Genomic DNA, 57,671 nt, shown 5'->3' with positions numbered 1-57,671 from the left:
CACGTATGGCCGCGCCGCCGCGACGGGCGTGACGCCTTCCACGAAGCGCGGGCCGTCCGCCGTCTCCACCGTCAGCACACCATCGGCAAGGCCCGGCGACGTCGCGCGGATCCGCGTTGTGCCGCGCTGCCAGCTGCGCATCGCGATCGCGGCCTGGCCGTCGCGGATGGGGATGCCGCCGTTCGGCGTGAAGTCGATGCTGCGCCCCGTCGGCAGTTCGCCCGGCCCCGCTTCCAGCGCCAGGTGCACGGGCGGGCTGTTGGACAATGCATTCCCCTCCCAGTCGACGACGGTGACGATCAGTTGCACGTCGTCGGTGCCGTCCGCGTGGCGGATGACGGGGCTGCTGGACGTCACGCGCAGCGCGGCCGCCTTGCCCGGCTGGGGCCACGCGGGCGGCGCGATGCCGCGGTAGGCGTTGCGATACCAGTACCAGCCGCGCTTGGGCAGCCGTGCATAATCGACGAGGCCCATGGAGCCGAACTTGCCCGCGATCGAACCGTGGTCGAAACCGGCCCAGATGACTTCCCCGGACCGCCACGGGAAGCGCCACGTCGCCGGCTCGCCCGCTGTCGCGCCTGGCGTGTGTTCGATGTCGCCCCAGCTCGGGCCGTACTCGCCCGGCCGGTCGGAGATGGTCGAGCTGTACTCCGCGACGAAGTTCGCGATGCCGGGATTCGGGAACAGCACGGCGCCGTCGCCGTTATAGCCCGCGATGTCGCCGATGTGGTCGATCTCGCCGCGCTGCGCGCCGTCGACGGCCGCGGGCCGCGTCGGATCGAGCCTGTGCGACAGCGCGACTTCGGCGGCCAGCAGCTTGCGCACCTCGGGCATCGTCTCCTGCGCGGTGAAGAACACCTCGTTGTCCATGCCCCATGCGACGATCGACGGGTGGTTGCGGTTGATGCGAATGAGTTCCGCGAGCTGCTGCTTCACGCTGTCCTCGAACGCCGCGCGATGCTCGACTTCCGGCGGATACGCGGACCGGCTCCACGGGCTCTTCATGCCGGCCGTGCCCCAGAACGGCGCCTCGGGCACGAACATCATGCCGGTGCGGTCGGTCGCCTCGGCGAAATGCGGGTCGTGCGGATAGTGCGAGCCGCGGATGAAGTCGAAGCCGGCATCCTTCATCAGCTGCACATCGCGGTCGATGGCGGCGTTCGTCACCGCGTCGCCCCACCCGGCCTGGTCCTGGTGGACGTTCGCACCCCGGAAATAGCGGTGCTCGCCGTTGAGGAAGAAGCCCCGGTCCGCCGTCCATTCGATGGTGCGGAAGCCGAACGCCGTCTCGAAGCGGTCGCGCCGGCGGCCCGCCACGTCCAGCGTCGTGACGGCGCGGTACAACGTGGGCGTCTCCGGACTCCACAGGTGCAGCCCGTCCAGCCGTTTCGATTGCTGCGCGACGTCGAGCGTGCGGCCGGCCGGCACCTTGACGGAGGCGTCGGGCAGCACGGCGACGGTGGCGCCGCGGTCGTCCGCGATGCGCGTGCTGACCTTCACCTTCACGGCCTTGCTGCCGTCGTTGCGCACCTCGGTGGCGACGCGCACGGCACCGGAACGGCCGGCCAGGCCCGGCGTCGTGACGGCCGTGCCGGTCCACGGCACGTGCACGTCGTCCGTCGTCACGAGCCAGACGTCGCGGTAGATGCCGCCGCTGAAGATGTGTTCACCGGCGCGCGGCGCCAAGGTCGGGTCCCAGATGTTGTCGACACGGACGGCGATGACGTTGCGGCCTGGGCGCAGCGCGGGCGTGATGTCGACGGGGAAGCCGGTGTAGCCGCCGCGATGGCGTCCGACCTTGCGGCCATTGACGTACACGTCGGCGGTCTGGAACGCGGCCTCGAATTCGAGCGTCCAGCGGCGCGACATCGGCACGGCCGGCAGGTCGAGGTCCTTGCGGTACCAGCCGTAGCCGACGTACACCTCGGGCGCCTGGAAATACGGGGTGCTGAAGCTGTGCGGCAGGCCGATGGCCTGCCAGTCGCGGTCGTCGAAATCCGGTTTTTCGGCACCGGCGATGTCGCCCAGGTGGAAGCGCCAGGCCGCGTTGAAGTTCTGGCGCTGCCGTGCGGCGGGCGGTTCCGTGCGCGCGTCGGCCGGCGCCACGCCGGCGAGCAGGGACAATGCGAGGGCGGCACGGGCCGCGATGAGTGTCAGGGGCGCCGTGTACCAACGCATGTGTGCTCCAGTGAGGTCGTCTTCGTGCGGGAGCGTCATTGTCACGCGGCGTGCACCCGGGGCGCAATGATGAAATCCTCCGGGCCGGCGAATGATTTCCACCGGCCCGGCGCGCGGTCGTCAGCGCACGGTCTTCAAGGCGGCGGCGGGCGAGTCGAGCTGCAGCGCGACGACCGTGTCCATGCCGTCGCGCGCGGCGGCCGGCACCGACACCTCGATCCCGTGCGCGGACTGCACGACGTGCGCCGTCCCGCCGCCCAGCACGGATGCCTTCACGACGCGGGCGGGAATCGCGGGCAGCGCCAGCTTGTCGCCGCTCCAGTTCAGCACGTGCAGGTAGATCGTGTTGCCGCGCCGCGTGGACGTGCCCCAGCTGGCCGGCAGGAACGGGCCGCCGCGGGTGCCGTAGATGCTCTCGCCATGCTTGCCGAGCCACGCGCCGATCTCGCGCAGGCGCGCGGCCTGCGCGGGGTCGATGCGGCCGTCCGGGTCCGGCCCGACGTTCAGCAGCAGGTTGCCGTCGCGGCCCGCGACGTTCGCCAGCAGCTGGATGTAGTGCTTCAGCGGCTTCGGTGCCATGTTCGGCTGGTAGCCCCAGGCGCCGGCGATCGTCGTGCACAGCTCCCACGGATGCGTGTCGTCGTAGTCGCCCAGCGCCGCGTCGCCTTCGCGCGCGTGGAAGTCTTCCTTCATGTCGGCGCGGCCGTTGACGACGATGTCCGGCTGCAGGCGCCGCATCGTCGCCTCGACCTGCGCGTGCTGCCAGTCGAAGCCGCCCGCGTAGTGCTTGCCGGCCGGGCGCTTCTGCCACTGCGCGGCCGACCAGTCGCCGCCGAAACTCAGCCAGTCGGTCTCGCCGCCGTCGAACCACAGCACGTCGATCTTGCCGTAGTTGGACAGGAGCTCCTCGACCTGGCGGTGATACTGCGCGCGCATCGCTTCCGCGTTGTCGCGATAGAGGTCGGGGAAGAAGTAGCCGGGGAAGCGCCAGTCCAGCGGCGAGTAATACAGCCCGACGCCCATGCCGGCCTTGCGCGCGGCCTTCACGTAATCGGCGACGAAGTCGCGGTGCGCGGCCGTCTTCGTGCTCGAGAACGGATTGTCGCCGTCGTCGAACATCGCGAAGCCGTCGTGGTGACGCGACGTGAACACCATGTATTTCATGCCGGCGGACTTCGCCAATTGCGCCCATGCGTCCGGATCGAACGCGGTCGGATTGAACTTGTCGGCCAGTTTCGCGTATTCACGGACGGGAATCTGTTCGCTGAACTGCGCCCATTCGCCGCGGCCGGGAATGGCGTACAGGCCCCAGTGGATGAACATGCCGAAGCGCGCGTCGCGCCACCAGCCGATGCGCGCGGCGGCGCTGGCCTCCGCGGACGGGCCTGGCGCGGGCGCGTCCGGCGCGGCGGCGGCAGCGCCGCACAGGGTGGCTGCCAGCAGCGCGCCGGCGCATGTGCGCCGGAAGAAATAGGTCGTCAAGTCTTGTCTCCTGATGGGTTCTATTGAAGCATTGTCCAAATTGCATCCACCCGCTTCAATTATGAAATTCAACATTCCGGGCAACGAAATGTTTCGCACGGTATCTTCGCACCGTTCAGAATGTGTTAAATATCAATGTTTTGAGTTCTGCCATACCATTTTCCGATTCCGCCGATGTGCCTCGCCCTCATGCCCGGTTCCATCATCTTCCGCTCCCCGCTGCGCGCTGCGCTGGCCGCCTGCGCCGCCGTGCTGCTGGCCGTGCCCGGCGCGATGGCCGCGGTCCCCGTCCAGTCGGATGACATCGCGGAATTGAGCCTGGAAGAACTGGCGAACATCAAGGTGACGTCCGTGTCGCGGCGGGAGGAATCGCCGGCCGACGCGGCCACCTCGATCTTCGTCACCACGGGCAGCGACGTCCGGCGGCCAGGGGCGCAATCCCGCCACGCGCACCGAGGTCGAACGCGCCGTCGCCGTGCGCATCGTCCGGGCGCGCCGACCCGGCCGGCGCGCCCGCGCCAAGCAAACAATCGCCAGGGATGCGATCATAGCGGCTTCCGCACGCAGCGGACCCGATAACACCCATGAATACAGGACGCTCCATGACGACTTCCAGCTATCCCGATACCCGCCTCCTCATCGCCAACGAATGGGTCGAGGCCACCGGCGGCAAGACGATCCCGGTCGTGAACCCGGCCACCGGCCAGGCCATCGGCACCGTGGCCCACGCGGCCATCGCCGACCTCGATCGCGCCCTCGCCGCCGCCCAGAAAGGCTTCGAGGCCTGGCGCTTCGTGCCCGCCGCCGAACGCGCCGCCACGATGCGCCGCGCCGCGAACCTGCTGCGCGAACGCGCGGGCGACATCGCCCGCCTCCTCACGCAGGAACAAGGCAAGCCGCTGGCGGAGGCGAAGATGGAAGCCATGGCCGGCGCCGAGATCATCGACTGGTTCGCGGCGGAGGGCATGCGCGTGTACGGCCGCATCGTCCCGGCCCGTAACCCGAACGCGCAGCAGCTCGTGCTGAAGGAACCCGTCGGCCCCGTCGCCGCATTCACGCCGTGGAACTTCCCGATCAACCAGGTCGTGCGCAAGCTCGCCGCGGCGCTCGCGACGGGCTGCTCGTTCCTGTGCAAGGCGCCGGAAGAGACGCCCGCATCGCCCGCCGCGCTGTTCCAGTGCTTCGTCGACGCGGGCGTGCCGGCCGGCGTCGTGGGCCTCGTGTTCGGCGATCCGGCCGAGATCTCGGGCTACCTGATCCCCCACCCCGTCATCCGCAAGGTCACGTTCACGGGTTCGACGCCCGTCGGCAAGCAGCTCGCCGCGCTCGCGGGCGCGCACATGAAGCGCGTGACGATGGAGCTGGGCGGCCACGCCCCGGTGATCGTCGCCGAGGATGCCGACGTCGCGCTGGCCGTGCGCGCCGCCGGCGCCGCCAAGTTCCGCAACGCGGGCCAGGTGTGCATCTCGCCGACCCGCTTCCTCGTCCACAACGTCATCAAGGACGAGTTTACGCGCGCCTTCGTGGCGCATGCCGAAGGATTGAAAATCGGCGACGGCCTGGCCGAAGGCACCACGCTGGGACCCCTCGCCAACGCGCGCCGCGTGACGGCGATGACGAAGGTCGTCGAGGATGCGCAGGCGCGCGGCGCCATCGTCGCGACGGGCGGCACGCGCGTGGGCGACGCCGGCAACTTCTTCGCGCCGACGATCCTCGCCGACGTGCCGCTGGAAGCGTCGATCTTCAACGACGAGCCGTTCGGCCCCGTCGCCGGCATCCGCGGCTTCGACAGCCTCGAGGACGCCATCGCGGAAGCGAACCGCCTGCCGTACGGCCTCGCGGGCTATGCGTTCACGCGCTCGATCAAGAACGCGCACCTGCTGATGAACCGTGTGGAGGTCGGCATGTTGTGGATTAACCAGCCGGCCACGCCGAGCGCCGAGCTGCCGTTCGGCGGCATCAAGGATTCGGGCTACGGTTCCGAAGGCGGCCCGGAAGCACTGGAGTCCTACCTGAACACGAAGGCCGTGTCGATGGTCGGTATCTAAGCTAAGCGAGGACGACCCGGTTGCGGCCGGCGTCCTTGGCGTCGTAGAGCGCCCCGTCGGCCATCGACAGCATCGTGCCGACGGGCGTGCCGGGCGCACTCCAGAAACCGAGGCCGATGCTGACGGTGGCGTGCAATCGCGTGCCGCCGGCCAGTGGAATCGGCTGGGCGGCGAATGCATCGCAGATGCGCCGGGCGATGGCGTGCGCGTCGTCCACGCCGCAGCCGGGCAGCAGCACGGCGAACTCTTCTCCACCCAGGCGCCCCAGCACGTCGCCGCCGCGCAGGCAGCTCGATGCCAGCCGCGCAAACCCCGTCAACACCTCGTCGCCGGCCGCGTGGCCGTGGGTGTCGTTGACCTTCTTGAAGAAGTCGATGTCCATCATCAGCACCGCGGCGGGCCACGCGGCGGGCGCCGCCAGCACGGTGTCCGCGCGGGCCAGGAAGCCGCCGCGGTTCAGCACCTGCGTCAACGGGTCGTGCGACGCGGCATGCCGCAGGCGCGCGAGCAATTCGTTACGCGCGAGCATCACGCTGGCGACCGCGAGCGGGGCCAGCGCCGTCAACGTCACGCCCACGCGCAACGACATGACGGCCTGCGGCGTGTCGACGGGCGCGCCGATCACGAGCGCGCCGCTGGCGATGGCGAGCAAGGTCCACATCGAGAACAGCAACGTGATGCCGGCCGTCGCGAACAGGCTGTACGTGAGCGCGCACCACAGCATCGCGGGAATCGGGTAAGCGATTACGCCCGGGCCGCCCAGCTGCGTGCCGAGCCACAGGCTGCCGCCGAACGCGGCCAGCGGCGCCACGTATTCCGCGCGACCGCCGCGCCACGGCTGCCAGTCGCCGCGGCGCCGGGGCCCCGTCAGGCGGCGCACGAGGTCCGGCATCGTCAGCAGCACGGGCAGGATCGCGATGTAGTTCACGAGCTCCGTCGCAAACCAGAACAGGAAGCCGTACGCGGGTGTGCCGCCGTACAGCGCGGGATGGATGACGGTGCCCCCGACGCCGGCAGCCGCGGCACCGCTCGTCGCGACCAGCACGAAGCGCGGCATCGAGCGCGGATGGCGCAGGCCGCGGTACTCGTCGGGCAGGCGCGCGAGCAGCCGCCAGCAGACGGTCACGCCCATCAGGTTGGTCGACGTGAGCATCAGGGTCTTGGGCCAGCCGTGCCCCATCGCGAGGTCGGCCACGACGTAGCCGGCGACGGCCGCGAGCCAGTGCGCGGCGCGCGGCGGATGGCCTCGGCGCAGCAGCAGCCCCACGAGGACGGCATTCGTCGGCCAGAACGCGGCCAGCACGCCCGGCGGCGCCGTGTAGATGCCGAAGATCGAGCACACGAAGACGACGGCGCCGACGAGCAGCGCGTCCCTCAGGTCGAGCCCGAGGTTGAAAGAGAGGGAAGACGACATGGACCGGCCGGTGGGATGGTGGACGAACAAGTTCCAGCCAGCGTAACATAGTTCTACGCAGTAATTATTATTTCCTTTTTGAAACGTATTGCCCACGCAACGGGGCGCGCGCCTGGCCGACGCCGCCCCGCCTCGCTTACTGCCCGGCGACCCGCTTGCCGTTGACGTCGTACACGGCCGCGTCCAGGTGCACGACGGTGCTCGTCGCTTTCGGATCCGCCGCGCTGGCGGCCAGGGTGATGCGGTAGTCGCCCTTCTCCACTCTCCACGTGCGCGACGCGCTGTCGTACATCGCGAGCAGGCGCGGGTCGACGGTGACGCTGGCCTTGACGGCGGCGCCCGGCTTCACGTCGACCTTCTGGAACCCGGCCAGGCGCTTCGGCGCTTCCCAATGCGCGTTCAACGGCGACACGTACACCTGGGCCACTTCCTTGCCGCTCACCCGGCCCGTGTTGCGGACGGTGAACGAGGCGCGCACGATGCCGTCCTTGGCGTCGGCCGCCAGGTCGCCCAACGCGAACTCCGTGTACGACAAGCCGTGGCCGAAGGGGAATAGCGGGGTCAGGCCCTTCAGGTCGAACCACTTGTAGCCGACGGCCGCGCCCTCGTGGTAGTCGACGTCGAAGCGGCGGTCCGGCACCCACGGCAGGCCGTCCAGCGCGGCGCGCGGCAGTTGCGCGTCCGCCGCGGGGAACGTGGCGGGCAAGTGGCCGGACGGGTTCACTTCGCCGAACAGCACGGCCGCGATGGCCTCGCCGCCGGCCGAGCCCGGATACCACGCTTCGAGGACGGCGGGCACCTGGTCCAGCCACGGCATCGTGACGGGACCGCCCGTTTCCAGCACGACGACCGTGTTCGGATTCGCTGTCGCGACGGCCGCGACGAGGGCGTCCTGCTTGTCCGGCAGCGCCAGCGTCTCCATGTCGACGCCCTCGCCCGTCCACTGCGTGGCGAACACGATCACCACGTCGCTGTCGCGCGCGAGGTTCGCGGCCGCGGCGGGGTCCAGGCCGTCGTTATAGGCAATGGCCGCGCGCGGCAGCCGCTTCTGGATCGCCTTCAGCGGCGACGACGGGTAGTACATCACGGGGCCGGGCCAGGTCGTGGGCGCGATGCCCGGCACGGCGTTGCCGCCCGCCGGATAGACGAGCGACGAGCCGCCGCCGGCCAGCACGCCCCGGTCCGCGTGGCCGCCGATGACGGCGACGCGTTTCAGGCCCGTGCCCAGCGGCAGCGTACGGCGTGCGTTCTTCAGCAGCACCATGCCCTCCTGCGCATCCTGCTGCGACACGGCCGCATGCGCCTTGGCATCGATCGTCTGCGGCGCCGGCGCCACCGGGTGGTCGACGACGCCGTGCTCGAACAGGCCGTAGAGGATGCGGCCCACCATGTCGTCCAGGCGCGACTCGGCCACCCAGCCGTTCTGCACGGCTTCCTTCAGCGGCGGGCCGAAATAATCGGACAGGTCGAACGGCATGCCGGATTGCTGGTCCAGGCCGGCGTTCGCCGCCTGCACGGTGCTGTGCACGGCGCCCCAGTCCGACATGACCCAGCCCTTGAAGCCCCAGTCCTTCTTCAGCACGCCGTTCAGCAGGTAGTCGTTCTCGCACGAATACACGCCGTTGATGCGGTTGTACGCGCACATGACGGCGCCCGGGTTGCCTTCTTCGTTCGCGATCTGCAGCGCCAGCAGGTCCGACATGCGGGCCGCCGCGTCGTCGATCTTCACGTTCAGCGTGGTGCGGCTCGACTCCTGGTCGTTCAGCGCGAAATGCTTGAGCGTGGAGACGATGTGGTTCGACTGGATGCCCTTGATCTGGGCGCCGACGATGCGGCCGGCCAGCAGCGGGTCCTCGCCGCCGTATTCGAAGTTGCGGCCATTGCGCGGGTCGCGCATGAGGTTGACGCCGCCCGCGAGCATCACGTTGAAGCCGTAGGCACGGGCTTCCGCGCCGATCATCGCGCCGCCCGCCTGCGCCGTGCGCAGGTCCCACGTGGCGGCGGTGTTCAGGCCGGACGGCAGCGCCGTCGCGGGGCGCGCGTCGGGTCCACCCTGGCTCGCGACGCCGACGCCCGCATCCGTTTCCCAGATGTTCGGAATGCCCAGGCGCGGCACGCCGTACACGAAGCCGGCCGACTGCTTGTGCGATTCGGCCGGACGCGTCGAGTTCTTTTCCTTGAAGTCGGCGCCCAGGTAGCCGTACACGAGCTTCAGTTTCTCGTCCAGGGTCATGGCCTGCACGGCCAGCCTGGCCCGTTCAGCGGCGGGGCGGTGCGTGTCCATCCACGGCTTGTCCTGTTCGGCGGACACGGCGCCGGTGCACCACATGGCCAGCGCGAGGGATACGAGGGTCAGGTTCTGTTTCAGTTTCATGGTTCGCTTCGGGAGTAAAGCCGCGGCCCGGCGCGGGCCGGCGGCGGAAACCATGAAACATAGCCGATGCAATGGGTCGTGGGCGACGTTGCCGGCATGCCTGGGATAAATTATTCAGGCGTCTGACGGATTTCGTAATGCGACCGTGGCGTCATCGCCGCGCCCCGTCAATACACGGTCGATCAGGCCGTACTCCGCCCCTTCGTGCGCCGACATATAGCGGTCGCGGTCCGTATCCTTCTCGATCCGCGCCAGCGTCTGTCCCGTGCGCTCGGCCAGGATCGTGTTCAGCCGGTGCCGCTGGTACAACATCTCGCGGGCCTGGATGTCGATGTCGGCCGCCACGCCCTGCGACCCGCCGTGCGGCTGGTGGATCATGATGCGCGCGTTCGGCAGCGCGTACCGTTTGCCGGGCGCGCCGGCCGCCAGCAGGAACGAGCCCATGCTCGCGGCGAAGCCCGTGCACAAGGTGGACACGTCCGGCTTCACGAACTGCATCGTGTCGTACACGGCCATGCCCGCGTAGACGGACCCGCCCGGCGAACTGATGTACAGTGCGATGTCCTTGTCGGGATTGTCCGATTCGAGGAACAGCAGCTGCGCGACGATCAGGTTCGCCGACTGTTCCGTCACCTCGCCGACGAGGAAGATCACGCGTTCCTTCAGCAGGCAGGAATAGATGTCGAAGGCGCGCTCGCCGCGGCCCGTTTGTTCGATGACGGTGGGCACGAGGCCCAGTCCGCGGGGGAAAGTCGAAGTCATGGTGCTCCTTTCGGTCGGTCGAATCGCGGATTCGATTCGCTGCCCCCATGACGCCGGCCGCGGCCGCCGTGTGACGCCGAAAAAAAATATCTCCGGCGTGTCACATCCGGGCGACGCCAGGCGACAAGTGGCACCACCACCGCATGAGGAGAGCCGCGATGTCTTGCACCGATGCAAACGAAAGCCTGTTTGAACACCTGCGCCCGCGCCTCGAGGCGCTCAGCCTGCGCATCGTCGGCAGCGCGGCGGACGCCGAGGACGTCGTGCAGGATTGTTTTCTCGCCTGGCATGCGGCCGACCGCGCCGCGCTGGCGACGCCGGCCGCGTGGCTGACGACCGTCGTGCGGCGCCGCTCGATCGACCGCCTGCGCCGGCGCGTGCGCGACGCACTGGCCGCGCACGCCGCGCAGGACCTGGCGCCGGCCGCCCCGCCGGCCGAACCGGACGACAACCTCCTGCGCCAGGCCGCGCTGGGCGACGCGCTCGCGCGGCTGCTCGGCTGCCTGTCGCCGGCCGAGCGGCTGGCCCTCGTGCTGCACGACGTGTTCGAATGCGATCATGCCGACGTCGCCGCCGCGCTCGGCACGAAGCCGGCGACCGCGCGCCAGCACGTGTCGCGCGCGCGGCGCCGGTTGCGCGCGCACGCGCACGAGGCCCCGCCGGACGACAAGCTGTGCCGCGAACGCATCCGCCGCTTCCAGGCCGCGCTGGACGGCCTCGACGTGCCCGCCATGATGGCTTTACTCACCGATGCGCAGCCGATGGCCGTGCGCGCGAGCCCACCGCCGCGCAACCGCGCGTGCGCCAACGATGCGTCGTACGATTTTCGGATGGCAGCCTGAACCACGGACAAGGAACTAATGGCGCGCGCAGGGGCTCTGTGGAAGATGATCCCGGAACCGGAGTGACCATGAGCACACCCAAGCTACTCGCCGGCAAGCGCATCGCGGTGCTGGCCGCCGACGGGTTCGAACAGGCGCAGATCGACGTCCCGCTCGCTGCCCTCGCGGAAGGCGGTGCCGCCGTGACGCTCGTGTCGTTGCGGCGCGGGCGCATCCGCGGCATGCACCTGCACCAGCCAGGCGAACTCGTGCGCGTCGGCGCAGTCATCGACACCGCGCAGGCGGCCGACCATGACGGCCTCTTCATCCCCGGCGGCTACGTCAGCCCGGACGCGCTGCGCCAATCGGCCCCGGCGCGTGCGTTCGTCCGGGAATTCGACATGGCCGCCAAGCCGATCGCGGTGCTGGCGCAGGCGCCGCTCGTGCTCGTGTCGGCGGGCCGCGCGGCGGGACGCACGGTCGCGGCCTGGCCCGGCATTCGCGACGACCTCGTGAACGCGGGCGCCACGTGGCGCAACGACGACGTCGTACGCGACGCCCACCTGCTGTCGGGCCGGGGCGCGCACGACCTGGCACCGTTCGTGCAGGCGATGACGGCATTGTTCGCGGGGGAGCCGGCCACGGCGGCGGCGGCCGCGCAGTCGGACCCGCCGCAGGACAGCCCGCTGGAACAGCCGAACCAGTCGCTGCGCTGGCTCGCGGCGCCGTCGTTCGGCACGATGTTGAGTCTCGCGTTGCTGGGGGTCGGTGTCGTGGCGGCGCAACGCGTGCGGCACCGGCAGGCGGCGGACGACCCGCCCGCGCCGGCGGCGCCGGACGCTAGTGCTCGCGCACGAGATTGAACTGGCGCGCCTGGCGCTTGTAGTCGGCGACGGCCTGGCGGATGTAGCGGCTCAGCGCGTCGCCCGTCAGCGCGAGCGGATACAGGCCGCTGCGCGCGCGCATCTGTGCGAACGCGGGCGACGATTCGACGCTGTCGAACGCTTGCACCCAGCGCCGGTAGTCGGCCTCGGGCACGTCGGGCCCCATCCAGATGCCGCGGATCAGCGGCCACACGAGATCGAAACCCTGCTCGCGCGCCGTGGGCACCGTCGCGAACTGGCCCGGCAGGCGCTTCTCGGACAGCACGGCGAGCACGCGCGCCTTGCCGGCCCCGGTGTACAGCGACGTCTCGGACGCGTCGCTCGACACCACCTGCACATAGCCCGCCTGCATCGCGACGAATTCCTCGCCGCCGCCTTCCAGCGCGACGAAGCGGAGCTGGCGCGGGTCGAGGCCGGCCTGGCGTGCCAGCAGCGCCATCTTCATCCAGTCCTGGCTGCCGATCGTGCCGGACATGCCGATGAGGATCTTTTCCGGATCGCGGCGCAGCGCCGCCATCAGGTCGCGCAGGCTGTGCCATGGCGAGTCGGCCGGGACGGCGATCACGCCGTAGTCGATGCCGAGGGCGGCGATCCAGCGCACGTCGTCGGGGTTGGCCTTGCCGAACTTGCCTTGCGCAAGATTCAGCAGCGAGCCGCCGGAAAACGCGACGATCGTGTCGGGCTCGCCGCGCCGCTGCGAGACGATCGTGTGCCAGGCGACGGCGCCGATCCCGCCCGGCAGGTAGCTGAGCTTCAGCCGGGGCGCGTCCGGCTTGGCCTGCAACGCTTGCTGCGCGAGCTTGCAGGTCAGGTCCATCGCCCCGCCCGGCTTGGACGGGACGAGGCATTCGGCTTGCCGGGTTGCCGCAGCGACCGGCACCGTCAACAACGCCGCGAGCAGCGGAAGAATGCGCAACACGTTCATGGCCTCATCATACTCGCGGACAGCGTTACCGGCCGGACGGCTCAGTGCAGTTGCGACATCAGCAACAGGGTCAAGGTGACGGTGATGGCGCCGCCGATGCGGGTGGCGATCTGGGCGAACGGCATCAGCTGCATGCGCTCGGCCGCCGTGAGGATCGCCACGTCGCCCGTGCCGCCCTGGCCGCTGTGGCAGGCGTTGATGATCGCCGTCTCGATCGGGTACATGTTCATGCGGCGGCCGACGAAGAAGCCGGTGGCGATGAGGCTGGCGACGGTCGAGACGATGACGGTCAGGTTGACGACGTTGAATGCCGACACGAGCTTGTCCCACGGCGTCATCGACGCGCCGATGGCGAACAGCAGCGGGTACGTGACGGCCGTCGAAAAGAATTTGTAGACGATGTACGAGCTTTGCTGCAGTTGCGGCGACACGAGGCGCGACAGCTTGAACATCACGGCGACGAACAGCATGGCGACGGGCGCCGGGAAATCGAACAGGCGGAAGCACATCATGCCGACCATGTACAGCGAGATCGACGTGATGCCGGCCGCCGCGACGTTCGCGACGTCGAACTGGCCCGGCACGGTCTCGGCCTGCGGCGCGAGGTCGTCCGTTTCGCCCGGCTGCAGGCGGCCCTGGCCCGACAGGTGCGGACGCTTCTTGCCGAGCGAATTCAGCATGCCGGACAGCAGGATCGCCGTCAGGCTGCCCAGCATCACGGGCGGCAGGACTTCGGCAAACAGGTGGCCCTGTTCCTGGCCCAGGATGCCCGCGTAGCCGATCGACAGCGGGATCGCGCCTTCGCCCACGCCGCCGGCCATGATCGGCGCGACGAGGTAGAAGAACGTGTGGTACGGGCCGAGGCCCAGCAGGGTGCCCACGGCGGTGCCGACGGCGGCCGCGACGACGGAGCCGATCGCGAGCGGCACGAAGATCTTCACGAAGCCCTTGATCAGGACGTTGCGGTCCATGCTGAGGATGCTGCCGACGATGATCGACGAGATGAACAGGTACAGGAAGTTCGTGGACTTCGTGAAGTCGACGACGTTCTTCAGCACGGGCGCCGGCAGGACCTTGCTGAACGCGAGGTACGACGGGATGAACGTGGCGAAGATCGCGGCCGCGCCGATGGTGCGGAAGAACGGCAGGCGCTTGCCCAGTTCCGCGCAGGAAAAGCCGCCGACCGTGAGGATCGCGATCGACACGCAGATGTCGTTCGGTACCTTGCCCGTCGTGACGAAGCCCGCGATCAGCGCCAGCAACAGCAGGTAGACGGGCAGCGGCACGATGCCGATGCGGGTGCGCGCGACGCGGCGGCAGATGGCCGCGAGCGAAATGCCGGAACGCGCGTCGGCGCTTGCCGGAGTGTAGGTCGTAGTCGTCGTATTCATGTGTGCTCCTCGTTTATGCTTGGGCCGGCGTCCGCGTCGCACAGATATCGTGTGCGGTAATACGGACGATCAGCCTGGTGAATGGAGCCCACTATATCGACGCAACCCTTCAATTACCTTTCAGTGCCGCCACGCGGCATAATGACGGACTGTCAACCATCATCGGCAAAACCGTGTTCCCTCCCGTTTCCCTCGACGTCAGCGCCGCCATCAAGACCCTCGTGCTGACGCTCGACCTGCTGGGCACCTTCGTGTTCGCGCTCAGCGGCGCCGTCGCCGGCGTGCGCCGCCGGCTCGACCTGTTCGGCGTGCTCGTGCTGTCGTTCGTCGCCGCCAACTCGGGCGGCATCGTGCGCGACGTCTTGATCGGCGCCACGCCGCCGGCGGCGATCCGCGACTGGCGCTACCTGGCCGCGTCGCTGCTGGCCGGCGCCATGATCTTTTTCTGGTACCCGAACATCCGCCGGCTGCGCAGCCCCGTGCTCGTGTTCGACGCGGCGGGCCTCGCGCTGTTCTGCGTGGCCGGCGCGCAGAAAGCCCTCGTGTTCGGACTGTCGCCCGTGATGGCCGCGCTGCTCGGCATGCTGACGGGCGTCGGCGGCGGCGTCGCGCGCGACGTGCTGCTGTCCGAGATTCCCGCCGTGCTGCGCTCGGACATCTACGCCGTCGCCGCGCTGGCCGGCGCCGCCGTGCTCGTGTCGGGCGACGCGCTGGGCCTGCCCGGCACCGTCAGCGCCTGCGCGGGCGCCGCGCTGTGCTTCGGCCTGCGCCTCGCCGCCATCAAGCTCGATTGGCACCTGCCCGTCGCGCGCGCGGCGCGCCAGACGCCGGACGATGCGGCCGCCGCCGTGCGGCGCGACGGCCGCTAGCCTTTGGGACCGTCGCAGGGCAGCTTGTCGAGGTCGTTCAAGGTCCAGCTGTCGCGCCAGCGCACGACGGGCCTGTCGCCCTCCCATTCGACGGGCAGCCACACGTAGCGGCCGTCGATGGCGTCCTTCGGGCGCCACACGTCGAACATCAGGATGTGGCGCGTACAGCCGTGGCGCTGCAAGGTCAGCGCATACGTCGACTGGCCCCCGAACGTGAACTTCTGCTGGTCCGGCGTGCCGCGCACCGGGTTGCCGAGCGCCTTCCACGGCCCGAGGATGCGGTCTGCCACGTACGACTTCGCCGCATTCGGCTTCCAGCCCGTCAGGCCCGACGTCACGAGATAGTATTTGCCGCCGTGCTTGAACATGGCCGGCGCTTCGTCGTCGCCGTTCGGCATCATGCGCGCGTACTGGCCGGCCGAACGCAGGTAGTCGGCGGAGAGGCGCGACACGTGCATCGTATGGTTTTCCTCGGAGGCGTAGATGTCGTAGGCGGTGCCGTCGTCGTCCACGAACAAGGTCATGTCGCGCGCCATCTGGCCGTCCGCGTGGTCGCGCGCGAGGGTCGAGGTCGCCGGGTCCTTGTCGGCCGGCGTCACGTCGACGGGCCATGCGCCCGCGTCGGGCCGGAACGAGCCCTGGTACACGTACGGGCCCGTCACCCTGTCCGCGACGGCCACGCCGGCACGCGCCGCGTCGTAGCGGTGGCCCTTCAGCTCCAGGTGGAACCACATCACGAACTTGCCCGTGCGCGGATTGCGGACGACCTTCGGCCGTTCGATGATCGCGCCGCGCACGATGTCGCTGGCCGGGTCGTCGGTGACGGCCAGCGCGATGCCGTCGTCGTGCCAGTCCGTCAGGTTGCGCGAGCTGTACACGTGCACACCGACCTGGGCGACGTTGCCGGCCTCGCCCGCCACCTTGTGCTCGCCGAACCAGTAATACACCCCGTCGTGTTCGAGCAGGCCGCCGCCGTGCGCGTTGACGTGCACGGCCTTGTCGTCGGGCCACAGGGCGCCCGGACGGAACGTGTCGTCGGCCTGCGCGCACGTTGCCGCGGCCAGCAGCGCGGCCGCCAAAAATCTCCTCGTCGTGTTCTTCATGTCCTCTTCCATTGTCAAGTGCCGGACCTCGGCCGGCCGCTCGCCATGTTATCGATATCCGAGCCGTTTGTCGCGGATTTTCTCGATTGCGTTTCATGGCAGAGGTCTGCTACGATGTGATCGATAACAACATGAGGAGACGCCATGCGCCCGTTTTCGCGCACCTTCATTGCCATCGCCAGCCTGTGCATCGCCGCCCACGCGCTCGCCGGGCCGGACACGGTCGAACGCGTCGCGTCGCCGGACGGCCACATCGTGCTCGAACTCGCGCACAAGCTGGACGCGGGAGGCAGGCGCAACCTGTCGTACAACGTGCGCTACGACGGCGACGTCGTCATCCGCGACTCGCGCCTCGCGCTGCGACTCGACAACCACCTGAACGAAAACGCGATGGCCCTGCCCGTCGATCGCCACGCCGACTGGTTCGAGAACCTGCGCGTGACGGGCGTGCACCGCGCGAGCCACGACAGCACGTGGACACCCGTCACGGGCGAGCGCGCGCGCATCCGCGACCACTACGAAGCGCTGACCGTCGACCTGGTCAAGGACGACAACCCGTTGTACAAGCTGTCCGTCGAAGTGCGCGCCTACGACGAGGGCGTGGCGCTGCGCTTCGCCTTCCCCGAGAACGAGAAAGGCGCGTATTACCGCATCCTCGGCGAGGACACGGAATTCGCCCTGCCCGCCGGCACGCGCGCGTGGTTCCACGGCTGGGCGCAAGGGCCATATCAACTGATGCCGCTCGCGCACTGGCCGGACGAGGCGGAACGTCCGCTCACCTTGGCGCTGCCGAACGGCCTGTCCGTCGCGCTGCTCGAAGGCCGCATGGTCGACTACGCGCGCACCAAGTTCAAGCTCAGCCCCGACAAGCCGGACACCCTGGTGACATCGATGCACGACCCGGCCGACCTGATCTCGCCGTTCGCCACGCCCTGGCGCGGCATCATGATCGCGCGCCGCCCGGGCCAGCTGATCGAGCACGATGACTTCATCCTGAACCTGAACGATGCGTCGAGGATCGCGGACACGTCGTGGATCAAGCCCGGCAAGATCATGCGCGTGATGTCGCTGACGACGACGGACGCGAAGGCCAACATCGACTTCGCCGCGCGCCACCACCTGCAATACGTGCTGTTCGACTTCAAGTGGTACGGCAACGCGTTCTCGTTCGACGCCGATGCGACGAAGGTCGCGATCCCCGACTTCGACCTGCCCGGCATCATCGCGTACGCGAAGAGCAAGGGCATCGGCGTGTGGCTGTACGTGAACCAGCAAGGCCTGCTGGCGCAGTCGGACACGCTGTTCCAGACCTACCGCGACTGGGGCGTCGCGGGCGTCAAGTTCGGCTACGTGCAGGTGGGCTCGCACCGCTGGACGACGTGGCTCGAGAAGACCCTGCAGCAGGCGGCCGCCGCCCACATCATGGTCAACGTCCACGACGACTGGCGCCCGACGGGCGAGCAGCGCACGTGGCCCAACCTCATGACGGCGGAAGGCATCCGCGGCAACGAGGAAATGCCGGACGCCACGCACGACACCGTGTTGCCGTTCGTGCGCTTCCTCGCCGGCCCGGCCGACTACACGATCTGCTACTACGACCCGCGCATCAGGACGACGCACGCGCACCAGCTGGCGCTGGCCGTCGTCTACTACAGCCCCCTGCAGACCTTGTACTGGTACGACCGGCCCGAACGCTCGCACGACGAGCCGGAGCTGGCGTTCTGGGACCGCATCCCGACGACGTGGGACGAGACGCGCGTGCCGGAAGGCGAGCCGGGACGGGGCGTGACGATCGCGCGGCGCAAGGGCGACGAGTGGTTCGTGGGCAGCATCACCGGCAACGACGCCCGCCGCGTCGACCTGAAGCTGGACTTCCTGCCGAAAGGCCGGCGCTACGAGGCGACGATCTACGCGGACGCCCCGGCCGCGCCGACGGCGACGCACGTGGGCATCCGCACGCGCACGGTGGACGCGGGCACGGTGCTGCAGCTCGACCTGCCCGCCTCGGGCGGCCAGGCGATCTGGCTGCGACCGCGCTGACCTGACGGCCCGCGCCCGGCGCCAGATACCGTCAGGGCGCGGTGGCGCCGGCGGCCTACGATGGATCGGTCTGCGATCGATGCGAGGCCGATATGAACAACCCACCCCATCCCCCTTCACCCGCCCTGCAACTGACGGGATCGACGACGCTGCTGCCCCGCATGCAGCGCATCGCCGAAGCGTATATGGAGACGCACGCCGTGCGCGTCGTGGTCAACGGCGGTTGCGGCACGGCGCGCGGCTACAAGGCGCTGCTCGACGGCACCACCGACATCGCCATGGCCAGCGGCACGGCGCCCGACGATCTCGCCGCGGCCGCCGGCGCGCGCGGTCTGCCGTTCCGCGCCACGGTCGTCCGGCGCGATGCCATCGTCCCGCTCGTGCATGCGTCGAACCCCGTCGATGCCCTCACCCTGCTGCAGCTGCGCAACGTGTTCACGGGCCGGATCGCGGACTGGGCCAGGCTCGGCGGGCCGCGCGCGCCCATCGAGGTGCTGGTGGGACCGCCCACGGGCGGCGTGTCGACCAGCTGGCGCCAGCGCCTGCTGGGCGTCGCCGATACCTATACGCCACTGGCGCGCGTGCTCGGCACGGATGACCGGCTGGCGCGCCTGGCCGCGCGTCCGTTCGCCATCACGTACGCGCCGCACATGGCCTTCCCGCGCCACCTGAAGGTGCTGCGCATTGCGGACACGGCGCCGGTCGACCCCGTGTACGCGCCCCTGATGCTCGTCACACTGGGTCCCTGGACGCTGCCGGCGGCGCGGTTCATTGCCTATGCGGCGGCCGCGGGGCAAGCAGGGGCGGCGGAGGCTGATCGTGCGTAGGCGCGATGCGTGCATCGTGCTGGCGGGCGCGGGCGTGCTGGCCACCGTCGCTTGCACGCCCGGCCATGGCGACGTACGGGCGGCGCAGGAATCGCTGCTGGTGGGCGGCGCGGCCGCGATGGTCCCGCTGGCGCGCGCGCTGGCGCAGGCGTTCGTGCAGGGCCGCGCCGACGTGGCCATCGTCGTCGAACGGGGCGGCTCGCTGCCGGCCTATATCGCGGCCAGCCGTGGCGCGATCGACGTGGCGGCCATGACGCGCGCTTTGTCCGACACGGAGGACGACGCCGGGGCACGCCAGTACCTCATCGCCCGCGACGACATCGGCATCGTCGTCAACCGGAACCAGGCGCTGCGCAGCCTCACGCGCGCGCAGGTGCGCGCCGCGTTCGCGGGCGAGATCGCGAACTGGCGCGCGCTCGGCGGCCCCGACGCGCCGCTCAGTGTGTATGCGCATGCACGCGACGCCACGGCGCGGCGCTCGGCGGAGCTCCTGCTGCTGGGTGGCGGCGCGCTCGCGCTGGATGCCCGCGAATGCGCTGACGACACGGCGCTTGCCGCCGCCGTCGCCGCCGACCCGACGGCGATCGGCTACCTCCCCGGCCATGCGCGCGCGGGCGCAGGCGCGGACGGTCTCGCCCTGCTGGCCGTGGACGGCGTCGAGGCGACGTGCGCCGCCGTGCTGTCGGGCCGCTATCCGTTCACGCACGGCTTCCACCTGCTGCTGCACGGCGCCCCCGGCGGCACCCGCGCAGAATTCGTGCGTTTCGCGCGCAGCCCCGCCGGCCAGGCGATCGTCGAGCGCCTCGGCCTCGTCGCCGTCTGCTGACCCTTCCGACCAGGACCACGGCATGCCCTATCGTTCTCCCTTCCAGCTCGTATCGCGCCGCTGGCGGCGGCACAGCCCCGCCGCACGCGGCCTCGCCGCGCTCGCGCTGCTCGTACTGACGGGCGTCGCGACCTGGTCGCTGGCGCAGCTCGTCCCGCACCGCTACACGCTGACGATGTCCGGCACCGACATCACGAGCAACCGCCACTTCTTCGCGAAGGCCCTGCAGGACGCGGCTGCCGGCAACGGCGTCGCGCTGGCCGTGCACCCCACCGATGGCTCGCAGGAAGCGCTGGCGCTCGTCGCGGCGGGAAAGCTGGACCTTGCATTCGTCCAGGGCGGCCTCGACCTGCCGAGCCCCGACGTGGTGCAGGTGGCGACCGTGACGTCGGAACAGCTGCACTTCCTCGCCCGTCCCGGCATCGCCGACATCGCGGGCCTGCGCGGGCACCGGGTCAATCTCAACAGCCGCCAGGGCGGCACGCGCATCGTCGCGCGCCAGATCCTCGCGTTCGCCGGGCTGCGCGAGGACGTCGACTACGTGGAATCGAACGTCTCGACGGAAGACCTGCTCACGCAGCGTGGCGATCGGCTGCCGGACGCCATCGTGCTCACGTCGCTCGCGCCGTCCGACGTCGTCGACTGCCTCGTGCGGCGCCAGGGCTATCACCTGCTCGACGTGCCGTTTGCCGCGTCGTTCGCGCTGCGGCACGACTGGGCCGCCGAAACGGAGATCGGCGCCATGATGTACGGCGCCGCGCCGCCCGTCCCGCCGCACGCCGTGAAGACCGTGGGCGTCAAGCTGAGCCTCGTCGCGAACCGCCGCGTCGACGCCGCGGCCATCGTCAAGGTGCTCGAGACGTTGTACGGCCCCGCACTGGAGGCGCGCCTCAGGATGCACCTGGACGAGGCGATGATCCTGTCGGCGAGCGCCTATCCGCCCTCGGTCGGCACGCAGCGGTTCATCGACCGCAACAAGCCCCTCTTCTCGCGCGAGCTGTTCGACAAGCTGAAAGCGGCGACGGGCCTCGTCGTTTCCGTGTATTCGGGGCTGCTCGTGCTGTTCAAGTGGTTCAAGCAGGTGCCGGTCGTGCTGGCGGCGCCCGATCCCGAACCGGAGGCGGACGACACGCCGGCCGCCTCGGACCGGGGTGCGTCGTGATCGACGACGACGCCGCCACCGACGCCGGCCGCCTGCAGGCCGACCCCGTGATCGGCCGGCTGGGCAGCGCCGGCCTGGCGCGCCTCGTCGCGCAGGCGAGCCGCCGCCGGGTCGCCGCGGGCACCGCGGTCTACGCCGCAGGCAGCCCGGCCGACTGCCTGTACCTGCTCGTGGACGGCGCCGTCGCCCTCGTGTCGCCGCAGGGCCGGCACCGCGCCGTGATCGCCGGGCGCTTCGGCGAAGAAGCGGCGTCCGACACACACGCCTACCTGGCGGGCGCCGTCGCCGTCGAGGACACGACCGTGCTGTGCCTGCCGCGCGCCGCGCTGTGCGCGCTGCTCGCCCCGCATCCCGCGCTGAAGACGGACCTGCTGTTGTCGCTGGCGAGCAACCTGGCCGGCGAGACCTTGACCCGCACGCCGCCGCCCGCCAAACCCGCGCAGGGCGGCTACCGGCGCCACGCGGCGACCGGATGGCTGTTCGTGATCGGGGCCGCGCTGGTCACGCTCGCGTGCGCGGCGGGCCGCGGCCTCGACGAGGGCGGCGTGATCTTCCTCGCCATCTTCGCGGCGACGATCGCCATGTGGATCTGCAACCTCGTCGACGACTACATCCCCGCCCTGTTCGCGCTGCTGGCCACCTTGCTGACGGGCCTCGTACCGGTGCCCGTGATCCTGTCGGGCTTCGCGTCGGACGGCTTCATGATGGCCCTCAGCACGCTGGCGCTTGGCACCGTCGTCGTCAGCTCCGGCCTGGGCTACCGCGTCATGCTGCTGCTGTTGCGGCGCCTGCCGAACCGCCAGCGCTGGCACAACGTGGGGTTGTTCGCGACCGGCGTCCTGCTTACGCCCATCATCCCCACCGCCAACGGCCGCATCGCCCTGCTGGCGCCCTTTTACACCGACATGGCCGACAACCTGCGGCTGGCCGCGGGCGAACACGCGGCCACGCGGCTGGCGCTGAGCTGCTTCAGCGGCGGCACGCTGTTCTCCGCCATCTTCATCACGAGCAAATCCGTCAACTTCGCCGTGTTCGGTCTCCTGTCGCCGCAGGGCCAGGACCATTTCCAGGGCGCCGCGTGGCTGCAGGCGGCGCTCGTGACCGCGGCCGTGCTGCTGGCGGCGCACGCGGCGGCCGCCACGTTCGGCTGCCGCAACGGCGAGCGCCCGCACCTGCCGCGCGCGCGCCTCGAGGCGCAATGCGCGCTGCTGGGCCCCGTGACGAGCCGCGAACGGGCGGCGCTCGCGGGCATCGGCTTCATGGTCGCGGGCATCGCCACGAGCTCGCTGCACAAGGTACAGGCGCCATGGGTGGGCTTCGCGATGCTGTTCGGCCTTTTGTTATGCGGCACGCTCGACAAGAAGGAACTGAAGGAAAAGGTCGACTGGACGCTCCTCCTGTACCTGAGCGGCATCATGGGCATCGTCGCCGCGTTCAACCACCTCGGCCTCGACCGCATGCTGGGCACGTACCTCGGCGCACTCGGCGCCACGATGCGCGGCGACTTCGCGCTGTTCGTGCTGCTCTTGTACGCGCTCGTGAACGTCATCCGGCTTGCGGCGCCGATCAATGCGACGAGCGTGATCCTGGCCACGATCCTGATGCCGCTCGCGCAGGTGAACGGCGTGAACGAATGGCTGGTCGGCTTCATCATCCTCGTGTTTTCCGACGTGTGGTGGTTCCCGTACCAGTGCAGCTACTACCTGCAGATGCGGCAGGCGAACAGCGGCGCGGTGCCGTACGACGAACGGCGCTTCCTGTGGCTGAACGCCTTCCTCAACGTGGCGCGCCTGCTGGCCGTCTACGCGAGCTTTCCATACTGGGCGATGCTGGGGATACGATGATGCGCAAACCGGAAAAGACCATGGTGGCCGTGTTCCTGGGCGGCGCGCTGCTGCTGGCCGGCTGGTACAACGCGCGCAAGCCCACGATCCTCGTGCTGCACAGCTACGACCCCGACTATGCGTGGGTCCGGGACGTCAACGTGGGGCTGAACCGCGTGCTCGACAAGAAATACCTGTACCGGGTACGCTGGTATTACATGGACACGAAGCGCCATCCGTCGCCGGCGTTCAAGGCCAGCGCCGGCATCGCCGCGCGCAACGTCATCGCCGCGACCCGGCCCGACGTCGTCATCGCCGTCGACGACGACGCCCAGGAATACGTGGCCCGTTATTTCGTGGGCGACCCGCACCTCACCATCGTCTTCGCCGGCGTGAACCGGACGGCCGCCGACTACGGCTATGCGGGCGCGCCCAACGTCACGGGCATCCTCGAACGCATCCCGCTGGACGCCATGCGCGAAGCGCTCGAGAGCACGGCCAGCATCGGGACCCCGGGCCGGCCGCTGCGCGTGGCCTACCTCGGCGACCGCTCGCAAACCGTCGACGGCGATGCCCGCCAGGTACGACACTACGACTGGCGGCCGATCCGCCTCGACACCGTGCTGCAGGTCGACACGTGGCCCGCGTGGCAGGCGGCCGTGCGCGCGCTCGGTGCGGACCACGACGTGCTGCTCGTGAGCGGCTACCGCGGCCTGCGCCGCTCCGCCATGGACGCAAGCCCCGTCCCCGCGCGCGAAGTCATGGGCTGGACCGAGGCCCATGCGGCGGTACCGGTGATCTCGTTCAACGCCTTCACCACCGAAGACGGCGGCATGCTCGCGATCGGCACGTCGCCGTACGAACAGGGCGAGGTGGCGGCCACGCTGGCGCTGCAGGTCGCGCTGCATGGCCGCGCCGCGGCATCGCTGCCCGTGACGGCGTCGCAGCAATTCACCGTCGCGATGAGCGGTGCGCGCATGCGCGCCCGCCGCTTCCTGCTCCCGCGCGTGTACGAGGCAGCGGCACGCACGGGCAACCAGTACCTGCCCTGACGCGTCAAGCCGCGCCTGCGGCCGGCGCAGCGGCGCCCGGCACGTCGGCGTCGGGTGGCAGATCGAGCATGGCCGGCGGCAGCACACGGCCGAACATCGTCTCGAACATCGTCCCGGCCTGCGCCGCCGCCTGGCGGAACTGGGCGCGCAATTCGTCGCGCACGCGCGCGTCCGCGGCGGCCGCGTAGCGCTGCTGCAGCGCCTGCATGCCGCGCAGCTGGTCCTGCAGGGGCGTGAGCAGGTCGGCCGCCGCGCGCCCGCCGACGTAGGCGCCCTGGCTCATGCCCATCAGGGTCAGCAGGGTGGCCGAGATCTGCACGTTGCCGAGTTCGTCGGCACCGCTGGCGATCACATAGGCCGCGATCACGCAGGTGAACACGAGCATCTGGAATTTGTAGATGTCGAAGCGCTTGTTCGTCAGCAGCAGGCCGCTGGGCCGGCCCCGGCTCTGCGCATCGGCGATGGGCGCCGTGAACCACCCGAGCTGCTGCACGTATTGGTAGATCGCGGGCTCCAGGTTCTTGCGGATCGCCGTCGCGGCCTGCGTCGCCGCGGTGCCGGCCGTCGAGATGCCGATCAGGTACAGCAGGTCCGTCGACAAATCCTGCAACAGGCCCGTACGCAGCCACTGGTAGAACAGCAAGGTGGCGACGATCAGCGTGAACAGCAGCATCTGCAGCTGCGACAGGCTCGCCTGGCCGTTGCTGCCCGTGATATTCCACGGCAGCAGCCGGCGCCACCGTGTCCGCGCGCGCCGCCCCGCCGCCTCGGGCGCGCGCGCGACGGGACCGAGCGCGGCACCCGCGACGCCGTAGAAGAACGCCGCGAACAGCAGCGCGGCGACGGCGCTCGCGCCCTTGCTCGATACGGTGACGGGCAGGTCGCGCCCGAAGTAGACGTGGCCGCGCACGCCGTCGGCATACGCGAACGCGGCGACCTTCAGGTGCAGCGACGCATCGCGCTCCCAGAATTTCCAGAACGGCTGGCGACCCTGCCCGCGCCCGAAGTCGTCGATGGCCGGGACGCGGAAATAGACGCGCGTGCTGGGCTGGACGGCGCCGCCGTCGTGCGGGTCCTCTTCCTTGACGGCCTGCACGCTCTCGACGACGAGCGGCACCGTCAGCACGGCGCCGCCACGCGCCAGCTCGAAGTAACCGAGCACGCACACCTTGTCGAGCTGCTGCGCGAAATTGGGCGAGATGTCCAGGTACGTGATCGTGCCGCTGGCCAAGCTGGGCGACGGCAAGGTCACGCGGGCGTTGTCGAGTGTGCCGATGGCGGCCGCGATCGGCCCGCGCACGGCTGCCAGCTGCACCGCCGGTTCGTCGCCGACGCGCGCCGCGCAGGCCGCATCGACCGTCCCATCCGCCGCCCGCGCGTCGCCGAGCGCGAGCAGGCAGGCCAACATGCAGAGTAAATGCCTCATGGTCTTCCTCGTGGTTGGACGGCCCGGCACACGGCGCGCCGGGCTCGGCAACCATCGTGATGGCACGGGACGGCCTGTTCGCTGGCGCAATCTGACGGGGCACGCCGTCGCGCCAGAATTCGTCAGCGTGCCTGCTCGCCGCAGCGCGAACATGGATACGTACGCGCGCCGCTCGGGCCGGAGGCATACGAATCCAATGACAGGGTAATTCGGGAGATCGATCGCGAACGGCATTATCGCCATCAAGTTCGCGGTGCATGGCGCCTTGCTGGACGACAACACCCATTTCAATGCGGGCAATCGACGTGACTCGCCTTTGCGCTACGAATCGATGCGCACGGGCGAATCGTCGCGATTAATAACGCGTCGATGCGATCGGATCCCGTGTACGGCATCAAAAAACAATTCGGCGCCATCGTGTCGCTGAAAGGGCAATACCTGTCGTCACCCTGTCAGGAGGGCCAGACCCTGGGCTTTAATGGCCACGAACGGTCGCTCGTCGCTGAATGAGTGGTGCGCGATTAAAACATCCCGCATTGAATAAACGTTCGCGCAATTGAAAAGGCCCGCTATTGCGCGGGCCTTTTTATTTTCCACGATGTTTTCTAAGCGCCTGATCTACATATAAAAATTCGAGTTCGCTTTGACATTTAACAAACTTTTTTCAATTAAATTCACCGCACAATTAAGCCCGTTCATGGCGAGTGATTTTGCGCGATCATATTCAATCTCAATTCTATCGAATTACCTCATAGATAAACCATTGATATATATCAAGCCCGATAAAGATTTAACTGGACGACCAATATAAGCCAACCGTTTCCGATGCGGCGCACGCCATATAAACAACGCCGCCCTCCCATTCTTTTTCAATTCGGTTTTTTTGCCAGATATTGTCAGGATTCGGGTTAATCATCGACCTACCATTTGTTCGTCCGTAATCAAAACAGAGACGAACACCATGAATCTACTTTTACTCGGGCATCCCACTCGCGATGTGGCATCACTGTTTCAAAGCGCCGGTTATCAGGTCATTGAAGTAAAAGACGTCGTTTCTTGCTGCCGCCAATTGAAAGCCGACCAGCGCATGACGCGCCAGCCGCCGGCACCGCCCGCGCCGGTCCCGGACGACGACGCCGATCCGAAAGGCGTCACCATTTTCAATCCCGACGCGCAGGACGTGCGGCTGGACGCAAACGGCCAGCCCGAACAGCTGCTCGACTACATCCTCAGCCTGGCGCGGCAGCTCAATCCCGGCTGGCACCTGAGCATGCGCTACCGCCGCCTGGCGGCACCGAACGGCGCCGAGATGGCCCTCACGAGCCTCGAATTCGCGTTCATCAAGATGTTCGCCATGGTCGAGACGGGCGAAGCCATCTCGCGCAAGCAGATCGTGCAGGGGTTCGGTGAAGACTACCTCAGCTACGACCAGAACCGCATCGACACGATGGTCCGCCGCCTGCGCCGCAAGGCCGAATCCGACCTCGGCACCAAGCTGCCGCTGAACACCGAGCGCGTGCGCGGCTATTCGTTCGGCGACCTGCTGATCATCGATCCCTGACGCCTTCCCCGCGCCGCGCCGCGGCGCTTTTTCCACCCATCCCGGAGATTTTCATGAAACGTTTATACAACGTGTTGACCCTGTGCGCCTGTCTTCTGGGCGTGCCCCACCCCGCGCCGGCCCAGGACCGCCTGCCCGCGCTCGACGCCGACCTGGCCCGCGCGTCGGTGTCGGGCATCTCGTCCGGCGGCTTCATGGCCGCCCAGATCGCGACCGCGTATTCGAGCCGCTTCGTCGGCGCAGGCATCATCGCGGCCGGGCCGTTCTACTGCGCCGGCAGCACGGGCACGACGGACTACCTGACGAACGCGATGTCGTTCTGCATGTCGCCCGTGTCCACCGCGCTGGCGGCCAACGGCCGCGAAGCCTTCCGGCTGGCCGCGCGCTTCGCGGCGGAGGGCCGCATCGATCCGGTCGACGGCATCAAGCGCCAGCGCATCTACATCTTCAGCGGCGCCAACGACAAGACCGTCAAGACCCGCGTCGTCGACGAGACGGCCGCGTTCTACCGCGCCGCCGGCGTCCCGCCCGCCCAGGTGCTGTACGACCGCAACCCGGACGCGGGCCATTCCATCGTCACCGCCAATCCGGACGACCTGTCCTGCAATGCCGAGGCGCCGCCGTACATCAACAACTGCGGCTTCTACCAGTCGCACGTGCTGCTGCGCCACATCTATCCGGGCATGACGGCCCCCCCGACGAAGGGCGCGCTGCACGGCCGCCTGCTGCGCTTCGACCAGTCCGAATTCCTGAAGGGCGCGCGCACGAGCATGGATGCCGCCGCCTGGGCCTACATTCCCGAATCGTGCGAACGCACGCGCTGCGCGGTGCACGTGGCATTCCACGGCTGCCAGCAGGGCCGCGCGAAGATCGGCGACCGCTTCTACACCGGCACCGGCTACAACGAGTTCGCGGACGCCAACGGGATCATCGTCCTGTACCCGCAGGCGCACGCCGCCGACATGCCGCCGAACCCGCGTGGCTGCTGGGACTTCTGGGGCTATTCCGACCAGACCACGTTCTTCACCCGCGACGCGCCCCAGATGCGCGCCGTGATGGCCATGCTCACCCGCCTCGGCGCACCCCGCGCCGCCCAACCCTGATTCGACAAGGAGCTCACATGACATCCCATCCGTTTTCCCCATGGCTGAACCTCGCGCGCGCCGCGCTGCCCGGCCTGCAGCAGGCCGGCGCCGACTGGCCCGCGGCACAGGCGCGGTACGCGCGTTTCGTCAAGTCGACGCTGGACCTCGGCAAGGACCTCGGCGCGCTGCACCAGGCCACCTGTGCCGCCCTGCTGCAGGCGCAGCTGGGCATGCTCGGCACGATGTCGCCGGCGCGCGCCGCCCAAGGCCTGCTCGACGTCCATTTCGACACGGTGAGCCAGTGGTACGGGCAGTGGAAGGCACTGGCCGACGACGCGGCCGCGCGCAGCGAAGCGTGCGTCGCCGAACTGCGCGAGGCGCGGACGCAGGACGACGTCTCGTTCGTGATGGCGGGCTATCTGCGCGATGCGGAGACGGCCATGCGCAAGGCGGCCGGCGACGCCGCGCTGTTGTTCAAGTCCGCCGGCGCGGCCGCGGACGTCCTCGCGCACCGAGTGCTCGACGACCTGATCGCCCAGCCGGCGGCGGGCGCCGATCCGACCAACGCATGACAGGGGAACATCATGGCAATCCTGACGAGTCTGGAAGACATGGTGCGGGCCGTCGCCGGCTCCATCATGAACGCGCAGCACATGGTGGAAAAGGCGCAGCTGGCGAACATCGCCACCTTTTTCGACGACGCCCACCGGCCGACGACGATCGACGTCGAGCTGCCCGCGATCCACAGCACGGCGCCGGCCGATGCGCGCCACCTGTACCGCGTGCCGGTGCTGTCGCTCGTGCCGCACGGGTCGCTCGTGATCGGCGAGGCGGAAGTCGACCTCGACGTCGAGCTGGGCCCGTTCGAGCCGCAGGAGCGGACCAATGTGCACGAGGGGATCATGGACCAGCTGGGACGCGCGGCGCCGGCGGAACAAAAGGCGGGGTTGCTCGTGAACCCGGCGTCCGGCGGCCTCGCGGCCAAGCAGGGCAACGCGGCGCACATCAAACTGAAGCTCGTGGCCGTCGAAAAATCCGAGGGTCTCGCGCGCCTGCTGAACGACGTCGTCGTGACGCAGGGCCCCGTCGCGATGACGACGCCGGCCCCGCGCAGTCCGCACGCTGACCCGCGCGCCGACACGCCGCCGGTCGCCGCGGCTGCCCCCGAGCCGGCGCAGGACGCCGGTCCGACCGACGCCGGCACCGAGGAAGGAGCGTGAGCGATGGCCGCCAACCAGTTCCAGGTGTCGAACATGCGGTTCATAAAACGCATCGTCGTCGGCAACGACAATCCGCAGAACATGCGCACGGAAGCGGAAGTCCAGCAATCGATGGACATGGTGAACAAGTGCCTGGCGGGGACGCCGCGCGGCTATCTGCTGAACATCGAGAAGAGCTTCGGCCTGTACAACATCGGCGAGCACCAGATCGTCCTGCAGTATGCCGTGTACCACGTCGGTTTCGACCGCAAGCCGATGTGGCTGGACGACCATGCCTAGGTCGACGATGACGTGCTGTGCGGACTGGGTGGGCGGCCTGCTCGACGCGGCGCACGCGGCCGCCAACGGCGCGCTGGACGACCTGGCGCGGCGCCGCCGCCCCGAGGCGTTGTGCGCGGCGCGCGCGCCGTTTGTGTACGCGAGCGAGCGCGGGCGCCCGCGCGAGGCGATCCCCGCCGAACGGCTCCACCGGCCGTATGCGCTCGCACTGGCCGAGGTGGAGCTGACGTTGCGCGGCTACTGCATCATGCGCGACGTGGGCTGGGAGCGCCGCCGGGAAGCCGTGTTCGTCGTGGGCCGCCCGCCGCTGTGGCGCCGCCTGCTGCGCCGGGCGCCGCCACTGTCGTTGCGCTTCGGCGCGGACGGCGGCGCGGTCTCCATCGCCGTCGGCACGGCAAGGCGGCACGGCCGTCCCGACCCGTGGCGGCGGCACATCCTGCTCGCGCCCGACCTGCAGGCGGACCTGCTGCGGACGCATCGCCGGCAGATCGCCACACACTCGATCAGGTCACGTTTCGCCGCCTGGATGCGCACATGAAGCCGGATTCGATCCGGCTTTTTTACGTCTTCACGCCCCGGCAAGCCGCCGCCAGAAACGGCCACGAAATGCGTTTTTCCAGCCCGTAATCTGTATCCATCGCCGCCACGCACACGGCGCGGCGGCGATCTTCCCCACGGGGTTCCGTGGTTTCCAATGCAATCAAGGAGCAGATTATGGCTGGCGAACTCGTAGATATGGCATCTCAATTCAAGGGTCTGCCGATGGGCGACCTGATCGGCGGTCCGCTGACGGCGGCGTGCGATGCGCAAGTCCGGCTGGCGAATGCCACCGCCGACTTCATCAAATACGTCGGCTTCATGCCGCCGGCGGAAGGCGACAAGAACGGCATCGGCGCGACCCGCGTGGCGAGCTTCGGCTTCAAGCGCCTGGCCCCGGATCCGTCCGATGTCAGCAAGACCATCGAGCAGCACGTGGAGCTGGACGTGCCGCTGCTGGCCATCGTCAAGGTGCCCAGCCTGTCGATCACCAAGGTCGACATCACGTTCGACATGGAAGTGAAGTCGTCGTTCGCCGCGAAGGAATCGACGGATGCGTCGGCGAAGATGTCGGCCGACATGAAGTTCGGCTGGGGGTGCTTCAGCGCCACCGTGCACGTCGAAGGCTCCGTCGCCACGCACAAGGAAAACACGCGCAGCTCGGACAATTCGGCCAAGTACCACGTGCAGGTGCTCGCCGAGGACACCGGCATGCCGGAAGGCCTGGCCCGCGTGCTGGACATCCTGCACACGGCGATCCAGCCGGCCGTGACGTCCGCCGGCAACAACGACGCTAAACCGCAGTAACGCCCCGCCGCGGACGGGCGGCACACGACCGGCCGTCCGCGCTTCCCTTCTCCGAGGAGCTTGATCATGAACGAAATCACGCAGCAGCAACTGCGGTCGGTGATGATCGCAGCCGACGCCGACGCGCGCGCGGGCCAGTGGGTGGCCGCGCTGAACGACTGCATGCGCGCCTGCGCGATCACGAGCGGCATGCGCCAGGCCGCGTTCCTGGCGCAGGTGATGGTGGAGTCGTCCGAACTGCGCCGGCTCGACGAGGCGCTCAGCTACGCGCCGCAGCGCCTGCGCCAGGTATGGCCGCAGCGCTTTCCGTCCGACGACGTGGCCATGCGCTACGCCCACAATCCGACCGCGCTGGCCAACTACGTCTACGCCGGCCGGATGGGCAACGGCAACGAAGCGAGCGGCGACGGCTGGCGCTACCACGGACGCGGCCTGATCCAGCTGACGGGCCGCGACAACTACGTGGCGTTCGCGCGCGCCATGCAGGTCGACGCGATCCGCGATCCCGACCTGCTGCTGCACCCTGCGGGTGCCGCGCTGTCCGCCGGCTGGTTCTGGCAATCGAAGGGCTTGAACGAACTGGCCGACCAGCTGGCAGGCAGCCAGGCCGACCAGGTGTTCGAGCAGATCACGCGGCGCATCAACGGCGGCACGCTGGGCCTGGACGAGCGGCGCGCGTACTGGCAGCGGGCGCGCGCCACGCTCGGCAGCGTCGCGTGACGAGGGCCGGCGCCGCTGGAGCCCACCATGTCCATCCGCCTGCGCCGCGGCGGCGCCTACCTGGCCGACCTCGACACCTTGCGCCGCCTCGTCGAGGCCAACGGTCCGCGCCCGACGATGCTGCCGGTCACGGTCGTCCACCCGGAAAGCGCACACACGATCGACGTCTACCTGAACCTCGCGTACGAAGGGGATCGCGCCCGCCCGCGCCCGCCGGCATCGCTGTGCGTGCTGGGCTGGCGCAACGGCCAGGGGGCCTGGCATTTCCGCGTGCCCGGCGTGGCGAGCCTGCCGGACGCGCTGATCCCTGGCGGCTGCACGGGCAGCTATGCGGGCCTCGGGCATCCGCACGAGCTGCCCGCGCTGACGAACGCCGACCTGGGCCGCGACGTCGCGGCGCTGGCCACGTACGCGGGCCGTCCCCTCGACCAGGCGTTGCGCGACAGCCTCGCGCGCATGATCGTCGTCGTCAGCGAAGCGCTGCGTTTCGACAGCGTGGCCGCCGGCGTCAGCGCCATCCTCGCGATGGACGGCAGCTTCCGTCCCCATGCCGGCACCTTGCGCGCGTGGGACGGGCACACGCTGGGCATGGGCCGCGTGTCGCCCTGGTTTTCACGTGCACAGGAACCGTCAGGTTCCGGCGGCGGAACGTCACTACAGTGAATCCACTGCACCGCAGGCACCGTGCAGTTTCATTCACATCACAGGAGAATCGACATGCTCAAGGCAGACATGACCAAGTACTGCACGGCCGCCGCACTGGCCGTGCGCACCTTCGTCACCGGCAGCAGCAACTTGAACAACTATGGCGCCGGCATCCGGCAGATCGGGACGGACCTCGGCCTGCGCCTGGACGACCTGGACAACCTCAAGAAGACGCGCGGTTCCTGGCTGGGGACCATGGTCGACTTCCTCGGCGCGGCGCGGGTGACGGCCGTCTACCAGTTGATCGCGAACGGCGACAAGAAGCCCGCCAGCTGGGGGGCCGCGCCGAACGCCGCGCAGCAATCGGCATTGAACATCCAGAAGCAGACGGACGTCTACAACACGTTCAAGCGCTTTACGACGCTGTGGAACGGAGGCGCCAACCCGCACCTGGAGTGGCAGGACGAAATCGGCCTGGCGTGCACCAGCGAACGGCACGCATGGGAGACCCTGGCCATCCGCGCTGCCGCGAACGCGACGGGCAATTGCGGCGAGACGTCGCTGCTGGCCTACCTGCTGCTCGCCACCCTGCCGAAGGACGGTAAATACCAGGCCGCGTACACGGCGGCGCGCGACCTGACCGTCGGCTGGTACGACGGCAAGCCGTTCGACCACGCCTACGTCATCGTCTCCAACCACGGCTATGCCACCGACAAGAACACGGTGGCGTCGTACTGCGTCTGCGATGCGTGGCTGGGACGTGCGTACCCCGACCTGCAGAGCAACCTGCATTACAAAGGGACGAACCTGCAGGACGTCAAGCAATCGAGCCCCGCCATCCCGGAACTGAAGGTGGGCACCTATGCGTACGCCTCCACGGGCGATGATCTGACCAGGATCCAGGGCGTGACGCAGATCCTGCATTCCGCCTTCCTGGACGAATTGGCAAAACTGTAAATACGACACGCATCCAGCGCCCGCCAAGGCTGCCACCTCACGGTCGGCGGCCTTTTTTCATGGCGAATGACGTCATGGGACAACAAACGGGCAGCAAGACGACAAGGCACTCCCGCTCCGGCCCGCTCTCGGATAAAATCGCAGCTAACGTCTTATGTCTTATAGAAGACTTGAGATACAATATCGCCAGCACAGGCTGAGCAACCGCTTTCCTGCTTTTCATAACGACTGAAAGAGCCTTCCATGTTAGCTGCATACCGCACCCATGTCGCCGAACGCGCCGCCCTCGGCGTGCCCCCGCTGCCCCTGTCCGCAGCGCAGACCAAGGACCTGGTCGAACTCCTGAAGAACCCGCCGGCGGGCGAAGAGGCATTCCTCGTCGACCTGATCACGAACCGCGTGCCGGCCGGCGTGGACGACGCCGCCAAGGTCAAGGCCGCGTTCCTGAACCTGGTCGCCAAGGGCGAGGAAACGAGCCCGCTGGTGTCGCGCGAACTGGCGACCCGCCTGCTGGGCACGATGCTCGGCGGCTTCAACATCAAGCCGATGATCGACCTGCTGGACGACGCGGTCGTGGGCAAGGTCGCGGCGGAAGGCCTCAAGAAGACGCTGCTGATGTTCGACTACTTCCACGACGTGAAGGAACTGGCCGACAAGGGCAGCGCCAACGCCAAGGAAGTGATCCAGTCGTGGGCCGACGCCGAATGGTTCACGTCGCGCCCGGCCGTCCCGGAAAGCATGACGCTGACCGTGTTCAAGGTCACCGGCGAGACCAACACGGACGACCTGTCGCCCGCCCCGGATGCCACCACCCGCCCCGACATCCCGCTGCACGCGCTGGCGATGCTGAAGAACCCGCGTCCGGGCATCAACCCGGAAGAGCCGGGCAAGATCGGCCCGATCAAGCAGATCGAAGCGCTGAAGGCCAAGGGCCACCTCGTCGCCTACGTCGGCGACGTCGTCGGCACGGGCTCGTCGCGTAAATCCGCCACCAACTCGGTGCTGTGGTTCACGGGCGAAGACATCCCGTTCATCCCGAACAAGCGCTTCGGCGGCGTGTGCCTCGGCACCAAGATCGCCCCGATCTTCTACAACACGATGGAAGACGCCGGCGCCCTGCCGATCGAAGTCGACGTGTCGAACATGGAGATGGGCGACGTCATCGAACTGCGTCCGTACGACGGCAAGGCGCTGAAGAACGGTGAAGTGATCGCCGAATTCAAGGTGAAATCCGATGTGCTGTTCGACGAAGTGCGCGCCGGCGGCCGCATCCCGCTGATCATCGGCCGCGGCCTGACCTCGAAGGCCCGCGAAGCGCTGGGCCTCGCACCGTCGACCTTGTTCCGCCTGCCGCAGAACCCGGCCGACTCCGGCCGCGGCTTCTCGCTGGCGCAGAAGATGGTCGGCCGCGCGTGCGGCATGCCGGAAGGCCAGGGCATCCGCCCGGGCACGTACTGCGAACCGAAGATGACCACCGTCGGCTCGCAAGACACGACGGGCCCGATGACCCGCGACGAGCTGAAGGACCTGGCCTGCCTGGGCTTCTCGGCCGACCTCGTGATGCAGTCGTTCTGCCACACCGCGGCGTATCCGAAGCTGGTCGACGTCAAGATGCACAAGGAACTGCCGGCGTTCATCGAGAACCGCGGCGGCGTCGCGCTGCGTCCGGGCGACGGCGTGATCCACTCGTGGCTGAACCGCCTGCTGCTGCCCGACACCGTCGGCACCGGCGGCGACTCGCACACCCGCTTCCCGATCGGTATCTCGTTCCCGGCCGGCTCGGGCCTCGTCGCCTTCGCGGCCGCCACCGGCGTCATGCCGCTGGACATGCCGGAATCGGTGCTGGTCCGCTTCAAGGGCGAGATGCAGCCGGGCGTCACGCTGCGTGACCTCGTCAACGCGATCCCGCTGTACGCGATCCAGCAAGGCCTGCTGACCGTCGACAAGAAGGGCAAGAAGAACATCTTCTCCGGCCGCATCCTGGAAATCGAAGGCCTGCCGAACCTGAAGGTCGAACAAGCGTTCGAACTGTCCGACGCGTCGGCCGAGCGCTCGGCCGCCGGCTGCACCGTCCACCTGGACAAGGCACCGATCATCGAGTACATGACCTCGAACATCACCTTGATGAAGTGGATGATCGCCCAGGGCTACCTCGATCGCCGCACGCTGGAGCGCCGCATCAAGGCAATGGAAGCGTGGCTCGCGAAGCCGGAGCTGCTGGCACCGGACGCCGACGCCGAGTACGCGGCCGTCATCGAGATCGACCTCGCGGACATCCATGAGCCGATCGTCGCCTGCCCGAACGACCCGGACGACGTCAAGACGCTGTCCGACGTCGCCGGCGACAAGATCGACGACGTGTTCGTCGGCTCGTGCATGACGAACATCGGCCACTTCCGCGCCGCGTCGAAGCTCCTGGAAGGCAAGACCGACATCCCGGTCCGCCTGTGGGTCGCGCCGCCGACCAAGATGGACCAGCAGGTGCTGACGGCCGAAGGCCACTACGGCACGCTGGGCCGCACGGGCGCGCGCATGGAAATGCCGGGCTGCTCGCTGTGCATGGGTAACCAGGCGCAGATCCGCAAGGGTGCGACCGTGATGTCGACGTCGACGCGCAACTTCCCGAACCGTCTCGGCATCGACACCCGCGTGTACCTGGGTTCGGCCGAACTGGCTGCGGTCTGCTCCACCCTGGGCAAGATCCCGACCCGCGAAGAGTACATGGCGCACACCGGCGTGCTGACCCAGAACGCCGACCAGATCTACCGCTACATGAACTTCGACCAGATCGGCGAGTTCCGCGACGTGGCCGACAGCGTCACCATCTGACACTGACGCGTCAGTCCCTCGAGGGCCGGGTCCTGTAACATACGGGGCCCGGCCCTTTTCTTTTCGTCGTCTCTTGAACAGCATTCCTCCGTTCGGCTTCCGCCGCGACCTGCCCCGCTGGCAGCACCTCGTCACGCCCGCGTGGGTGGCGGGCCTCGTCGCCGGCGCCGCCATCGCCGCCGCACCGGCCGGGGAATGGCGCCTGTTTGAAGCGGGGTATGGCGGGGCCGATGCCTTCTCAGCGGGCCATCCCCCTGGCGCAGGCTACCTCGACACGGCATGGTTCGAACACGGGCCGCTGTGGAACAAGGTGCCCGACACGGAACTGGAACGGGTGCTGCTTGCACACGGCATCCGCCACGACGTCACCGTGATCCTGTATGGACGCAACGTGCTCGCGGCCGCGCGCATCGCGCACCTGCTGCTGTATGCGGGCGTGGCCGACGTGCGCCTGCTCGACGGCGGCTTCGCGGCATGGTGCCGGGCCGGCTTGCCGCTCGAAGCGGGACCGCCGCGCCGGGCGGCAGCCGCAGACGATTTCGGCATGCCGTTTCCCGCGCGTCCCGACTGCCTGTTCGACACCGGCCAGGTGCGCTCACTGCTTGCGCGCGGACACGGCACGCTGGCCAGCATCCGCACGTGGGCGGAGTTCACCGGCGCGACGTCCGGCTACGACTACATCGCCGCCCGCGGCGAGATCCCCGGCGCGCTGTGGGGCCGCGCGGGCGCCGACGGCGACGTGAACAGCATGGCCGCCTACCAGCACGGGGACGGGCGCATGCTGCCCGCGGCGGCCATCCGCGCGATGTGGCGCGATGCCGGCATCGACGCCGGCCGCCTCACCGTGTTCTATTGCGGCACCGGCTGGCGCGCATCGCTCGCGTTCTTCTACGCGTGGCTGATGGGCTGGGACCGGATCGCCGTCTACGACGGGGGCTGGTGCGAATGGAGCCGCGATCCCGCGAACCCAGCCGCGCCAGCACAAATTCATATAGCTGCTGGCAGTTTTAATACTTGTCGCGCGGTCCCGCTGTCCAGATAATCAGTCGTTAACGTTCAAACATCGCATGGAGACCCTGATGCAAGCGCAAAGGACCTTACGCCGGCTGCCCCGCCTGGCCCTGATACCCCTGTTGTTCGCCACGGTCGCGGCGCACGCCGCCACCGATCCGCTGGCGCCGACGGCGCACTGGAGCGCCTACACGGCCGGCCGCGCCACCACGCCGCCCATGGGCTGGAGCAGCTGGAATGCATTCGGCACCAACATCGACGAAGAAAAAATCATGGGCGCCGCACAGCGCATCGTCGACAGCGGCCTTGCCGCCAAGGGCTACCGCTACATCAACATCGACGACGGCTGGGCGCTGCGCCGTCACGAGCCGGACGGCCGCCTGGAGGCCCGCCCGGACCGCTTCCCCTCCACCGTCAACGGCGGCTTCCGTCCGTTCACCGACAAGCTGCACGCGATGGGCCTGAAGGCCGGCATCTACTCCGACCTGGGCCGCAACACGTGTTCGCAGGCGTATGGCGGCGACGACCCGAACCTGCCGAAGGGCAGCATACTGGAACGCGAAGTGGGCCTGTACGGCCACATCGACCAGGACATCGCCCTGTTCTTCCGCGACTGGGGCTTCGACTTCATCAAGGTCGACGGCTGCGGCGTGCGTGCGTACGGCGCGGACAGCCCGAAAGTCAAGTCGGGTGACTACCGCGCGCTCAAGCCCATCCTGGACCTGGAATCCGTCGCCCGCTCCGACATCCCCGCCGTGCAGGCGGAATTCACGCAGATCAACGACGCGCTGAAGCGCAGCAATCCCGATGGCGACTTCCTGCTGTCGCTGTGCGTGTGGGGTGCCGGCGACGTGCGCGCATGGGGCAAGAACTTCGGCAATATCTCGCGCACGAGCGACGACATCCGCCCGCAATGGAGCCGCCTGCTGAGTAACCTGGACAGCGCCGTGCGCCGCGAGCTGTACGGCCATCCGGGCAGCTGGAACGACCCCGACATGCTGTTCATCGGCGCCGGCGACTTCGATGCGAACCACCTCGTCGAAGCGAAGTCGCATTTCACCCTGTGGGCCATGCTGAACTCGCCGCTGATGACGGGCGCCGACCTGCGCACGACGCCGCAGGCGCTGATCGACATCTTCGGCAACGCCGACATCATCGCCCTCAACCAGGACCCGGCCGGCAACCAGGCCGTGCTCGCGTACGACGCGGACGACCTGGAAATCCTCGTCAAGACGCTGGCGTCGGGCGACAAGGCCGTCGCCGTCTTCAACCGCGGCTTCGCTGCGGTCGATGCCGACCTGACGGCCGACCACCTGAAGCTCCGCAAGGACGCCCCGATCAAGCTGACCGACCTCTGGTCCAAGGCCGACACGACGTTCACGAACGAGACCAAGGTCCACGTGGCACCGCGCGAGACGCGCATCTTCCGCGTCCAGGGCACGCGCGCGCTGGCGCAAGGCGTGTACCTGTCGGAAGTGCCGGGCAGCGTGAACCCGGCCGTCGACGGCGTGACGACGCCGCAAGTCGACCCGACCGTATTCCGCTCGTCGTTCGGCTGGACCGGCACCAAGGGCGGCGGCGAGCGCCCGATGTATGCCGGCTGGGGCGGCGCGCGCGCCGACAGCACGCCCTACGGCCAGCTGCTGCAGATCGCCGGTACGCCCTACGCCGCCGGCATCGGCATCCTGGCCAATTCGCGCCTCGAAGTGCGCAACGGCGACTACCGCCGCATCGAGGCGCACGTCGGCGTCGACGATTCCGCGCGCGACCGCACGCATGCCGTCACGTTCATGATCTACGGCGACGGCAAGCTGCTCGCGAAGAGCAAGCCGCTGCGCTGGGGCCAGCCGGCGCAGGCGCTGTCCGCCGACGTCGGCGGCGCCAAGGTCGTCGAACTGGTGGCGAAGAGCACGGGCGGCGTCAACGAGCAGCTGCCTGTGACCTGGGGCGGCGCCGCGCTGCTGTCGTCCGCGCAGGCCCGCTAAGCGGGACGCGGCGCCGCGCCCGCACGCGTGGCGCCGCTCATTGCGTCACGGGGGCGACGACCAGGTCGTCGAAGTCGGCCACGGGCATCGGCCGTCCGTACAGGTAGCCCTGGAAACGGGGGCAGCCCAGTTCCAGCAGCTTGTCGCGCTGGGCGGCCGTCTCGACGCCCTCGGCGATGATCGACAGGCCGAGCGCCTGGGCCAGCGCGACGATACTGCGGGCGATCGACGCGTCGTTCGGATCGACGAGGATGTCGCGCACGAACGACCGGTCGATCTTGAGCTGTTCGAGCGGCAGCCGCTTCAGGTAAGCCAGCGACGAATACCCTGTGCCGAAATCGTCCAGGAGGAAGCGGACGCCGTGGCGCCGCAACGCTTCCATCTTCGCGATGGTCTCTTCGACGCCTTCGATGACCATCGATTCCGTGAGCTCGAGCTTGAGGCAGCCGGCGTCCGCGCCCGTGGCGGCGATGATGGCCAGCGTGTCGCGCACGAAGTTGTCTTCCATGAGCTGGCGGATGCTGATGTTCACCGCGACCGTCAGGTGGGCGCTGTGCGGTGCCGCCTTCCAGCGCGCCAGCTGTTCGCAGGCCGCGCGCAGCACCCAGGCGCCCATCGGCAGGATCAGGTCGGTGCTTTCCGCGACGGGGATGAACTCGACGGGGCCGATCAGGCCGCGCCGCGGATGGTGCCAGCGCAGCAGGGCCTCGGCGCCGACGACGCGATCGCCCTCGACCTGCGGCTGGTAATACAGCTCGAACTGCCCGGTCGCGAGGGCCTCGCGCAGCTCCCCTTCGAGCCGGGTGCGCCGCGCCACCGCGTCCTCCATCCACGTCTCGAAGAAGCGCACCACGTTGCGCCCGTCCGCCTTGGCCTGGTACATCGCCAGGTCGCCCCGTTTCATCAACGTGTCGAGCGCCTCGTGGCTGTGCGCGCACAGGGTGACGCCGATGCTGCAGCTGGCATGATGCGGCAAGCCGTCGATCACGTACGGCGCGGCCACGACCGCCAGCACCTTTTCCGCCAACACCTCGGCGTGCAGCCGCGCTTCCTCATCGTTGGTGCCGACGGCGTCCAGCATGACGACGAATTCGTCGCCGCCCACGCGCGCCACGGTGTCGCCGGCGCGCACGCAGGCGCCGACGCGCTGCGCCACCTGCAGCAGCAGCTGGTCGCCGGCGCTGTGGCCGCGCGTGTCGTTCAAGTCCTTGAAGTTGTCCAGGTCGAGGAACAGCAAGGCGCCCACCTGCGGTTCGTCGCGCGACGCGGCGACGCAGGCGTGGATGCGTTCGAACAGCAGGCGGCGATTGGGCAGGCCCGTCAAGTCGTCGTAGTAGGCCAGGCGCTGGTTGCGTTCCTGGACCTGCTTGAGTTCCGTGATGTCCGATACCGTGCACACGTAATTGGCGATGTGCCCATCGTCGTCCGGCACGGCGCTGATCGTCAGCAGCACCGGGTACGGCGTCGCGTCCTTGCGCCGGCTGTACGCGCTGCCGTGCCATTTGTGCTCGCTGTCGACCGCTTCCCAGAACGATGCGTCCAGATCGCAGCCACCCTGTTCGAGCCGGAACGGCAATTCGCGCTCGCCCAATAATTCGTCGCGGCCGTAACCGCTCATCGCGCAGAACCCGGCGTTCGCATCGATCACCGCGCGCGTACGGTCCAGCACGAGCATGCCCTCGTGCGACTCGAACACGGTGGCGGCGATGCGCACCGATTCCTCCATGCGCTTCCTCGACGTGACGTCGCTGGACACGCCGCACAGCGAGCGCGCGCCGCCGTCGCCCAGCGCCAGCGCCATCTTCGTCGACAGATACGCCCGCCGTGCGCCGTCCAGAACGACGGACTCCTCGAACAGCAGCGGCTCGGCGGCCGTCATGGCTTGCAGGTCGTGCGCGCGCAGTTCGGCGGCAAGGCCCGGTTCGAACAGCGCGAAGTCGTCCTTGCCGAGGATCTCGGCGGCGGACAGGCCCAGCATCCGGCACAGCGCGTCGTTGACGTAGCGGTAGCGGAAATCCGCATCCTTGATGTACACGAGCGAATCGACGCTGTTCAGGATGAGCGACAGGTTGTTCTCGGTGTCGCGCAGCGCACGCGCACGGTGGGCGGCCTGGCCCCGGAACCGCAGCGCCGCGGCCACGGCGACGACGAGCAGCGTGGCGGACAACAGGAGCAACCAGGCCGTGCGCTCGTTGATGCGTTGCGCCGGGCCCTCGAGCTGCCAGCGCTTCAGCACCGCGAAATAGACGGAATCGGAATCGGCCTGCCACGCGCGCAGGTGGCGGTCGAGGGCTGCATGAAATGCCGGCGGCAGGCCGGGACGCGCCGCATAGAACAGCCGCGTCGGCATGAACACGATGGGCGTGGCGCTCAAGCCGTACTGCTGCGCGTGGACATCGCCGTAAAAATTATTCGCCGCCGCGAGGTCTGCCTTGCCGTCGCGCACGAGCCGGAATGCCTCGTCGAACGACGGCGCGACGACGAAACGGGGCGTCAATCCATAGGCGCCCAGCAGTGACGTCAGGTAAGCCGCCTGCACGGAGCCGTCCAGGACGGCGATCCGCTTGTCGCGCAGGTCGACGATCGACGCCACCTTCACCCGGCCACCGCGGTACAACTGCGACCAGCTGAGCAGCGCGGGCACGTCGTGGAACGCGAACATGCGGGCGCGCTCCTCCGTATAGGCGACGTCGGGCAGCAGGTCGATCTCGCCGCGCGCGAGCTGCGCCACGCATGCCGCCCAGGTGCATGGCACGTACTGCACCGTCCAACCCTCGGCCGCGGCCGTCTTGTCCAGCAGGTCGATGAGGATGCCGGCGGCATGGCCGTTACCGTCGACGAACAGCTTGGGCGAATTGTCGTAGACGCCGACGCGCACCAGCGCCGGCAGCGCCGCCCGCGCAATGCCCGCCTCCGCGACGAACAGGAAGCAACACAGAAGCGCGATGCAGATACGGTCGATGCGGAATGGGGTATTCAACGGGCTCAAAGGCGGATTCCAGGCGCGGTTCGTAAAAGTGTCGCGGGCCTTCGCAGGCGAGTGGAGTATATCCGCAAAATTGTGTCAATACGAGAAGACCGGAGCGGGCGGAGTCCGGCTGAACAATCTATTGACGAATAGATTGTTGGGACATATAATGTGTCCGAACAGATTGTACCCAAAGAGGCCGAAGTTGGCATACCATCAAGACAAATTCGACGTAACGGACATGCAGGCCGCCGCGGCACAGGCATGCGCGCTACTGAAGACACTCGGCAATGCCGACCGCCTGCTGCTGCTGTGCCAATTGACGCAGGGCGAGTTCTGCGTGAGCGACCTGGAGACGAGGCTGGGCATCCAGCAACCGACGCTATCGCAGCAGCTCGGCGTGCTGCGCGAGGAAAAGCTCGTCGCGACGCGCCGCGAAGGCAAGCAGATCTACTACACCCTCGCCAGCAAGGAGGCCGTGGCCGTGCTGCAGGTCTTGTACGAGTTGTACTGCCCCACACCGCAGGGAGAACGCCATGACGATTGACTGGACTCATTTCACGCCCTGGCCGGCGCTGGCCGGCGGCCTGCTGATCGGCCTCGCGGCCGCGGCCTTCGTGCTGGTCAACGGGCGCATCGCGGGCATCAGCGGCATCCTCGGCGGCCTGCTCCGGCCGGTGCCCGGCGACGTCGCCTGGCGCACCGCCTTCCTGGCCGGCCTCGTGGCCGCGCCGCTCGCCTGGGCGCTGTTCGCGCCGCTGCCCGCCGTCCGCATCGACGCCGGCGCCGGCACCCTGGCTGCGGCCGGCCTGCTCGTCGGACTCGGCACCCGCTACGGCTCCGGATGCACGAGCGGGCATGGCGTGTGCGGCCTGGCGCGCCTGTCGCCACGGTCGCTGGTCGCCACCGTATCGTTCATGGCGGCCGGCTTCGCGACCGTCTTCGTACTGCGCCACGTAGTCGCCTGAGGAGATACCATGCACATCGTCACCGCCTTCATCGTGGGCCTCGTGTTCGGGATCGGCCTCATCCTCGCGGGGATGACGGATCCCGCCAAGGTCCAGGGCTTCCTCGACCTCGCGGGCGACTGGGACCCGTCGCTGGCCCTCGTCATGGGCGGCGCCATCCTCGTCGGCCTCGTCGCCTTCCGCCTCGCCGGCCGGCGCGAGCGCGCGCTGCTGGGTGATGCCATGCGCCTGCCGACCGCAACCCGGATCGACCGCCGCCTCGTGCTGGGCGGGCTCGCATTCGGCGCCGGCTGGGGCCTCGCGGGCTTCTGTCCCGGACCCGCCCTCGCGTCGCTGGCGACCGGCGACGCCAAGGTGATGATCTTCACGGGCGCGATGGTGGCCGGGATGGTCGTCTTCGAATTCCTCGAACGCGGCCGCGCCGCGCTCCGCCAGCGCAGGGCCTGACCGGGGCACGCCCATGATGATCCCGCTCGCACTCGGCCTGGCCGTCGGCCTGATCCTCGCGCTGACCGGCGCCGGCGGCGGCATCCTCGCCGTGCCCCTGCTCGTCTTCGGCACCCACATCGGCATGGCGCAGGCCGGCCCCATCGGGTTGCTGGCGGTCGGCATGGCGGCCTGCCTCGGGGCGATCCTCGGCTTGCGCGCCGGCGTCGTGCGCTACCGCGCCGCCATGCTCGTCGCCGTCACGGGCATGGTATGTTCGCCGGCCGGGCTGTGGCTCGCGCGCCGTGTCGACAACCGCTGGCTCAGCGTGCTGTTCGCATTCACCTTGCTGTACGTCGCCTTCAACACGTTCGGCAACGCGCGGCGCAAAGGCCCAGCGAGCCCAGCCCCCCGGCCGGTGCCCGTGTGCGTACGCGATGCCGCCACGGGCCGCTTCGTGTGGACGCGGCCCTGCGCCCGCGCGCTCGTGCTGTCCGGCTCCGTCGCGGGCTTGCTATCGGGCCTGCTGGGCGTCGGCGGCGGCTTCGTGATGGTGCCCGCGCTGCAGCGCTACACCGACCTGGCGATGCAGTCGGCCGTGGCGACGTCGCTGGCCGTCATCGCGCTGATCTCGGCCGCGGGTGTCGTCACCAGTGCGGCCAGTGGCGGCCTCGCGTGGGGCATCGCCCTGCCCTTCGCGGCCGGCGCACTGGCCGGCATGCTCGGCGGCCGCTCGCTGTCCGCTCGCCTGTCCGGCCCGCACCTGCAGATGGCGTTCGCTGGAGTGTCTGCGCTGGTGGCGGCCGGCATGATCGTCAAGGCCTTGCAGTAAAATCGTCCCCATTCCAGGAGCAGACATGAACCCGAATCCCATCCAGCTGTTCGACGTCGAATCGTCCACGTTCACGTACATCCTTGTCGCGCCGGGCGGCCAGGACGCCGTCATCATCGACCCCGTCGACCACAACGTCGAGCGCGACCTGCGCCACCTCGAGCGGCTCGGGCTGCGCCTCGCCTACGTGCTCGAAACGCATGCGCACGCCGACCACGTGACGTCGGCGGGCATGCTGCGCGAGCGCACGGGCGCGCGGGCCGCGGCGCCGCGCGGCTGCGGCATCGCGCCGGCGGAACGCCAGCTCGACGACGGCGACGTCCTCGAATTCGGCGCCGGCGAAACGATCGCCGTGCTGCACACGCCGGGCCACACGGCGGGCAGCATGTGCTATGTCTGGCGCGGCAACGTGTTCACCGGCGATACGCTGCTGATCGACGGCTGCGGCCGCACCGACTTCCAGAGCGGCAGCGCCGACGCTTTGTACGACAGCGTGACGGGCAAGCTGTTCGCGCTGCCCGATGCCACGCGCGTGTGGCCGGGCCACGACTACAAGGGCCAGTCGGTGTCGACGATCGGCTGGGAAAAGCGCCACAACAGCCGCCTCGCGAACCGCTCGCGCGACGACTTCGTCAAGCTGATGGGCGAATTGAACCTGCCGAAACCGAAGCTGATCGACGTCGCCGTGCCGGCAAACCAGAACCTCGGTTTGCCGCACGGCGCCTGACGTCAGCGGCAGAGCGCCCGCACGGGATTGTCGCCCTGCGCCGTGATGACGCCCAGGCGGTACGGGATCTTGATGTAGTCGTCGACCTTCACCGCCGGGTCGTCGCCCTGGAACAGGTATTCGAGCGGCTTGCACGGGTCGATCGTCATCGTCTGGTCGACGTTCGTGCGGATCATCTCGCCGTGCGAAATACCCGTCGCCCACAGCCCGTCGACGTTGTCGCGGCTCGCGAACGTGTTCATCGGCGCGGAAGAAAACGGCTCCCATGTCCCGCCCAGGCCATCGCTCTTCCAGATGCGGAAGTAGCGCCCTTGCGGCGAGATGGCTTCCACGAGCGTGATGTACGTGTTCGTGTTCGCGATCCGGTAGGTATTGCTCGCCTCGAACACGTCCTCCGTCTTTGCCGTCATCACGGCGACGGTGTCATGGAAACCGTTCGGGAACTGGTGGATGTCCGTTTCGGAGCGCAGCAGGCGGCCGTGGTCGTCCGTGTTGAACAGATAGCACTTGGCGTCATCGCAGATCACCCAGAAATCCAGCCACCCGGTACCGTGCGGCGGCTTGACGACGTCGGGAACGACGGGGAAGAACGGCTTCGGCGCGCTCCACGACATCGGGTCGTTGATGTCCTGCGTCGTCGAATACATCGGATCGCCGCCCTGGTACACGAGATACCACGTCTTCTGCGGCGCGAAATAGAAGACCTGCGGCGCGGCGCGATAGCCCGGCCCCATCGGCGACTTCGCCAGCGGGACGATTTTCGCGGACGCCGCGTCGGACCAGTCGGTAAAAGTCGTATAGGCGAGGCCCCAGCCGGCGGATCCGGCCGTCGTCATGAACACGTGGTACTTGCCGTCCACGTGGATGATCGACGGATCCTTGACGCCGTAGATCGTCTGGCTCGCATCAGCCTGGGGCAGGATCAGCGGCGCGCTCGTCGTCCAGTGAAACGTGGTCGCGGGTGCCGCGCCGCCGCTGGCCGCGGGAAGCGTACTGCACCCGGCCAGGGCAGCCACGGCGGCCACCCCGGCAATCATCCGATGCAGCGCTCTCATTTGCGCTCCAGGACGACCGCCGCGCCGCCCACGCCCGCCAGTTGCAGGGTCAGGCCGTCATGCGCCGTGACGTCCACCTCGCGGCGCTTGACGTTGTTCGGCGTGGCCCCGTCCTCCCAGATCGTGGCGCGGTAACGCCCGGCCGGCAGGAAGTCGAGCGGCACGCGCTTCGTCGTCGCACCGGCTTCGGCCGACATCGCACCGACGTACCACGTCTTGCCGAGACGGCGCGCGAGCACGATGTCGCGCCCCGGTTCACCGGACACGAAGCGCGTCTCGTCCCAGGCCGTCGGCACGCGGCGGATGAAGTCGAAGCCTTCGGCGTCGCGATAGGCGTCCGGATCATCCGACACCATCTGCAACGGGCTCTCGTACACGACGTATTTCGCCAGTTCCTGCCCGCGCGTGTTCTGGACGAGCGGCCCCACGTCGTGCACGGCGAACGTGGCCGGCGTGCCGTTGCGGAAGCCGCCCGGCGTGTAATCCATCGGGCCCGTCAGCATGCGCGTGTACGGCAGCATCAGGTTGTGCTCGGGCGTGATGATCGTCTTCATCTTGTCCCATTCCGCGCCCATCACGCCTTCCTGGGTGATGAAGTTCGGATAGGTACGCTGCAGGCCCGCCGGCACGTAGGCGCCGTGCAGGTCCAGCAGCAGGTGGCGCTGCGCGGTGGCGGCCGCCACGCGGTGGTAGAAATCGACGACGTCCTGGTCGTCGCGGTTCATGAAGTCGATCTTGACGCCCTTGATGCCCCAGCGCGCATAGGTGTCGAGCACCTCGTCCATGCGCAAGCGCACGTGTTCCCAGTGCGCCCACAGGATCAGCCCGACGCCCTTGTCCGCCGCGTAGCGCACGAGCGCGGGCATGTCGATGCCGTCGGCGGCGCGGGTGATGTCCGTCGTCGGCAGCGCGTCGCAGCAACCGCCGCTGCCCTGCGCCCAGCCGGCGTCGATCAGGTAGTACGGGAAGCCGGAGGCCGCGGCGAAATCGATGAAGCGGCGGTACGCGGCCATGTCCGGCTTCATGCCGACGAGGGGCCCCGACCACCAGTCCCACGCGGTCTTGCCGGGCTTGACCCAGCTGAAATCGCCCTGCGCCGGCAGGTTCAGGTTGCCGACGAGGTTCGATGCGATCAGGTCACCGGCCCGGTTGCCCAGCATGACGACGCGCCACGACGTCCGCAACCCGCCGTGCGATTCGTACACGGGCGTGGCGCGCTGCGGCACACCCGACAGATGCACGCGCAGCCCGGCGCCTTCGCGCCACAGCGACGCGCCCGTATAGCCTTCCAGCTGCGACTGCGTGATCGCGTAGGCCGTGCGGCCCGATGGGCTCGTGCACACGACGGGGACGTCGTAGCCCAGGTTGTCGCGCAGTTGCGATACCTTCTGGCGCGCGAACGGCACCTCGTGCGCGCCTTGCGCCTCCGAGATCAGGCACTCGGGATCACCGGCCGGCACGAACGCCGTCTTTTCGCCGCGCAGGCGGACGGGCGCGCTGCCGTCGATGCGGTAGCGGAAGGCGACGCCGTCATCGTAGGCGCGCACGTCGACGAGCAGGCGCCGCGCCCCGTCGCCGTGTTCGCGGAACGTCAGCGTGGCGGCGCGGTAGTGGTCGCGCGCCACGGCGGCCTTGGTCGCGACGAGGGGAATCTTGCGGTCTTCCTGCGACGTCGTGACTTTTTCCAGTTCCAGCGGACCGAGGTCCGGCTGGCCGTCGAATTCGAGGCCCAGCGGCGACGCCGCGATCACCGTCTCGGCGCCGCGCGTCACGACATAGCTGGCGCCGTCCCGTGCGATGCGGATTGCGGCCTGGCCGTTCGGCGAGGTCACCGTGACCGGGCCCGCGGGCGCTGCGCACACAGCCCCGCTCAAGGCCGCGAGCACTGCCGCCGCCAACGTCATCATTCGTGTGTTCATACTGCCGTCTCCTGATCGTCCCGTGTTGCCGGGTGCAACCGACGATTGTATTTCATGTATTGGATACGACGGGCCGCGAAAATTCACGATTTTCGCGAATCCCGTTAATGAATTTGACCAGTCAGAAGCCGATCTTGAAGCTGGAAGCGATCGCCGTCGGCATGGTGGCCGGCACGTCGATCACGAGCGCGTCGTCGTCCTGCTTCCAGTGCAGCGGCGCGGTCGCGCCCAGCAGCGACACCGACTTGACGGGCCGCGTTTCCAGGCCTGCCTTCGCGCCGAGCGAAGCGATGCGCACCTGTCCCTTCGGCTCGCCCAGGGTGATGGCGTACAGCGCACCGTTCTTCGTCGTGAAGCGGATATCGTTCGGCGTGTAGCCGGCGCTTTCATTGAACGCGCCGCCTTCCGTCTTCGTTGGGCCTTCGCCGAACGTCTTCCACGGCCGCGTGCCGTAGATCGCGTCGCCATTCACCTTGATCCAGGCGGCCATCTCGTCGAGGAACGTGCGCGACTCGGGCGGCAGGCTGCCGTCCGGGTACTGCACGACGTTCAACAGCAGGTTGCCGTTCTTGCTGACGATGTCCGCCAACATGGTCACGACGTCGCGCGTGGTCTTGTACTTATAGCCCTCGCTGTAGAACCAGTCGCCCATCGAGGTGTCGGTCTGCCACGGCAGCGGCTGGATGCCGTTCATGACGCCGCGTTCGACGTCCTGCACACCCGCCTTGCGCAGGAATTCGCCGGAGCCGAGGTCCTTGTGGTTGTACACGGCCTCCAGCTTGCCGTGCGTCTTGATGTTCTCGTTGTAGAAATTGGCGAGCATCGTCCTGCCCGTCGTGCCGAACGGGATGCCGCCGTCGGAGTACAGCAGGTCGGGCTTGTAGTGCGTCACGAGGTCGGTCACACGGTTGAACCATTCCTGGTGAAAGGCGGTGTTCTTCGTGTACCACTGCGGGCCGCCGCTGAACAATTCGTCATGCTTGGTGTGGTACAGGTCGGCGTACTGCGGATCGGCGCCGTCGTACGGGACGCCGAGCTGGGGGAACACCTCGTCGTGCCCATGGCTGGTGCCGAACCAGCCATAGCTGGCGCCCAGGTGCTCGGACACGCCGAAGCGCAGGCCGGCCTTGACGGCCGCTTTCTGCCAGTCGCCGACGATGTCGCGGTGCGGCCCCATCTTGACGGCGTTCCAGCGGTGGTATTTCGAATCCCACAGGTCGAAATTGTCGTGGTGGACGCCCATGCTGACGAAGTACTTCGCACCGGCCTTGGCATACAGGGCCATCAACGCGTCGGGGTCGAATTTCTCGGCCTTCCACAACGGGATGATGTCCTTGTAGCCGAACTTGGTCGGATGGCCGTAGTGCTTCAGGTGGTGTTCGTACTGCGGTGTGCCGTAGATGTACATATTGCGCGCATACCAGTCGCCGGCGCGCGGCACGGCCTGCGGCCCCCAGTGGGACCAGATGCCGAACTTGGCGTCGCGGAACCAGTCCGGCGTCTCGTACTTGTCCAGCGATGCCGCATCGGCCGTGAAAGGCCCGGCGACGTGGGTCAGCTTGACGGGCGCGCCGGCGTTCTCGGCGGCGGGGACGAATGGGGTGGCAAGCAGGCCGCACAGGGCCAGGGCGGCGGTGAGCACACGGGGGGTCATCGAGATCTCCATGGTTTTTAATATATAAGGTACTAACGCGATTATAGATGCACGATGAATGCTTCGCAACACGTTTAAGAATGCCTAACAAAACCTCTCGACATACCGCCAACAGATGAGCGAGCACGCGAGCGAAAGGAATGCCTAATGTATGTCAGCTCGCCGCTCGTGCCGAATGCGCAACCTGCGAAAGCGGTGTAGCCATCCTAGCGTGCGTTCAACGACCCAACGCCATCGGCCGAGCCTTTCACTCGACTCCACGCCGTATCGCGCGATACGTGCTGCGATGCCTCGTCGACGCAGCCAAACGCGATGCGCTCGTGAAGCGTACGCTCGATCGGCGTGCAGCTTACCTGGACGCTTACGCGTACGGCCGCAAAGTCCCTTAACCGCCGGGATTGCTTCTACCAGTGGAATAAGAAAACGCGAGTCGTGCACCTGGGCGCCCGAGATCTTCGCTACCAGCGGCAGCCCACGTTGATCTACGAGCAGATGGTGTTTGCAGCCGAGCTTGCCACGATCGGTTGGATTCCGGCCCGTATGCTCGCCACCCGCAGGCGCCGGCACGCTGGCAGCGTCAATGCAAGCTCGATCCCACATGATCTGGTCGTGCTCGCGCAACCGTCGAAGGACTGCCTCGTGGACTCGCTGCCAAACGCCAGCTTTCATCCATTCGTGAAGCCGGCGCCAACAAGTCATGCCACTGCCGCAGCCGAGTTCGCGCGGCAAATATTCCCACGGTATCCCGGTCTTCAGTACAAACAGAATCCCGGTTAGGGTCGCGCGATCGTTGAGACGTGGCCGTCCACCCTTCGGCGATCTGTGATGGGCCGGGAGATGAGCTGCTATAAGCGACCAAAGGTCTTCGGGGAGAAGTGCTTGGGCCATCGCATCAGTCCGTCTGGGAACACGGACGTCATCTTAGCTGCCGAACTACGGCCGTGTACTTCCGCTTCCGACCCATACCGGACATAGTGAAACATATGACGATTCAGGGAGACTCAACCAGTCTTGTATCCTTACATAGGACGTCGGACAGCTGACGCCAGAGAGCAGATCGCTCTGGATATGATGCATCGGTCGATGCCTTGGCCTCGGCCTGCTTGGTCGCTTCCAGAAAGTCGCGGAAGGACTCGCCGTCCAGCGCTTCAAGAGATAAAAACGTCATGCCGCCGTCGTCGAGAGGCTCATAAGCTGCTTTAGCAACCGAGGGGTGTTTCGACGCAAGTTCTGCACGTATCCGCTCGGCCAAGTAGTCGAAATCGACCGTGCTCGTAGCGAACCCATACCCTTTCGACACTAAGATCGTCCCGCCCATGTACTCACCAGAAGTTGGTTTAATTGATGACCGCTATGTCCGCTCCTGGCCGAACTCGGCTGGTCGGCAAGACTCAGTGTACCCGGCTGTTGCCTGCAGAGCAACCAACGGGTTATGTTAGGCGTTCTAAGTGTACTCCGCGCGATCTTCCCAGCCCGGAGCGGAAAAATCATGCACGATATAAACCGACGTCGGTCTCTTATGATCCCAACAAGCGACGTCATCGTTATACAATCGCCGGGCGAACGGAATCAAATCGCGATCGGGATATCGCTTCCGAAGCCCCTCCAATCGGACGCGCAGCCACTCTCCTTCCAGGAACCGCCAAGGCCCAATGTCCAGCACGTCGGATTGAACTAACCTCAGGAATTCATCAGGGTAAACAAACCACCCAGGCAGTTCATCTAAACTAAGTAAATTCATCAGCATGCAGGCTCAGCACGGCGTACACGTCGGTATAGATATCCGCCACGGGCTTCGTGAAGACCGATTCCAGGCAAAGAAAGAGCCGGCTGCTTCTCGCCCCGGCTCCTTTTGTCGCTGCCTTGTCAGACGATGTGGAGGGAGTTGCTATCTGCGGCTGCCAGATATCAGCGCCGCAGATTCCGTCAAGCGCGATTCCTCGCGTTGGGTTTCCTTCCCGTCCCTAGGGAAGTGCTGATTTAATCGCTGAGCTCCCCCGGCGGCGTGAACAACTGGCACAATAATGCATCCCATCTTTCCAGCGTTCCGATGAAGCAAACGAGTTTTTCCGACGCCGAGTTCGCAAGCAAGAAGAGACCGACGCGACGTGATCGTTTTCTGGCCGAGATCGAGGCCGTGACGCCATGGCCGGCGCTGGTCGCGGCGTTGCTGCCGTATTACCCGAAGGGCGAAGGGCGCGGTCGTCCGCCTGTCGGTCTGGAGCGGATGCTGCGCATGTATATCGCGCAGCAGTGCTTCGGCTTGTCGGACGAGGGCATCGAAGATGCGATCTATGACAGCCAAGCCATTCGCGGCTTTGTCGGCATCGACCTGACGCACGAGTCGGCGCCGGACGCCACGGCACTGCTCAAGTTCCGCCGTCTGCTCGAAAAGCACAACCTGACGCGCAGGATCTTCGATGAAATCAACGGGCATCTGGCCAGCAAGGGCCTGATGATGCGCGAAGGGACCATCGTCGACGCGACCCTGATCGCGGCGCCTCCCTCGACCAAGAACCGCGACGAAAAACTCGATCCGGAAATGCATCAGTCGAAGAAGGGCAAGAACTGGTTCTTCGGCATGAAGGCCCATATCGGCGTCGATGCCAAATCCGGCCTGACGCATACGCTCGTGACCACGGCGGGCAACGTGTCCGACGTCACGCAAACCCATAATCTTCTTCATGGCGACGAAAAAATGGTGTTCGGCGACTCTGGATATCAGGGGGCCGACAAACGCCCGGAGAACGCGGACAAGGCGGTCATCTGGCACATCGCGATGAAGCGCAGCGTGCGCAAGGCCATGAAGAAGAATCCGCTGGGCCGTGCCAAGGAAAAGCTGGAGAAGGCCAAGGCCAGCGTGCGCGCGAAGGTCGAGCATCCGTTCCACGTGCTGAAGAACCTATTCAAGTATCGCAAGACGCGTTACCGTGGGCTGGCGAAGAACACCGCGCAGTTGCATACCTTGTTCGCGTTCGCCAATCTGGTGCTGGCCGACCGAACTTTTGGAAGCGCCCACGCCCGAACTCCGTCCTGAACCTGGAAGCGCCCACCGTGGCGCGCCAAACCGCGTCTCAAGGCCCCGCACCAGACGCGAAAAATGCCCGAATTCGACCACCGTGACATCCGATGCTGGTTTGTCCTCTCGACTCAGGCGGAAAACCTATTTGTTCAGCGCTTCCCTAGCAGGCGACGCCGCGCAAACGGCCCGGCTTGACGATCAATAGCTCGTCTTTTTCGCGCTTGCGGCATGTCGCCACGAACGCCAGCGCGGCCGCGCCGTCCTGCTGGAATCGGTCGAACTGGGCGCGGTCGATCTCGTAATACTCTTCGTATTCGGCGTAATCGTTACGGACCGGGAACGAAACGTAGTACCGTCCCGACTCTTCTTCGATGCCGATCGAGAATCGTTCCGCCTTGTTCACAACTACATCGTTAAATTTCATCAATACCCCACCTGATTAACAACGTGAACTCAACCCGCTACGTAAAGCATCGTGACTATTCACCGGCGCCTCGCTCCCACGAAAACGGAGCAGCTACCGCTCCTCTTTTCTACGAGAATGTCGCAGCTTTCTGTGCCCTCGACAAACAGCTTACAAGTACCTCATACGTCATCTCAGGCAAATCCACAACAAAATGCGGCTTAGTTCTTTCAAGACTCAGTTTCCCATCCACAGAACGATGTAGTACCTGAAGTCCTTGAACTCCCAACGACAAGAACTGATTAGGTTCCAGTTGTCGCACCGCCTCTGTTGCATGGACAGGAATAAAAAACTCCGCAAAGTCGTCAAAGTCATATATCTCAAAACAACCACAATTTTTCAGACAGTCCTTGACAACAAGATTTCTCTCGCGTGCGACAACGGGTGTTTCAGACTCTTTACCGTATAAGCTCTCGCAAATGTCAGCAAGAGGCTTGCTCACCTCTTCCCCATTTGGTAACGCTCGCAAACAATCGACATGCACGGTGCCAAGATATCTACTTAAGGCATGCCAATCCGGCAGTTTCGGAAAATAGAACCTTGCCTGCTCTTCTTGTATCGACTGATTGCAAATAGGGCAACTGTTCGTCGAGTTCATAAAATTTGCGTGCATTACCGTCAACGGTACGCGTCCTCGAACCGAGCTTTTTTCATCGCGAGCGATCTATCATCTTCCCGCGTTCGAACTTCCAGAACCCTTTTAAGCGCAGAAACAGCTTTCAAGATTTCATCGCGACCTGTTAACGCGCCGGCATCCTCCGTAACGACGTCCATCATAGCGCCCAGGACATAAGCGCTTTCGGTGCATCCGTCCGATTCTATGTACGCTACCGCATCCTGCATACTTAGGGAATACAGGACTTCAAACGCAAGTGCATGGTAGAAAACATCTCCGATGCGCCCGCGGAGAATCCTTAACGCAACGTTGCCGGCGAGTTTCTTATCTACTTTCTTTAATTCAAGGAGTGAACGGGATGCTTCTTCGAAGTCGTCGACGTCTAAACAACTGACCACAAGCGCCTCAGCATTACCAAAATTCTCTAATTTCGGGGCCGCCATAGATATTCCTTATTTCATCGGGACAAACATCAAGGTTTGCAAATACGCCCTGTTATCTTCAAGGATTTTCCAGGTGCTTTTTACTTGCAAAGCGCCTTTGGGTCCATTTAGCACACTCGGCTTCCAAGCGCGATTGGCAGGACCAACCGACTGCCCTTCTTCTAGTAGGTGATTGATAATAATATTATTATTCTCGGGAGTATTGGGCAGGCCTACCTTATCCAATTCTCGCGCCATGGCCGTTGAACGGTCATAGTTATGCTGCATCGATTTGAGCTGATCAAGTCGATCAATATTTGCGGGATTAGCGTCGAAAACCTTTCGGCTATTTTGCTTCAAGTCCTGCAATGCTCGAAGTTCCTTGCTCACGTCTGCGACACCACCACGCGCATAAATGGAAACCTTATCGATGGGGACAATAGCATTACCACTCACTGCAGCTTGAATACGCTTTCCTGTGGACGGTGCCACAAATTCTTCGAGCTTGAATGCCCCGGCTGCGCTGTCTAGCGCCTTCGCCCCCGTCACCACCGGCGTCGTAGTATATGCCCCCGGCTTCGCCGCGCCAAGGTCGACCACCGCCTCGATCTGGCCGTTCGGCAGATACCCGCCCGGCAGCCACTGCGAGTTCGCACCGGCCTCGGTGCCGCGCGGCATGCGCACGTTCAAGTCGCGCGGGTGCGGGATGTCGACCCGGACCATCGGATTGGTTTGCAGCGTACCGGACGGCAGTCCGAGTGCTTCCTCGAACTTCGCCGCGTCGCCGCCGGCATCGGCCAGCAGTTTGTCGGCCTGCGCCTTCGGCATCACGAACGCGGTACCGTCGCGTTGCGCCGGGCCGTATTTCGCCAGGTTCGATTCCGTCATGAAGCGCGACGCGCCCGCATCGAATTCGGCCACGTGGGCCTCGATGGCCGGTTTCGGGATGTAGGTGTCGACCGGAGGACGAGCGGCCTTCGGCACGGCGTACACGTCGGCATAGATATCCGCCACAGGCTTCGTGAAGACCGATTCCAGGCCGGTGTTGCTGGCGTGGCTGGCGAATTCGTCGAACATCACGACGCGTTCTTCGTTGGCCGCGACCGTGAACGGCCCTTTCACCGATTCCGCGAACGAGACGGGCGTCGGGGACACGGCAGGCACGGCGCTGTTCTCCAGGCGCAGCGGCGCGCCCGCTGCCGGGATCTCGGCGCCCGTCGCCGCATCGAACGTCAGGCTCGGGACTTCCGGCTTGGTGGCCAGTTGCCTGAAGGCGCCCGTCCCTTGCGCGGATTCCGCTTGCGTACGCAGGGTGAACGCGCCCAGTTCGTTCTGGACCAGGGTGCCGCGCGACACGAGGTTATCGGCGACCTTCCAGTTGTCGAGCGCCAGGCCCGGATTGCGCCAGCTGAACGTCAGGTCCGCCACGCCGGCGCGCACGTCCGCCAGGGTGGCACGCAGGAGGCTGCCGGCGGTGCTGGCCACCTTGATGCCATCGTAGACGCCGGTCACCGTCAGCACGGTATCGATGGTCTGGACCGTCGCATCCTTCGCGGCGAGCAAACGCTCGCTGTTCTTGTCGGTGGTGGCGACCGTCGTCAGGTTGTTGACGAAGCGCGTGCCGTAGCCTTTTGCCCAATCGACGGCGCTTCCCAGCCCGTCTCCCGGATGGCTGAAGAAGTTGCTGACGCTATTGGCGATGGCTTCCCCGGCCTTGGCGACGTTCTGATGGCTTTCGCGCGTGAAGTCGAAGTAGTTGCCTGCCGTCGGGCCGAGCTTCTCGTACAGTATTTCGCCGGTCAGGTTTTTCCCCAGGGTGTACAACCCGCTGACCATGGTCGCGGCCGATTCGGTCACACCCAGCACCGTGCCCGCCTGAGTCGTGGCATAGGCCTTCACGAATTCGGATCCCTCGGCCTTTTTGTCGAGCCGCGCTTTTGCATCGCGCATCATGTCCGTGGCCATGCTCCGGCCCGTTTCCTTGTCGGAGATGGCCGTGGCCAATCGGTCGACGACCGGTGCGATCATCACCTCGGTGCTCGCCACAGCCACGTCGGTCAGGTCGTTGATCGTACCGACGGCCTTGTCGCGCCCCTTCCTGACGACGGCCACGAGCTGGTCGGCGTTGTCCTTGCCGATGACACTATTGAGCTCCGAGCGGACTTCCCTGCGCACATAGGTGTAGGCGGCGCCGGCGCGGTCGGCCAGTGCATCCGTGTACGACTCGACCGTGGACGTCGCCGAGTTCCACAAGCTGCCGAGGTACGAGGTTTCCTGGGGCGCGGCGCGCTGCGCGGCCGCGGCTGGCGCCTGGGTCTGGCGCTGGGCCGCTGCCTGTTGCGCTTCGGCGTCGCGCGCAGCCTGAGCGCGGGCTGCTTCCGCGAGCGCCGCCTTGGCGGCAGCGGCACGGCGCGCCGCGATGGCCGCCTGCGTGCGCTGGGTGTCGATGCGGCTTTCGATGGACACATCCCTGCGTGCCAACGATTCGTAGCCGTCGAGCTCATCGTCGCTCAGCGTCGACAGGTCGGCCGTGTACGTCTGGCCCGGCTTGGTGATCCAGCGGTTCGCTTTCTTGTCGTACTGGACCTGGCCATCGCGGATCAGGAAGCCCATGACGGCCATCGCGCGGTCCGGATCGATGTGGGCGGCAATGGCAAGCAGGCCCTCGCCTTTCTTGGCCTTGTAGGTGGTCGTCTGGGCGGCTGCTTCCTGAGCGGCATCGTCCGGCGCGGGTTCGGCCGCGGCCGCCGGCGCGCTCGTGGCGGCCGGGTCGTTCGCTGCCTGCGCTGCCGGGTCGGCGACGCCCCATGGATAGAGCACGCTCTTGCGCTGCGCCACGTCCTCGGCGAAGGTCGTGGCGGACGAACGCTGGGCTGCCTGTTGTGCGGCGGCCTGCTCGGCGCGGGCCGTGACTTCCTTCTGGAGCGCCTTCCACCGGCCCTCCTCCACCGTCGCGCTGTACGCCTGCGAGGCCGCCCCGGAACCGATCATGCCGGCGACGTTCATGTCGCGCCCGGCCCAGTTGGCCACGGTCTGCGCCACGCCCGAGCCGATGGCACCGGCGATCGTGTTCAGGATCACGTCGCGCGACATTTGCACCGTCGGCAACGTCCGCTCGATCACGTTGCCTTGGGGATCCTTGCCGAACTCGTCGGCCGTCGTCTGACTCAAGTCCATCGGATCGACGCCCAGCTTCGCCATTGCCGTCGGCAGGTACTCGCCCACGGCGGTACCGACGCTGCCGCCGATGAAGCCGGCGACCATGTCGTGCCTGTTCATCGCGGCTGTGCCGGCGCCGATCAGGCCTTGTTCAAGGACTTTCGTCAAACCGGTCGAATTCTGCTGACTGAAGTAGCTGTTCGCCACGCCGACGAAGCCACCCGCCAGCACGTTCTCCTTGCGGATGGCCGCGGCGCCCGCGCCCACCAGACCGTCGGCGAAGACCTTCTCGACCGAGCCCAGCTTCAGGTCCTTGATCTTCTGCGTGCCCGCTGCAACGAAGGCTTCCGCACCCACCGAGCGCCAGTCGACCTTGCCCTTCATGATCAGCTGCCCG

General features: G+C 67.3%; 50 protein-coding genes (2 of these 50 cut by a window edge). 31 read left to right on the top strand and 19 right to left on the bottom strand.

The annotated features are described in order from the left end of the window. Both HAV22_RS15820 and HAV22_RS15815 read right to left on the bottom strand, forming a co-directional pair. Positions 1 to 2,178: the 5' portion of a glycoside hydrolase family 2 protein gene (locus HAV22_RS15820; RefSeq protein ID WP_166860179.1), read on the bottom strand. Its footprint begins 423 nt before the window's first position; only the first 2,178 of its 2,601 coding nucleotides appear in the window; its start codon is at positions 2,176 to 2,178; the stop codon falls past the left edge of the window. Positions 2,179 to 2,298: 120 nt separating this feature from the next. Next, complete coding sequence (locus tag HAV22_RS15815; RefSeq protein ID WP_166860177.1) at positions 2,299 to 3,660, bottom strand: alpha-L-fucosidase; 1,362 nt, start codon at positions 3,658 to 3,660, stop codon at positions 2,299 to 2,301. Between the two features lie 189 nt (positions 3,661 to 3,849). On the opposite strand from HAV22_RS15815, the gene HAV22_RS15810 reads away from it, so the two are divergent. Together HAV22_RS15810 and HAV22_RS15805 are read left to right on the top strand one after the other, a co-directional pair. Continuing rightward, on the top strand, positions 3,850 to 4,239 hold the full coding sequence (locus HAV22_RS15810; protein WP_166860175.1) for a hypothetical protein: 390 nt from the start codon (positions 3,850 to 3,852) through the stop codon (positions 4,237 to 4,239). Positions 4,240 to 4,262: 23 nt separating this feature from the next. Continuing rightward, positions 4,263 to 5,708 (top strand): NAD-dependent succinate-semialdehyde dehydrogenase, encoded by a 1,446-nt coding sequence (locus HAV22_RS15805; protein WP_166860173.1) that lies wholly within the window; start codon positions 4,263 to 4,265, stop codon positions 5,706 to 5,708. A gap of 1 nt (position 5,709) precedes the next feature. Here the strand turns inward: HAV22_RS15805 and HAV22_RS15800 are convergent, their stop codons facing one another. The 3 genes from HAV22_RS15800 to clpP all read right to left on the bottom strand — a co-directional run bounded on the left by HAV22_RS15800 (position 5,710) and on the right by clpP (position 10,258). Further along, a complete protein-coding gene (locus HAV22_RS15800; RefSeq protein ID WP_166860171.1) occupies positions 5,710 to 7,122 on the bottom strand; it encodes a GGDEF domain-containing protein in 1,413 nt (470 codons plus the stop codon). A 136-nt stretch (positions 7,123 to 7,258) separates the two neighbouring features. Further along, a complete protein-coding gene (locus HAV22_RS15795; protein ID WP_166860169.1) occupies positions 7,259 to 9,496 on the bottom strand; it encodes a glycoside hydrolase family 3 C-terminal domain-containing protein in 2,238 nt (745 codons plus the stop codon). A gap of 114 nt (positions 9,497 to 9,610) precedes the next feature. Next, a complete protein-coding gene (clpP, locus tag HAV22_RS15790; RefSeq protein ID WP_166860167.1) occupies positions 9,611 to 10,258 on the bottom strand; it encodes an ATP-dependent Clp endopeptidase proteolytic subunit ClpP in 648 nt (215 codons plus the stop codon). 158 nt (positions 10,259 to 10,416) lie between these two features. On the opposite strand from clpP, the gene HAV22_RS15785 reads away from it, so the two are divergent. Both HAV22_RS15785 and HAV22_RS15780 read left to right on the top strand, forming a co-directional pair. Beyond that, the gene (locus HAV22_RS15785) at positions 10,417 to 11,100 is read left to right on the top strand and encodes a sigma-70 family RNA polymerase sigma factor (RefSeq protein WP_166860165.1); all 684 of its coding nucleotides are present in this window, start codon (positions 10,417 to 10,419) and stop codon (positions 11,098 to 11,100) included. Positions 11,101 to 11,168: 68 nt separating this feature from the next. Continuing rightward, positions 11,169 to 11,942 (top strand): DJ-1/PfpI family protein, encoded by a 774-nt coding sequence (locus HAV22_RS15780; RefSeq protein WP_166860163.1) that lies wholly within the window; start codon positions 11,169 to 11,171, stop codon positions 11,940 to 11,942. Here HAV22_RS15780 and HAV22_RS15775 read toward each other — a convergent pair. Together HAV22_RS15775 and HAV22_RS15770 are read right to left on the bottom strand one after the other, a co-directional pair. After that, a complete protein-coding gene (locus HAV22_RS15775; protein ID WP_166860161.1) occupies positions 11,920 to 12,888 on the bottom strand; it encodes a Bug family tripartite tricarboxylate transporter substrate binding protein in 969 nt (322 codons plus the stop codon). The two genes, HAV22_RS15780 and HAV22_RS15775, sit on opposite strands and share 23 nt — an antisense overlap. A gap of 41 nt (positions 12,889 to 12,929) precedes the next feature. After that, positions 12,930 to 14,279, bottom strand: a complete 1,350-nt coding sequence (locus HAV22_RS15770) for a 2-hydroxycarboxylate transporter family protein (RefSeq protein ID WP_166860159.1) — start codon at positions 14,277 to 14,279, stop codon at positions 12,930 to 12,932. 173 nt (positions 14,280 to 14,452) lie between these two features. On the opposite strand from HAV22_RS15770, the gene HAV22_RS15765 reads away from it, so the two are divergent. After that, positions 14,453 to 15,148: a trimeric intracellular cation channel family protein gene (locus HAV22_RS15765; protein WP_166860157.1), complete on the top strand. Its 696-nt coding sequence runs from the start codon at positions 14,453 to 14,455 to the stop codon at positions 15,146 to 15,148. Here HAV22_RS15765 and HAV22_RS15760 read toward each other — a convergent pair. Then, positions 15,145 to 16,251, bottom strand: a complete 1,107-nt coding sequence (locus HAV22_RS15760) for a glycoside hydrolase family 43 protein (protein ID WP_166860155.1) — start codon at positions 16,249 to 16,251, stop codon at positions 15,145 to 15,147. The two genes, HAV22_RS15765 and HAV22_RS15760, sit on opposite strands and share 4 nt — an antisense overlap. Before the next feature lie 144 nt (positions 16,252 to 16,395). Here HAV22_RS15760 and HAV22_RS15755 point away from each other — a divergent pair, with 144 nt between their 5' ends. The 6 genes from HAV22_RS15755 (at position 16,396) to HAV22_RS15730 (ending at position 23,981) form a co-directional block, all read left to right on the top strand. Next, entirely contained in the window at positions 16,396 to 18,291 is a 1,896-nt protein-coding gene (locus tag HAV22_RS15755; protein WP_166860154.1) for a glycoside hydrolase family 97 protein, read from the top strand. Positions 18,292 to 18,383: 92 nt separating this feature from the next. Further along, entirely contained in the window at positions 18,384 to 19,118 is a 735-nt protein-coding gene (locus tag HAV22_RS15750; RefSeq protein ID WP_166860152.1) for a substrate-binding domain-containing protein, read from the top strand. Next, entirely contained in the window at positions 19,111 to 19,944 is an 834-nt protein-coding gene (locus HAV22_RS15745; RefSeq protein WP_166860150.1) for a substrate-binding domain-containing protein, read from the top strand. Before HAV22_RS15750 ends, HAV22_RS15745 begins: the two co-directional genes overlap by 8 nt. A 22-nt stretch (positions 19,945 to 19,966) precedes the next feature. Beyond that, a complete protein-coding gene (locus HAV22_RS15740; RefSeq protein WP_166860148.1) occupies positions 19,967 to 21,106 on the top strand; it encodes a TAXI family TRAP transporter solute-binding subunit in 1,140 nt (379 codons plus the stop codon). Beyond that, entirely contained in the window at positions 21,103 to 22,950 is a 1,848-nt protein-coding gene (locus HAV22_RS15735; protein ID WP_166860146.1) for an SLC13 family permease, read from the top strand. The genes HAV22_RS15740 and HAV22_RS15735 overlap by 4 nt, the downstream gene beginning before the upstream one ends. Then, complete coding sequence (locus HAV22_RS15730) at positions 22,947 to 23,981, top strand: ABC transporter substrate-binding protein (RefSeq protein WP_166860144.1); 1,035 nt, start codon at positions 22,947 to 22,949, stop codon at positions 23,979 to 23,981. The genes HAV22_RS15735 and HAV22_RS15730 overlap by 4 nt, the downstream gene beginning before the upstream one ends. A gap of 4 nt (positions 23,982 to 23,985) precedes the next feature. Here the strand turns inward: HAV22_RS15730 and HAV22_RS15725 are convergent, their stop codons facing one another. Beyond that, positions 23,986 to 25,407, bottom strand: coding sequence for a hypothetical protein (locus tag HAV22_RS15725; RefSeq protein WP_166860142.1), 1,422 nt, complete (start codon positions 25,405 to 25,407; stop codon positions 23,986 to 23,988). Positions 25,408 to 25,791: 384 nt separating this feature from the next. On the opposite strand from HAV22_RS15725, the gene HAV22_RS31530 reads away from it, so the two are divergent. From HAV22_RS31530 to HAV22_RS15660, 14 genes are all read left to right on the top strand, one after another. Beyond that, a complete protein-coding gene (locus tag HAV22_RS31530) occupies positions 25,792 to 25,917 on the top strand; it encodes a hypothetical protein (RefSeq protein ID WP_267874782.1) in 126 nt (41 codons plus the stop codon). A gap of 577 nt (positions 25,918 to 26,494) precedes the next feature. After that, on the top strand, positions 26,495 to 26,968 hold the full coding sequence (locus HAV22_RS15720; RefSeq protein ID WP_166860140.1) for a winged helix-turn-helix domain-containing protein: 474 nt from the start codon (positions 26,495 to 26,497) through the stop codon (positions 26,966 to 26,968). Positions 26,969 to 27,021: 53 nt separating this feature from the next. Then, the gene (locus HAV22_RS15715; RefSeq protein ID WP_166860138.1) at positions 27,022 to 28,071 is read left to right on the top strand and encodes an extracellular catalytic domain type 2 short-chain-length polyhydroxyalkanoate depolymerase; all 1,050 of its coding nucleotides are present in this window, start codon (positions 27,022 to 27,024) and stop codon (positions 28,069 to 28,071) included. Positions 28,072 to 28,088: 17 nt separating this feature from the next. Next, positions 28,089 to 28,625, top strand: coding sequence for a hypothetical protein (locus HAV22_RS15710; protein ID WP_166860136.1), 537 nt, complete (start codon positions 28,089 to 28,091; stop codon positions 28,623 to 28,625). Positions 28,626 to 28,637: 12 nt separating this feature from the next. Then, positions 28,638 to 29,273, top strand: a complete 636-nt coding sequence (locus HAV22_RS15705) for a DUF2589 domain-containing protein (protein WP_166860133.1) — start codon at positions 28,638 to 28,640, stop codon at positions 29,271 to 29,273. 3 nt (positions 29,274 to 29,276) lie between these two features. Further along, positions 29,277 to 29,552 carry a hypothetical protein gene (locus HAV22_RS15700; protein ID WP_166860131.1) on the top strand — a complete coding sequence of 92 codons (276 nt, stop codon included), beginning with the start codon at positions 29,277 to 29,279 and terminating at the stop codon, positions 29,550 to 29,552. After that, a complete protein-coding gene (locus HAV22_RS15695; protein WP_166860129.1) occupies positions 29,545 to 30,090 on the top strand; it encodes a hypothetical protein in 546 nt (181 codons plus the stop codon). The genes HAV22_RS15700 and HAV22_RS15695 overlap by 8 nt, the downstream gene beginning before the upstream one ends. Before the next feature lie 197 nt (positions 30,091 to 30,287). After that, complete coding sequence (locus HAV22_RS15690; RefSeq protein WP_229421266.1) at positions 30,288 to 30,896, top strand: DUF2589 domain-containing protein; 609 nt, start codon at positions 30,288 to 30,290, stop codon at positions 30,894 to 30,896. 66 nt (positions 30,897 to 30,962) lie between these two features. Next, positions 30,963 to 31,616: a glycoside hydrolase family 19 protein gene (locus tag HAV22_RS15685; protein ID WP_166860126.1), complete on the top strand. Its 654-nt coding sequence runs from the start codon at positions 30,963 to 30,965 to the stop codon at positions 31,614 to 31,616. 27 nt (positions 31,617 to 31,643) lie between these two features. Further along, the gene (locus tag HAV22_RS15680) at positions 31,644 to 32,279 is read left to right on the top strand and encodes a ribosome-inactivating family protein (RefSeq protein WP_166860124.1); all 636 of its coding nucleotides are present in this window, start codon (positions 31,644 to 31,646) and stop codon (positions 32,277 to 32,279) included. Between the two features lie 54 nt (positions 32,280 to 32,333). Then, on the top strand, positions 32,334 to 33,218 hold the full coding sequence (locus tag HAV22_RS15675) for a hypothetical protein (RefSeq protein WP_166860122.1): 885 nt from the start codon (positions 32,334 to 32,336) through the stop codon (positions 33,216 to 33,218). A gap of 243 nt (positions 33,219 to 33,461) precedes the next feature. Beyond that, complete coding sequence (locus HAV22_RS15670) at positions 33,462 to 36,047, top strand: bifunctional aconitate hydratase 2/2-methylisocitrate dehydratase (RefSeq protein WP_166860120.1); 2,586 nt, start codon at positions 33,462 to 33,464, stop codon at positions 36,045 to 36,047. A gap of 73 nt (positions 36,048 to 36,120) precedes the next feature. After that, positions 36,121 to 37,089 (top strand): sulfurtransferase, encoded by a 969-nt coding sequence (locus tag HAV22_RS15665; RefSeq protein WP_166860119.1) that lies wholly within the window; start codon positions 36,121 to 36,123, stop codon positions 37,087 to 37,089. A gap of 37 nt (positions 37,090 to 37,126) precedes the next feature. Beyond that, complete coding sequence (locus tag HAV22_RS15660; RefSeq protein WP_166860117.1) at positions 37,127 to 39,043, top strand: NPCBM/NEW2 domain-containing protein; 1,917 nt, start codon at positions 37,127 to 37,129, stop codon at positions 39,041 to 39,043. A 37-nt stretch (positions 39,044 to 39,080) separates the two neighbouring features. On the opposite strand, the gene HAV22_RS15655 is transcribed toward HAV22_RS15660, so the two are convergent. Continuing rightward, positions 39,081 to 42,023 carry an EAL domain-containing protein gene (locus HAV22_RS15655; RefSeq protein WP_166860115.1) on the bottom strand — a complete coding sequence of 981 codons (2,943 nt, stop codon included), beginning with the start codon at positions 42,021 to 42,023 and terminating at the stop codon, positions 39,081 to 39,083. Between the two features lie 229 nt (positions 42,024 to 42,252). Between HAV22_RS15655 and HAV22_RS15650 the strand changes: the two genes are divergently transcribed. From HAV22_RS15650 to HAV22_RS15630, 5 genes are read left to right on the top strand one after another with little or no spacing between them, the layout of a single operon-like run. Then, entirely contained in the window at positions 42,253 to 42,558 is a 306-nt protein-coding gene (locus tag HAV22_RS15650) for an ArsR/SmtB family transcription factor (RefSeq protein WP_166860445.1), read from the top strand. Beyond that, positions 42,548 to 42,979 (top strand): YeeE/YedE family protein, encoded by a 432-nt coding sequence (locus HAV22_RS15645; RefSeq protein ID WP_166860113.1) that lies wholly within the window; start codon positions 42,548 to 42,550, stop codon positions 42,977 to 42,979. Before HAV22_RS15650 ends, HAV22_RS15645 begins: the two co-directional genes overlap by 11 nt. A gap of 9 nt (positions 42,980 to 42,988) precedes the next feature. Further along, positions 42,989 to 43,426 (top strand): YeeE/YedE family protein, encoded by a 438-nt coding sequence (locus HAV22_RS15640; protein ID WP_166860111.1) that lies wholly within the window; start codon positions 42,989 to 42,991, stop codon positions 43,424 to 43,426. 13 nt (positions 43,427 to 43,439) lie between these two features. Then, a complete protein-coding gene (locus HAV22_RS15635) occupies positions 43,440 to 44,237 on the top strand; it encodes a sulfite exporter TauE/SafE family protein (RefSeq protein ID WP_166860109.1) in 798 nt (265 codons plus the stop codon). A 25-nt stretch (positions 44,238 to 44,262) separates the two neighbouring features. Beyond that, positions 44,263 to 44,964, top strand: a complete 702-nt coding sequence (locus tag HAV22_RS15630) for an MBL fold metallo-hydrolase (RefSeq protein WP_166860107.1) — start codon at positions 44,263 to 44,265, stop codon at positions 44,962 to 44,964. A gap of 2 nt (positions 44,965 to 44,966) precedes the next feature. On the opposite strand, the gene HAV22_RS15625 is transcribed toward HAV22_RS15630, so the two are convergent. The 5 genes from HAV22_RS15625 to HAV22_RS15605 form a co-directional block, all read right to left on the bottom strand. Beyond that, a complete protein-coding gene (locus tag HAV22_RS15625; RefSeq protein ID WP_166860105.1) occupies positions 44,967 to 46,019 on the bottom strand; it encodes a glycoside hydrolase family 62 protein in 1,053 nt (350 codons plus the stop codon). After that, positions 46,016 to 47,938, bottom strand: coding sequence for a glycoside hydrolase family 97 protein (locus HAV22_RS15620; RefSeq protein ID WP_208296218.1), 1,923 nt, complete (start codon positions 47,936 to 47,938; stop codon positions 46,016 to 46,018). The genes HAV22_RS15625 and HAV22_RS15620 overlap by 4 nt, the downstream gene beginning before the upstream one ends. Before the next feature lie 121 nt (positions 47,939 to 48,059). Next, positions 48,060 to 49,592, bottom strand: coding sequence for an alpha-L-fucosidase (locus tag HAV22_RS15615; RefSeq protein WP_166860103.1), 1,533 nt, complete (start codon positions 49,590 to 49,592; stop codon positions 48,060 to 48,062). 144 nt (positions 49,593 to 49,736) lie between these two features. Further along, on the bottom strand, positions 49,737 to 50,480 hold the full coding sequence (locus tag HAV22_RS15610; protein ID WP_166860101.1) for an IS5 family transposase: 744 nt from the start codon (positions 50,478 to 50,480) through the stop codon (positions 49,737 to 49,739). A gap of 103 nt (positions 50,481 to 50,583) precedes the next feature. Next, on the bottom strand, positions 50,584 to 50,910 hold the full coding sequence (locus HAV22_RS15605) for a hypothetical protein (RefSeq protein WP_166860100.1): 327 nt from the start codon (positions 50,908 to 50,910) through the stop codon (positions 50,584 to 50,586). A 732-nt stretch (positions 50,911 to 51,642) separates the two neighbouring features. Between HAV22_RS15605 and HAV22_RS15600 the strand changes: the two genes are divergently transcribed. Then, positions 51,643 to 52,629 (top strand): IS5 family transposase, encoded by a 987-nt coding sequence (locus HAV22_RS15600; RefSeq protein ID WP_166860442.1) that lies wholly within the window; start codon positions 51,643 to 51,645, stop codon positions 52,627 to 52,629. 145 nt (positions 52,630 to 52,774) lie between these two features. Here the strand turns inward: HAV22_RS15600 and HAV22_RS15595 are convergent, their stop codons facing one another. The 4 genes from HAV22_RS15595 to HAV22_RS15580 all read right to left on the bottom strand — a co-directional run. After that, positions 52,775 to 53,038: a hypothetical protein gene (locus HAV22_RS15595; RefSeq protein WP_166860098.1), complete on the bottom strand. Its 264-nt coding sequence runs from the start codon at positions 53,036 to 53,038 to the stop codon at positions 52,775 to 52,777. A gap of 109 nt (positions 53,039 to 53,147) precedes the next feature. Next, a complete protein-coding gene (locus HAV22_RS15590; protein WP_166860097.1) occupies positions 53,148 to 53,675 on the bottom strand; it encodes a hypothetical protein in 528 nt (175 codons plus the stop codon). Positions 53,676 to 53,695: 20 nt separating this feature from the next. Then, on the bottom strand, positions 53,696 to 54,136 hold the full coding sequence (locus HAV22_RS15585; RefSeq protein WP_166860096.1) for a hypothetical protein: 441 nt from the start codon (positions 54,134 to 54,136) through the stop codon (positions 53,696 to 53,698). A 9-nt stretch (positions 54,137 to 54,145) separates the two neighbouring features. After that, positions 54,146 to 57,671, bottom strand: partial view of a hypothetical protein gene (locus tag HAV22_RS15580; RefSeq protein WP_166860094.1) — the end only. It continues 21,881 nt past the right edge of the window; the window shows 3,526 of its 25,407 coding nt (coding positions 21,882-25,407); the start codon falls outside the window, past its right edge — the gene reads right to left on this strand; its stop codon occupies positions 54,146 to 54,148.

Origin of the sequence: Telluria antibiotica, assembly GCF_011682055.1 — a bacterium.
Lineage (GTDB): Bacteria > Pseudomonadota > Gammaproteobacteria > Burkholderiales > Burkholderiaceae_D > Telluria > Telluria antibiotica.
This window is presented reverse-complemented; position numbering and strand designations above follow the sequence as displayed.

Coding starts and splice junctions, on each gene's coding strand:
- HAV22_RS15810 (WP_166860175.1), top strand. CDS start 3,850: ATGCCCGGTTCCATCATCTTCCGCTCCCCGCTGCGCGCTGCGCTGGCC.
- HAV22_RS15805 (WP_166860173.1), top strand. CDS start 4,263: ATGACGACTTCCAGCTATCCCGATACCCGCCTCCTCATCGCCAACGAA.
- HAV22_RS15800 (WP_166860171.1), bottom strand. CDS start 7,122: ATGTCGTCTTCCCTCTCTTTCAACCTCGGGCTCGACCTGAGGGACGCG.
- HAV22_RS15795 (WP_166860169.1), bottom strand. CDS start 9,496: ATGAAACTGAAACAGAACCTGACCCTCGTATCCCTCGCGCTGGCCATG.
- clpP (WP_166860167.1), bottom strand. CDS start 10,258: ATGACTTCGACTTTCCCCCGCGGACTGGGCCTCGTGCCCACCGTCATC.
- HAV22_RS15785 (WP_166860165.1), top strand. CDS start 10,417: ATGTCTTGCACCGATGCAAACGAAAGCCTGTTTGAACACCTGCGCCCG.
- HAV22_RS15780 (WP_166860163.1), top strand. CDS start 11,169: ATGAGCACACCCAAGCTACTCGCCGGCAAGCGCATCGCGGTGCTGGCC.
- HAV22_RS15775 (WP_166860161.1), bottom strand. CDS start 12,888: ATGAACGTGTTGCGCATTCTTCCGCTGCTCGCGGCGTTGTTGACGGTG.
- HAV22_RS15770 (WP_166860159.1), bottom strand. CDS start 14,279: ATGAATACGACGACTACGACCTACACTCCGGCAAGCGCCGACGCGCGT.
- HAV22_RS15760 (WP_166860155.1), bottom strand. CDS start 16,251: ATGAAGAACACGACGAGGAGATTTTTGGCGGCCGCGCTGCTGGCCGCG.
- HAV22_RS15755 (WP_166860154.1), top strand. CDS start 16,396: ATGCGCCCGTTTTCGCGCACCTTCATTGCCATCGCCAGCCTGTGCATC.
- HAV22_RS15750 (WP_166860152.1), top strand. CDS start 18,384: ATGAACAACCCACCCCATCCCCCTTCACCCGCCCTGCAACTGACGGGA.
- HAV22_RS15740 (WP_166860148.1), top strand. CDS start 19,967: ATGCCCTATCGTTCTCCCTTCCAGCTCGTATCGCGCCGCTGGCGGCGG.
- HAV22_RS15730 (WP_166860144.1), top strand. CDS start 22,947: ATGATGCGCAAACCGGAAAAGACCATGGTGGCCGTGTTCCTGGGCGGC.
- HAV22_RS15725 (WP_166860142.1), bottom strand. CDS start 25,407: ATGAGGCATTTACTCTGCATGTTGGCCTGCCTGCTCGCGCTCGGCGAC.
- HAV22_RS15720 (WP_166860140.1), top strand. CDS start 26,495: ATGACGCGCCAGCCGCCGGCACCGCCCGCGCCGGTCCCGGACGACGAC.
- HAV22_RS15715 (WP_166860138.1), top strand. CDS start 27,022: ATGAAACGTTTATACAACGTGTTGACCCTGTGCGCCTGTCTTCTGGGC.
- HAV22_RS15710 (WP_166860136.1), top strand. CDS start 28,089: ATGACATCCCATCCGTTTTCCCCATGGCTGAACCTCGCGCGCGCCGCG.
- HAV22_RS15705 (WP_166860133.1), top strand. CDS start 28,638: ATGGCAATCCTGACGAGTCTGGAAGACATGGTGCGGGCCGTCGCCGGC.
- HAV22_RS15700 (WP_166860131.1), top strand. CDS start 29,277: ATGGCCGCCAACCAGTTCCAGGTGTCGAACATGCGGTTCATAAAACGC.
- HAV22_RS15695 (WP_166860129.1), top strand. CDS start 29,545: ATGCCTAGGTCGACGATGACGTGCTGTGCGGACTGGGTGGGCGGCCTG.
- HAV22_RS15690 (WP_229421266.1), top strand. CDS start 30,288: ATGGCATCTCAATTCAAGGGTCTGCCGATGGGCGACCTGATCGGCGGT.
- HAV22_RS15685 (WP_166860126.1), top strand. CDS start 30,963: ATGAACGAAATCACGCAGCAGCAACTGCGGTCGGTGATGATCGCAGCC.
- HAV22_RS15680 (WP_166860124.1), top strand. CDS start 31,644: ATGTCCATCCGCCTGCGCCGCGGCGGCGCCTACCTGGCCGACCTCGAC.
- HAV22_RS15675 (WP_166860122.1), top strand. CDS start 32,334: ATGCTCAAGGCAGACATGACCAAGTACTGCACGGCCGCCGCACTGGCC.
- HAV22_RS15670 (WP_166860120.1), top strand. CDS start 33,462: ATGTTAGCTGCATACCGCACCCATGTCGCCGAACGCGCCGCCCTCGGC.
- HAV22_RS15660 (WP_166860117.1), top strand. CDS start 37,127: ATGCAAGCGCAAAGGACCTTACGCCGGCTGCCCCGCCTGGCCCTGATA.
- HAV22_RS15650 (WP_166860445.1), top strand. CDS start 42,253: ATGCAGGCCGCCGCGGCACAGGCATGCGCGCTACTGAAGACACTCGGC.
- HAV22_RS15645 (WP_166860113.1), top strand. CDS start 42,548: ATGACGATTGACTGGACTCATTTCACGCCCTGGCCGGCGCTGGCCGGC.
- HAV22_RS15640 (WP_166860111.1), top strand. CDS start 42,989: ATGCACATCGTCACCGCCTTCATCGTGGGCCTCGTGTTCGGGATCGGC.
- HAV22_RS15635 (WP_166860109.1), top strand. CDS start 43,440: ATGATGATCCCGCTCGCACTCGGCCTGGCCGTCGGCCTGATCCTCGCG.
- HAV22_RS15630 (WP_166860107.1), top strand. CDS start 44,263: ATGAACCCGAATCCCATCCAGCTGTTCGACGTCGAATCGTCCACGTTC.
- HAV22_RS15625 (WP_166860105.1), bottom strand. CDS start 46,019: ATGAGAGCGCTGCATCGGATGATTGCCGGGGTGGCCGCCGTGGCTGCC.
- HAV22_RS15620 (WP_208296218.1), bottom strand. CDS start 47,938: ATGAACACACGAATGATGACGTTGGCGGCGGCAGTGCTCGCGGCCTTG.
- HAV22_RS15615 (WP_166860103.1), bottom strand. CDS start 49,592: ATGACCCCCCGTGTGCTCACCGCCGCCCTGGCCCTGTGCGGCCTGCTT.
- HAV22_RS15610 (WP_166860101.1), bottom strand. CDS start 50,480: ATGGCCCAAGCACTTCTCCCCGAAGACCTTTGGTCGCTTATAGCAGCT.
- HAV22_RS15605 (WP_166860100.1), bottom strand. CDS start 50,910: ATGGGCGGGACGATCTTAGTGTCGAAAGGGTATGGGTTCGCTACGAGC.
- HAV22_RS15600 (WP_166860442.1), top strand. CDS start 51,643: ATGAAGCAAACGAGTTTTTCCGACGCCGAGTTCGCAAGCAAGAAGAGA.
- HAV22_RS15595 (WP_166860098.1), bottom strand. CDS start 53,038: ATGAAATTTAACGATGTAGTTGTGAACAAGGCGGAACGATTCTCGATC.
- HAV22_RS15590 (WP_166860097.1), bottom strand. CDS start 53,675: ATGAACTCGACGAACAGTTGCCCTATTTGCAATCAGTCGATACAAGAA.
- HAV22_RS15585 (WP_166860096.1), bottom strand. CDS start 54,136: ATGGCGGCCCCGAAATTAGAGAATTTTGGTAATGCTGAGGCGCTTGTG.